The following is a 56229-nucleotide window of genomic DNA, read 5'->3' on the forward strand; positions in this document are numbered from 1 at the left end:
CGCCGAGTGCCTGCGAGGCCTGGCCGTCGCGCTGCGCGACGCGCACGAGGCCGCCGACGATGTGCGGGTCGCGCTCGCCGAGCCCGCCGGCACGGCGCGCCTGATGAGCTGGTTGCCGCTCGTCGCCGTGGGGCTGGGTGCGGCGCTCGGCTTCGACACCTTCGGCACGCTCTTCACGAACCCGCTCGGGATCGCGTGTCTTGCCGGCGGCGCGCTTCTGATGATCGCCGCTCAGCGCTGGACGGTCCGACTGGTGCGCGGCGCTCGCGCCGCAGACGACGTCCCTGGACTCGATGCTGAGCTGATGGCGATCGCACTCAGTGGCGGGGTCTCGATAGACCGCGCACGAGCCGTCGTCGGCGAGGCCCTCGCGCTGCGCGACACGGGCTCGACCCCCGATCCGACGACGGGCAGGGGGGTGCGGGCGGATCCCGCCGCCCCCGAGCACCAGAGCGAGCACCTGGACGCCGTGCTCACTCTCTCGCGGACGGCCGGCGTGCCGGCCGTGGAGCTGCTGCGGGCCTCCGCGGCCCACGCGCGCCACCGGGCGCGGGTCGACGGACGTCTGCGGGTCGCCCGGCTCTCCACGCGCCTTCTCGTTCCGCTCGGCGTCTGCACCCTGCCGGCCTTCCTCCTCCTCGGAGTCGGCCCGATGATGCTGAGCGTCATGTCGACGATGTCGGTCTCCCTATGACCACCTCGAGGTCGACGCGCCCGCTGTCCCGCGAGGTCCCGACGTGCCGCTCCCACCAGTGCGTGCAAGACCCGCGCCCCAGACCGTGCCCGCACACCCTTCCATCGAACGGAGAACCCCATGTCCTTCCCCTGGACCACCACGTCCGTGCCGCGTCTCACGCGTCGCCGCGCCGAGCGCCTGTTCCGCCCGCAGGGCGCCGCTCGCGCCCTCGCAGACGACGCCGGTGCCGCGACCGCGGAGTACGCCATCGCGACGATGGCAGCCGTGGCCTTCGCCGGCATGCTCGTCGTGATCATGCGCAGTGACGAGGTGCGCGGCATCCTCACGGATCTCGTGCGTCGCGCGCTCACAGTGGCATGATCCGTCCGCGGCTCGGCGACGGCCGGCGCCTCCGGCCCGATGCGGAGCGGGGTGCGGTCGTCGCCGAGTTCGCGGTCGCGTTGCCGGCGCTGCTGCTGGTGCTCGTCCTCGGGGTCGGGGCGCTCGCCGGAGCGGCACGGCAGGTGCGGCTGCAGGACGCCGTGGCGGATGCCGCGCGCCTGAGCGCGCGCGGCGAGTCCGACGAGCGGGCGCGTGAAGCCGTCGCGGCGGCGGTGGCAGGCGCCTCCGTGGAGATCGGACCGCGCGGTGACCTCGTCTGCGTGAGCGCGTCGGCAGCGGCACTCTTCGGATTGCGCATCGCGGCGACGGGGTGCGCTCTCGGAGGCGGTCTGTGAGCCCGCGTGCGACTGCCGTGGAGGCCAGACTCCGAAGACGCACCCGACAGCGGGTGGTCGTCCTGCACCAGAGGCGCACCCGAGATCGGACGGGCGCCGGACACCGCGGCCGCGGCATGCGACACGCCGGTGGTGGCTGATGCCGGGCACCATGGCCGTGGCGGGCATCGTGGCCTCGGCAGCGCTCCTCACCTCGGGACTCGCGATGGCGGGCAGTGCGGCAGTCGCGGGGCAGCGTCTGGCCTCGGCCGCGGACGCCGGCGCGCTGGCGGCCGCAGACGCCGCGTCCGGCGCGGTCACCGGCATCCCCTGCGACCGCGCGGCCGAGGTCGCCGGCACCTTCGGAGCCGTCGTGGAAGCGTGTGATCTCGACGAACTGGTCGCGACCATCGTGGTCTCGCTGCGGGTGGGACCGGTCACCGCGCGGGCTTCGGCGCGTGCCGGGCCGCCGCCCTGATCAGTGCTCACAGCGCCCGCACCGATAAGCGGCGTGTATGGTTTGCGTCGAAGAAAGGACGCCCCCGTTGGCAGAAGGCAAGAAGCTCGTCATCGTCGAGTCACCGACGAAGATGAGGTCGATCCAGGGGTACCTCGGCGATGGCTACGAGGTGCTCAGCTCGGTCGGCCATATCCGCGATCTCGCGGACAAGAGGGACATCCCGGCCGATAAGAAGCAGGCATACGGGAAGTACTCGATCGACATCGACAACGGCTTCGACCCCTATTACGTCGAGAGCGAGCGTGGCAAGAAGACCGTCGCCGAGCTCAAGCGCGCGCTGAAGGGGGCGGACGAGCTCCTGCTCGCCACCGATGAAGATCGCGAAGGCGAAGCCATCGCGTGGCACCTGCTGCAGACGCTGAAGCCCAAGGTCCCGGTCAAGCGCATGGTGTTCCACGAGATCACCAAGGACGCCATCCAGGCCGCCGTCGGCAACACACGCGAGCTCGACCTCGCGCTCGTCGACGCGCAGGAGACCCGCCGCATCCTCGACCGCCTCTACGGCTGGGACGTCAGCCCCGTGCTCTGGTTCAAGGTGCAGCAGGGCACCTCTGCCGGGCGCGTCCAGTCGGCTGCCACCCGAATGGTCGTCGACCGCGAGCGCGAACGCATGGCGTTCGTCTCGGCGTCGTACTGGGACATCGAAGCGCTCGCCGCGCCGAACCGCCCGCAGGGGCTCGACGAGTCCTTCTCGACGCGCCTGGCGCGCGTCGACGGAGCGGTGCTCGCCCGCGGCACGGACTTCGATGACAAGGGTCAGCTGAAGAAGGCCGTCGTCGTCCTCGACGAGGCGCAGGTGCGCGAGCTCGCCGCGGCCATCGAGGCGGCGGCCGAGGCATCCGTCACCGCCCTCGAGTCCCGGCCGGGAACACGCAGCCCGAAGCCGCCCTTCACGACGTCCACCCTCCAGCAGGAGGCCGGACGCAAGCTCTCGATGAGCGCCAAGCACGCGATGGGCGTGGCGCAGCGCCTCTACGAGAAGGGGTACATCACTTATATGCGCACCGACTCGACCGCGCTGTCGACGCAGGCCATCCAGGCCGCGCGCGAGCAGGCCGTCGCGATGTACGGTGCAGCCTCGGTGCCGCTGAACCCGCGCACCTACCGCAACAACAGCAAGAACGCCCAGGAGGCGCACGAGGCGATCCGTCCGTCGGGCGAGACCTTCCGCACGCCCTCCGACGTGTCGAGCCAGCTCGACCGCGACGAGCTGCGCCTGTACGACCTCATCTGGAAGCGCACCATGGCCAGCCAGATGTCGGACGCGAAGTACGAGACCACCACGGTGACCCTCGAGGTCGCCGCCGGCGACCGCCGCGCCGAGTTCACGGCATCCGGAACCGTCTACACCTTCAAGGGCTTCCTGGAGGCCTACGAAGAGGGCCGCGACGAGAAGCGCAGCGACGCCGACAAGACCGACGACCAGGCGCTCCCCGCCATGGCCGTGGGCGACGTGCTGCGGCTGCGTGACGTGGAGCCCAAGGGCCACGCGACCAGCCCCAAGCCCCGCTACACCGAGGCGAGTCTCGTCAAGGCGCTCGAGGAGAAGGGCATCGGCCGCCCGTCGACCTTCGCGAGCATCATCGACGTGATCCTCAACCGCGGATACGTCACCAAGCGCGGCCAGGCGCTGATCCCGAGCTGGCTCGCGTTCAGCGTCGTGCGGCTTCTCGAGCAGCACTTCGCCGACCTCGTGGACTACGACTTCACCGCAGCCCTCGAGGACGACCTCGATGCCATCGCCCGTGGCGAGCAGCGGCGCGAGGACTGGCTCAAGGACTTCTACTTCGGCTCGGACGACCAGGTCGGGCTGCGCAACATCGTCGACAACCTCGGCGAGATCGACGCCCGCGCGCTCAACTCGACGCCGATCGGCGACGTGGCGACGCTGCGGTTCGGCAAGTACGGGCCCTACCTGGAGGTCCCGAACAAGGAGGACCCGGATGCCGAGCCCCGCCGTGTCAACATCCCCGAGGACCTCGCGCCCGACGAGCTGACCCCCGAGCGCGCGCAGGAGCTCATCGATGCTCCCGTCGCCGGCGACCGGGTGCTGGGCGAGAACCCGGCGAACGGCAAGCTCGTGGTCGTGAAGGACGGTCGCTTCGGACCCTATGTACAGGAGACCGACCCGCCCGCCGCGGAAGAGGTCGACGAGGAGACCGGGGAAGTGACTCCGGTCGCCGAGCCCGTCGAAGCTCCCGCTCCGAAGAAGCGCGGGGCGAAGAAGGAGGTCGCGCCCAAGCCGCGCACGGCGTCGCTGTTCAAGTCGATGTCGGTCGACACGATCGACCTCGACACGGCGCTGCAGCTGCTCGACCTCCCGCGGACGGTCGGCATCGACCCCGAGACTCAGGCGCCGATCACCGCGCAGAACGGCCGGTACGGGCCGTACCTCAAGAAGGGCACCGACTCGCGCACCCTGCAGAGCGAGCAGCAGATCTTCGACATCACGCTCGACGAGGCGCTGGCGATCTACGCGCAGCCGAAGTACGGCGCGCGTGGCGCGTCGTCGGCCCTGAAGGAGTTCGAGGCCGACCCCACCAGCGGCAAGCCGATCAAGCTCAAGGACGGACGCTTCGGCCCGTACGTCACCGACGGCGAGACCAACGCCACGATCCCGCGCGGCGAGGAGGCGACGGAGATCACCTTCGAGCGCGCGGTGCAGCTGCTCGCCGACAAGCGGGCGAAGGGTCCGGCCAAGCGGCCGGCGCGACGCACGACGACGACGCGCAAGCCCGCGGCGAAGAAGTGACGGCGGACGCGGCGCCGAGCCGGGTTCCCGCAGCCGCAGCAGACCGGCCGCGAGCGACCGGACTGTTCATCACGTTCGAGGGCGGCGACGGGGTCGGCAAGACCACGCAGGCCGCCCTGCTGGAGGAATGGCTGGCGGATGCCGGACGCACCGTCGTCCGCACCCGCGAGCCGGGCGGCACCGAGGTCGGCGTGCTCATCCGCGACATCGTCCTGCACCATCGCGGCGAGGTCGCTGCGCGTGCGGAGGCCCTGCTCTACGCCGCGGATCGCGCTCACCACGTCGAGACGCTCGTGCGGCCGGCCCTGATGCGCGGTGAGGTCGTGATCCAGGACCGCTACCTCGACTCCTCGGTCGCCTACCAGGGCGCCGGGCGCGTTCTCGGCCGCGACGAGGTGCGCGACCTCTCGCTCTGGGCCACGGAGGGGCTGCTGCCCGACGTCACCGTGCTCCTTGACCTCGACCCCGCCGCGGCCCGGGCACGGCTCGATGCCGACGACAAGCCCTTCGACCGCCTCGAGTCCGAGAAGGAGCACTTCCACGCGCGCGTGCGCGAGGAATTCCTCGCCCTCGCCGCCGCCGAGCCGGCGCGGTTCCTGGTCCTCGACGCGTCGCTGCCCGCCGACGAGCTCGCCGCCGCCGTGCGGCAGCGGGTGGCCGCCGTCCTCGCCTGAGGCGTCGGCGCTGGTCGTCGGACGTCGCGGTTAGGCTGGGCGGGATGGATGCCTCGACACAGGCCGCACGGGCGGACGAGCGTGAGACGGCCGAAGCCGTGCCCGCTCCGGCGCTGCCGTGGGGCGATGTGTGGGGGCAGCCGGAGGCGGTCGCCGCACTGCGGGAGGCGGCATCCGATCCCGCGTCGATGACGCACGCGTGGCTCATCACCGGTCCTCCCGGATCGGGCCGGTCGACGCTGGCGCACGCATTCGCGGCGGCGCTCATCGCCGAGCCGGGCGACGAGCGGGCGATGCAGCAGGTGCTCGCCGGCACCCACCCCGATCTCACCGCGTTGCGCACCGAGGGCGTGATCATCTCGATCAAGGACGCCCGTGCGCTCGTCGAGCGCTCCTACTTCTCGCCCTCGCTCGGCCGGTATCGCGTGATCGTGATGGAAGACGCCGACCGCATGTCCGAGCGCACCTCGAACGTGCTGCTGAAGGCGCTCGAAGAGCCGCCCGAGCGCACCGTCTGGGTGCTGTGCGCGCCGAGCGACGCCGACCTCCTGCCCACGATCCGCTCGCGCGTGCGCACGCTGCGCCTGCGGGAGCCCGACATCGCCGACGTGGCGGACCTCATCGTTCGGCGCAGCGGGGTCGACCCGGTGATCGCAGAGCAGTCGGCGCGACACGCGCAGCGTCACATCGGCATGGCGCAGCGGCTGGCGACGGATGCCGCAGCACGCGCACGCCGTGACGCCACGCTGCGCGGGGTGCTGGCCGTGCGCGGCGTGGGCGACGCGGTCGAGGTGGCGGGCGCGATCGTCGCCGCCGCGACCGACGATGCGAAGGCGCTCACGGCGGAACGCGACGAGGCCGAGCGGGCGTCGCTCCTGCGCACCCTGGGCATCGCCGAAGGGTCGGCGGTCCCGCCGGCGGTGCGCTCGCAGCTCTCTGCGCTCGAAGACGAGCAGAAACGCCGGGCGACCCGCAGCCTGCGCGACGGCATCGATCGGGTGCTCACCGACCTCGAGTCGATGTTCCGCGACGTGCTCATGCTGCAGTTCGGCCGGGATGACGTCCTGATCAACCGCGAGCTCGCCTCCGACCTGCGTGCCCTCGCCGCGGCATGGGCTCCCGAACGCACACTCACGGTCGTCGACCGCATCGGCGTCACCCGTGAGAACCTCGAACTCAACGCCGCGCCCGCACTCGCCCTCGAGAGCATGCTCGTCACCGTGGCGAGCGGAAGGACCCCGTGAACACGACCAGCTCCCGCCGGCCCGGCTCCTGGCAGGCCGGCCGGCCCGGCATCCGGATGAAGGCCGTTGCCGTCATCGCGGGCCTCGTCGCGGCATCCGTCGCTCTGAGCGGCTGCCTCTACGGCATGATCCCCGACGCGGCGCCCCGGCCCACCACGAGCAAGTCGGCCGACACGACGGGTGTGCCCGCCGAGCTGCTGCCGTACTACGAGCAGACGCTGGACTGGAGCTCCTGCAACGGCGATTTCGACTGCGCGACCGTCACGGCGCCGCTGGACTGGGCAGACCCGTCGAAGGGCGAGATCGAGCTGGCCATGATCCGCAGTCGCGCCGAGGGTGGCGGCGAGCCGATCGGATCCCTGCTGACCAACCCCGGGGGACCGGGATCCAGCGGGGTCGCGCTGATCCGCGACTCCGTGTCGTTCGCGGTGAGCGACCCGGTGCGCCAGCAGTACGACGTGATCGGCTTCGACCCCCGGGGCGTCGGCGAGTCGACCGCGGTGAGCTGCTACGACGCGACCGACATGGACGCCTACCTGTTCGACATCCCCCAGAACGAACGGGGATCGGATGCCTGGACCGCTGAGCTGCAGGCCAAGAATAAGGCGTTCGGCGAGGCCTGCGAGGCGAACAGCGACGGCATCCTCCCGTACATCACGACGGAGAACGCCGCTCGCGACATGGACATGATGCGCGCCGTCCTGGGCGACGAGCAGCTGAACTACCTGGGTTACTCGTACGGCACCTTCCTCGGCGCGACCTACGCCAAGCTCTTCCCCGAGAAGGTCGGTCGTCTCGTCCTCGACGGCGCGATCGACCCGTCGATCCCCGGGTTGGACGTCGGCATCACGCAGGGCGTCGGATTCGAGTCGGCGCTGCGCGCGTACATGGCCGACTGCCTGACCGATGACGAGTGCCCGTTCCGCGGCACCGTGGACGAGGCGATGGCCGATCTGGGCACGCTGCTGGCGAGCGTCGACCGCGATCCGATCCCCAACGCGGACGGTCGCATGCTCGGCGCCGACTCGCTGATGACGACGATCGTCTCGGCACTGTACTCGCAGGACAGCTGGAGCTATCTGACGATGGCCCTCACCGACGTCCTTCAGGGGAACGCCGACATCGCGTTCCAGCTCGCCGACTTCTACTACAACCGGCAGGACGGCACGTACCTCGACAACTCGACCGAGGCCTTCCGCGCGTACAACTGCATGGACTACCCGGTGGACGCGACCGAGCAGGAGCAGGCGGATGCCGAGGCGCTGCTCGCTGCCGAGGCGCCGACCGTCGCGCCGTACTGGAGCGGACCCGACCCCTGCGAGGTCTGGCCGTACCCCGCGACGGGCGTGCGGGAGCGCATCACGGCCGAGGGCGCTGCGCCGATCGTCGTCGTGGGCACGACGAACGATCCCGCCACCCCGTACGAGTGGTCGGTGTCGCTGGCCGACCAACTGTCGTCCGGCGTGCTCGTGACCCGTGTCGGCGAGGGCCACACCGGCTACAACAAGGGCAACACCTGCGTCGATTCCGCCATCGAGACGTACCTGCTCGAGGGCACGCCGCCCGAGGACGGCCTGCGCTGCGAGTGAGTTCCGATGCATGAGAGAAGCGGATGCCGCAGCACGCGGCATCCGCTTCTCTCATGGCGGCAGGCCGGCCAGGCGCTCAGCGACGCAGCACGCGGCGGGCGAGCGCGTTGCCGATGAACTGCACCGCCTGCACGATCACGATGATGACGAGCACCGCCGCCCACGTGACCCACGGGTTGAACTGCTTGAAGCCGTAGACAATCGCGAACTCTCCCAGGCCGCCGGCCGCCACGGCGCCCGCGATGGCCGTCATGTCGACGAGAGCGACCACGATGAAGGTGTAGCCGAGGATCAGGGGGCCGAGCGCTTCGCGCGGCAGCAGCCGCAGGAGGATGCGCGAGCGGCTCGCGCCCGTGGCCCTCGCCGCCTCGATGACACCGGGGCGCACGGTGAGCAGGTTCTGCTCGACGATGCGGCTGATCGCGAACAGCGACGCGATCGTGATGGCGAAGATGCCGAACTCCGGCCCGATGCCCGGGATGCCGATGCTGCGGGCGAGCGGCTGCACGGCGGCGAGCAGGATCACGAACGGGATCGGCCGGAAGAAGTTCACGACCACGTTGATCGTGCCGAACAGGAAGCGGTTCGGGAAGAGGCTCCCGGGTCGCGTCGCGTAGAGAGCCAACCCGACGAACAGGCCGGCGATCCCGCCGAACACGAGGCTCAGTGACACCACGTACAGGGTCTCGGCCGTCGCGGCCCAGAGCTCGGGGAGAAGGTCGACGAGCCTATCCACGGGCGTCCTCCTCGATGAGCGGCGCGAACGCCGACGCGGCGTCGATCGCCCGCTGCACGGCATCCGCCTCTCCGGTCAGTGCGAGCGTGAGGTGCCCGAACACGCGCCCAGCGATGTCGTTGATCCCGCCGTGCACGAGCTCGAACCGCACGCCGTGCGACGACAGGGCGGCGAACACCTCGGCCTGCGAGACGTCGCCCTCGCGCACCGTGAAGGTCACGATGCGTCCGGGATGGCGTTCTCGCAGCGTGCGCAGCTGGCTGCCGGCGGGCACATCCTCGATGATGCTGGCGACGAACCGGCGCGTCGCCGCGTGCTGCGGCGCCGACAGCACGTCGAAGACCGCACCGCTCTCGATGATGCGGCCGTTCTCCATCACGATGACACGGTCGGCGAGTGTGCGGATCACGTCCATCTCGTGCGTGATGACGAGGATCGTGACCCCGAGTTCTGCGTTGATGCGCGCGAGGAGCGCCAGGACCTCCTGCGTCGTGTCGGGGTCGAGCGCGCTCGTGGCCTCGTCGGCGAGCAGGATCCGAGGATTCGTCGCCAGCGCCCGCGCGATGCCGACGCGCTGCTTCTGGCCGCCCGAGAGCTGCTCCGGGTAGCTGCGGGCCTTGTCGGCCAGCCCGACGAAGCGCAGCAGGTCGTCGACGCGCGCCGCGATCTCGGCACGGGATCGACCGGCGACCTCCAGAGGATAGGCGACGTTCTTCGCCACGGTGCGCGAGTCGAACAGGTTGAACTGCTGGAAGATCATGCCGATGTCTCCCCGCAATTCGCGCAGTTCGCGCTCGCGAAGGCGGGTGATGTCGCGCCCGTCGATCTCGACGGTGCCGGCGGTGGGCGTCTCCAGCGCGTTCACCAGGCGCAGCACGGTGCTCTTGCCGGCGCCGGAGTAGCCGATGATGCCGCACACCTCGCCGGCCGCCACGTCGAGCGAGATGTCGTCGACGGCCACGGTGGGCGCGGCGTCCTTGCCGGACGCCGCGAAGGTCTTGGTCACGCCGGTCAGGCGGATCAGGGTCATGGATGCTCCTCGGCGGAACGCGCGTGTGCGGCCCGGGCGCACGAGGCGCCGGCGGGCCGCACAGGCGGATGCCGCGGTGTGGCGGTCTTACGAATTGGCGCGGATGTCGTCCTCGACGTCGGTGAGCGACGTGAGGAGCTCGTCGACGGGCGTCTTGACGAGCACGGCGGTGCCGCCCGATGCCTCCAGGACGCCGTCCTGCACGGCCTGGGTGTTCTGGTAGATCTCGACGAGCTTCAGGTACGTCGGGTTGTCGGCGTCCTCCGCCTTCGCAGCGAAGATGTTGATGTACGGGAAGGCCGACGGGTCGCTGGGGTCGTCCTGGGCCAGCAGCTCGTCCTCGGTCAGACCGGACTTGGTGACGAAGTCGTTGTTGACGATCGCGCCGGCGAAGTCGGGCAGCGACGACGCGGTGAAGTCGGCGGCGACAGCTTCCACGCGCACCTTGGACTCATCCTCGATGACCTCAGCGGGGGTCGAGAAGGGCGAGCCGCCGTCCTCGAGCTCGATGAGGCCTGCGGACTGCAGCACCAGCAGGGCGCGAGCGCCGTTCGACTCGTCGTTGGGAATGGCGATCGTCGAGCCCTCGGGGATGTCTTCGACCGCGTCGTACTGGGTCGAGTAGAGGCCGAGCGGGTAGATCGCCGTGGCGCCGATCGGCTGCAGATCGTCGCCGCTCTGCACGTTGTAGGTGGCGAGGTAGATGATGTGCTGGAACTGGTTGAGGTCCAGCTCGGCCGCCGACAGAGCAGGGTTGGGCTGCGAGTACTCGCTGAAGTCGACGAGCTCGACCTCGATGCCCTCTTCGGCGGCGGCCTCCTTGTACGTCTCCCAGTACGGCTCGCCGGCGCCGACGACGCCGATGCGGACCACCTCGTTCTCGGCGGCGGCGCCGGAGTCGGCATCCGTCCCGCCGCCGGTGCAGCCGGCGAGGAGGAGGGCGAGCGGGAGGGCGAGTGCGGCGGTTGCGATGAGCTTCTTGCGCGTGGACATGTGAGTGCTCCTGTGGATCGAGGCCCGTGTCGGCGGGTGACCGCGTGCACGAGCCTCGGGACCGCGCACGCTTCGTCGCGGACCGGCTTCGAACCTACGGCGACCGGCCGAGGCATCCGAATCGATTCGTAACACGTCGACACCGACCGCTGGTGTGGCGGGACGGGATGCCGGGGTCCCGTGTTCGCGAGCGCTCCTGCGACCCTGTAAGATCGTTGCTTGTGCATCGCGCGAGCGAGGCGCGCCACCTTAGCTCAGTCGGCAGAGCGATTCACTCGTAATGAATAGGTCAAGGGTTCGATTCCCTTAGGTGGCTCAGAACCGGAACGGCCGCGGCAGCGGCCGTTTTCCGTATCCGAAGGACGGTGGTGCGGTGTCCCAGGCGATCGACGCCCTCGCCGAGATCTTCTCGTGGATCGGATTCGGTGTGGGAGCCCTGCTCGCCGGAGTCGCGCTGATCATGTACCTGTTCGACGGCACCTGGGTGCCGGTACGCGCGGTCGTCGAGTCGACGGCACACGGCCGTCTGGTGCGCTGGTTCGATGAGGACGGCGGCGTGGGGGAGGCCCACCTCAGCCACGAGCAGGAGCACCACGTCGGCGACGCCGATATGGCCGACATCTTCGTCCGTCGCGGATCCATCAACCGGATGCGGCTGACGCAGGGCTCGCCCGCGGTGCGGGCCGTCGCGCTCCTCGCCGGTGGAATGCTCGCGCTCGGCGTGGTCGCGCTGGTGACCTCGCTCATCATGTTGTTCGCGCGCGGCTGACGCCCGCCCGACAGGTTCCGCGACCTCGTCGCGCAATCGCGATTCAGCCCTGCGCGATGCTTCGAGGGCGGTGCGGCGCAGCTCACGCGACGGCGAGAATGACGCCGGCGGCGAGGGCGAGGCCCAGCCCCACCCACTGGATCACTGCGACGCGTTCGCGCAGCACGATCGCGGCGAGCAGGATCGTGCCGGCGGGGTAGAGCGCCGTCAGCGCCGAGACCACCGCGAGATCGCCGTTGCGCAAGGCCAGGAGCATGAGCGCGTTGGCCGCGGCATCCGCGATCCCGCACAGGATGGCAAGCGTCCAGGCCCGGCGTTGGGTCGTGGTGATGCCCTCGAGGTCCGCACCATGCTCGAGATCGGCGTGCTCGAGATCCGCGTGGCCGCTCGGCATCGCACCGAGCGGCGGCCCTGCGACTGCGAGCACGGAGCGCGCCGGCGCGCCGCGACGCACAGCCATGAGGGCAAGGACGCCGACCACGACGACGGTCACGACACCGCTGGTCGCGCGGCTGGTCACCAGCGGTACGAGGCCGCTGTCGGCGGAGGTCTGGTCGACGATGATGAGGAAGGCGCCGATCGCCAGCCCGGCGCCGACCGCCATGACGAGTCCGCGCGGGTGCGGCCGCACGATCTTCTCGCCCGGGATGAAGCCGACGAGCACGACGGCGACCAGGGCCACTGCGAGCCCGGCGTAGCCGATCGGCGCGAGGGCATCGCCCTTGACCAACAGGCCCCACAGCATCGGAGCGATCGCCGAGACGACAGCCGTCAACGGCGAGAGGATGCTCATCGGTCCGATCGCCAGGCAGGCGTAGAGCAGGGCGACGGCGACGACGCCGACGATCCCGGCGAGGACCCCCCACGCGACATCGGCGGCCGTCCATGCCCCGCCCACCAGCGGCTGCACGAGCGCAAGCGCGACGAGTCCCGACAGAGCCGCAACGGCGGTGACGACGATCGAGCGCAGCCGCCGCGCCGCCAGGCCGCCCAGGAAGTCCGCAGAGCCGTAGACGACGGCACCGATGAGCGCGAGGGCGGCGGAGAGCATCGCGACCCAGCATAGGAGCGAGTGACCGCGCGGAGACCCGTCGGCACCGGCCGGCGGCATCCGAATTACGTTTCACGAAACTCAGTTCGCTAGATAAGCTAGCGATATGTCCTCGCCTCACCACGCGAACCGCCGTCCCTCACGTTGGCTCCGCATCGGCATCCCCGCCGTGCTCGTGCTGATCTGGCTGGCCGTGGGATCCCTCGGCGGGCCGTACTTCGGGAAGGTCGACGAGGTCTCGACCAACGACCGGTCCAGCTTCCTACCCGAGGGAGCCGACGCGACGCAGGTCAACGAGCGCCTCGCGGACTTCCTCGGCGAGGACAGCATCCCGGCCGTCGTCGTCGTCACCGGCGACGGCGACCTGTCGGATGAGGACGTCGCCGACATCCAGGCGCTCGCCGACGACATCGCCGGCATCGACGGCGTGCAGGAGGACGTGTCGCCGCCCATCCTTTCGGAGGACGGCGAGGCGGTGCAGATCTTCGTCCCGATCGATGCCTCCGGTGAAGTCGGAGAGACCGTCGAGGCGATCCGGACCCTGGTGGCGGAGGAGCTTCCGGACGGCTTCGAGGCGTGGGTCACCGGGCCTGCCGGCTTCACGGCAGACCTCGTCGAGGGCTTCCTCGGCATCGACGGACTGCTCCTCGGTGTGGCGCTGATCGCCGTCTTCCTGATCCTCGTGATCGTCTATCGCTCGCCGCTGCTGCCGGTCCTCGTGCTCCTGACCTCGATGTTCGCCCTGTGCGCCGCGCTGCTCACCGTGTGGTGGCTCGCATACGCCGGCATCGTCGTGCTCAACGGGCAGGTGCAGGGCATCCTGTTCATCCTCGTCATCGGCGCCGCGACCGACTACGCACTGTTGTACGTCGCGCGCTTCCGAGAATCCATCGCGACCGGCGCGTCGAAATGGGAGGCGACGCTCTCGGCGTGGCGGGGAGCGTTCGAGCCGATCCTGGCGTCCGGTGGCACGGTGATCGCGGGCCTCCTGTGCCTGCTGCTGTCGGACCTGGCGACCAACCGCGCGCTCGGGCCGATCGCATCGATCGGCATCGCTTTCTCGGTGCTGTCGGCGCTGACGTTCCTGCCGGCGCTCCTGGCCCTCTGCGGGCGCGCCGCGTTCTGGCCGTTCATCCCGAGGCAGCCGCTGGCCATGATCCCCGACGATCTGACCCAGCCGGTCAAGGGTCTCTGGCCGCGACAGGCGCGGTTCGTGGCGCGCAACGCGCGCGTCGTGTGGATCGCATGCACCATCGTGCTGCTGGCAGGTGCCCTGGGGATCACGCAGCTCAAGGCCGACGGTGTGCCCACGAGCGACCTCGTGCTCGGGGCATCCGAAGCGCGGGACGGTCAGGAGGTGCTCGCCGAGCACTTCCCGGCGGGGTCCGGTTCGCCGGCGTATGTCATCGTGCCCGAGGAGGACCTCGCCGACACGGTCGAGGTGCTCGAGGCGTCGGACGGCATCGAATCCGTGGCCGTCGCCTCCGAGGACTCGCCGACCGGGCAGGCAGCCGTCGAGGTCGAAGACGGTGAGGCCGTGCTCACCGCGGTCGGCCCGCCCGGCACGCCCGCTCCGGAGGCGACCGTCGCCGAGGGCGACGTCCTCGTCATCGGGACGCTGACGGATGCCGCGGACTCGGTGGCAGCCGAAGACACCGTGCGGCAGCTGCGCGTCGACCTCGATGACGCCCTGGGTGCCGGGACGGCGATCGTCGGCGGCGAGACGGCGACCGACATCGACACGAACGACACGTCGACCCGCGACCGGACCGTCATCATCCCGGTCATCCTCCTCGTGATCCTGTTGATCCTGATGCTGCTGCTGCGGTCGATCCTGGCGCCGGTGCTGCTCATCGTGACCGTCATCCTGTCGTTCGCGACGGCGCTCGGCGTGAGCGCGCTCGTGTTCAACCAGGTGTTCGGGTTCCCCGGGGCCGATCCGGCCGTGCCGCTGTACGGGTTCGTCTTCCTCGTCGCCCTGGGTGTGGACTACAACATCTTCCTGATGTCACGCGTGCGCGAGGAGTCTCTGGTGCACGGCACCAGACCGGGCATCCTGCGCGGGCTGGTCGCGACGGGCGGCGTCATCACGTCGGCGGGTCTCGTGCTCGCAGCGACCTTCGCGGCGCTGGGTGTCATCCCGATCCTGTTCCTGGCGCAGCTGGCGTTCATCGTGGCCTTCGGCGTGCTGCTCGACACCTTCATCGTGCGGTCGCTTCTCGTTCCCGCGCTGTCGTACGACATCGGCCGGGCGATCTGGTGGCCGTCGAAGCTGGCGAGGCGGGGGCCGGAGGCAGGTCGTGCCACACGTTCGGGGACCGAGCCGGAGCTGACCCCCGCACCGGCCGCTGACCCCGTCCAGGTGCCGCTGCCGGCCGCCACGGACGCCGAGGTGGTCGCAGACGACGGACACCCTCTCACCCGTGAGGAGTACAGGCGTACGCTCGAATCATGAGCAAGGCGCTGTTCATCGTCGATGTCCAGAACGACTTCACCGAAGGCGGTGCGCTCGGTGTCGAAGGCGGGGACGCCGTCGCCCAGCGCATCTCGGAGTACCTCGTCACGCACGCCGAGGAGTACGCCGTGATCGTCGCCTCGCGCGACTGGCATGACGGCGAGGGCGACAACGGCGGGCATTTCAGCTCGCAACCCGACTTCGTCGACACCTGGCCGGCGCACTGCGTGAGCGACACCGAGGGCGCAGAGTACGACCCCGGCCTCGACACGTCCGCCGTGACACATCACGTGAAGAAGGGGCAGGGCCGGCCCGCGTATTCACTGTTCGAGGGCACGACCGAAGACGGCGTGACCGTGGCGCACCTGCTCGAAGAGCACGGTGTGGTGGATGTCGACGTGACCGGCATCGCGACGGACTACTGCGTGCGCGCATCGGCCCTCGATGCCATCGCGCACGGGCGACACGTGCGGGTTCTGACGGATCTCGTCGCGGGCGTCGCTGCGGAGTCGAGCGATGCCGCGATGGCCGAGCTAGCGCACGCGGGAGCCGAACTCCGTCCCTCCGGTCTCCCCGGTGGTGACTGAGCCCGCCCGCGGGCCACTCACGGCCGAGGGCGTCCGCACGGCGCTCGAGGCCGCGGCATCCGCTGACGAACAGGCGAAGATCCGGAGGCGTATGAGCGACGAGCGCACCGAGGTGATCGGCGTGCGCATGGGCACGGTCTTCGACATCGCCAAGTCGAATGAACGGATGCCGCTGTCCGAGGTCGACCGGCTCCTCGATACGGATGCGTACGAGATGCGCATGGTGGCGGTCTCCATCCTCGACTTCCAGGCCCGCGCGAAGAACCCGGACCGCGCCGCCCTGTACGAGCTCTGGATGCGGCGCCAGGACCGCATCGACACGTGGGACTTCATCGATCGCGCCGCTCCTCGCGTGCTGGGCGGGTACCTGCTCGATCGGCCGCGGGACGTGCTGTTCGACCTCGCTCGCTCCGGCGACTGGCTGCAGCGTCGTACGGCGATCACTGCCGCGTTCTGGATCATCCGCTCCGGCGACCTCGACGACCCGCTCGCGCTCTGCGAGCTGCTCGCCGCCGATCCCGAGCACCTCGTGCAGACGAACGTGGGCGTGGCGCTGCGCGAGATCGGGCGGGTCGATCGCGGCCGGCTCGAGGCGTTCCTCGACCGTCGCGGAGCGGATCTCAGCGCCCCCGCGCGCCGAACCGCGATCACCGCCCTCGCGTGAGGCCCGCGACCCGATAGCCTCGGGTCTCGTGACCGCCATCCGTCCCCTCGCCCCTGCCGACCACGACGTCTGGCTGCCGCTCTGGCGGGCTTACCTCACGTTCTACGAGTCCGCTCTCTCCGACGAGCAGACCGAGCTCACCTGGCATCGACTCATCGACCCGCAGTTCCCGATCCACGGCGCGCTCGCGACCGACGAGGCGGGGAAGGCTGTGGGTCTCGTGCACTGGCTCACCCATGCCGCAACGTGGTCGGCGACCCCGTACTGCTATCTCGAGGATCTGTTCGTCGCACCCGACACCCGGGGGACGGGCGCGGGGCGGGCGCTCATCGCACACGTCACCGGCTGGGCGCGGGAACACGGAGCGGCGAAGGTGTACTGGCTGACGCACGAGACCAATGCCACCGCACGAACGCTCTACGACCGCGTGGCCACCGGCACCGGTTTCGTCCACTACGAGATCGGTCTCGGATCATGACGAGCGATGTCGCCCCCGCCGAGCGTCGCATCGGCGACCTGGTCGCCACGCTGCTGCTCATCGGATTCTCTGTCGGCGCGTCGGTGGTGCTCTTCTTCGTCTCGCTGCTGTGGGCGATAGGCAACTACGACAACACGCTCGCCATCGTGCTCGGCGGCTATCTGCCGCTCGCGTTCGCAGTGCTCGGCGCCGTGGTCGGCATCGTCGCACTCTCGCGTCGGCGAACCGCGTTCTGGTATCCGCTCATCGCGCTCGTGCTCAGCATCATCGTCTGGCTGATCGCCGCCGCGATCGCCCGCTGATCAGTTGCGCCGCGTCGTGCGGCGCCAGCGAGTCGACGAAGCCTGTGCGGCGTCGGGTCGGACGCGGTGGTGCCCCCACAGGGGCTCGAACCCTGGACCCACGGATTAACCTGCTGCACTGAGTTTCCCCAGCCACCGTTTCCGGCTTGCAGTCTGGACTATATCTTCACCTTCGGCCGGACCGGTCAGGTGCGCCGCGTGTAGTCTCTGAGGTTCCCTTGCGGTTACCTGCTGATTGCCCAATCCCTCGGATTTTCACTGCCTGGTGTCGTTCAGACGCCTGGCGAGTACCTCGGGCTCTCAGGGTGTTCCAGCATATAGCGGCGGTCATCCGGCGCATTTCGGCGCCGGCGCTCCATTTTGTTGTGTTGAAGTCCGTTGCTCTAACCAACTGAGCTATAGGGGCGCCTCCACCCTAGCAAGGCGTCGTGGATGGTCGGCGCGTCGGAGGTCCCTTCTACGCTGTGGTGACCATCTCTGAGTGCGTCGGCGGAGGAGACGAGACCATGATGAGCAAGAACTGCGGCTCATGCGGACGGGCGAAGCCGCTCGACGAGTTCAACCGGAAGGCGTCCAGACCCGACGGGCTCCAGGAGGTATGCCGTGAGTGCAACCGCCGGTCGTCGCGCGCGTACTACGCGCGCAATCGTGAACATCACGTACGGGTCATCGTGGAACGCACCGCGAAGCGGCGCGCCGAGGCGAAGGCGTTCCTGGTCATCTACCTACGCGCTCACCCGTGCGTGGATTGCGGCGTCGCCGACCTGCGCGTACTCGACTTCGACCACAGACCGGGCGCTGACAAGCGCAAGGACGTGATGGCGATGGTCAAGCAGGGGTTCAGCATCGCGAAACTGTCGGAAGAGATCGCCAAGTGCGACGTGAGGTGCCGCAACTGCCATGCGATCGCGACGCTTGAACGCGTCGGTGAGAACTGGCGATCGCGAGCGATGCACGATCTGGCCTCGGGCTGAACGCGGCTCAGCCGTTGCCGTTGCCGTTGCCACGCCCGCTGTTGCCGCCGCCGTTGCCCTTGCCGTTGCCGTTGTTGTTCCCCGGGCCGCTGTTGTCGTTGACGTCCCCGCCGCCCGTGTCCGCCGGCGGCACCTGGTCCGCCGGCGGCTGCTCCGCGGGCACGGTGGCCGGCGCTTCCTCGACCGGAGCCTCCTCCGTGGGAACCGGCGGAGCCAGTTCCTCCGTGGGCGATGCGGGTGCGGGGTTCGGTTCGGCAGACCAGCTGTTCGCCATCAGCACCGTGCCGAGCGCGAGTGCGATCGCGAGCAGAGCAGCGACGACCACACCGATCATCAGGGCACGACGTGAGGGGCGCCGATGATCCTCCGGAACGGTCGGGACCGATGCCGAGGTGCCCGTCTGTGCTGAATCTGCCGACGCAAGCGCGGCGGCACGAGCATCGCGGCGGAGCATTCCACTCGCCAGCGCGCCCTGGGGACCCGCGAGAAGGGCAGGGCTGGGAAAGACCTTGGTGGGGTCGGTGACGGGCATCGCGACGGGCACGGTCGACGGGTCGGCTGCTGCGCGGGCGACGGTGTTCTCCATCGCAGCCAGGCGGGATGCCGCCGTCACCACCTCTAGTGCGGTGGGCCGGTCGTCCGGCCGGATCGCCGTCATCCCGCGCAGCAGCCCCTGCCAAGACGGATGGAGCGACTCCGGGATCTCGGGTGCCGACGACAGCCGTGCGACGACGGTGCCGATGCCTTCTGCATCGCCGAAAGGGCGTTCGCCGGTCAGCGCCTCGATCAGGAGCAGACCGAACGCATAGATGTCGGCGGCCGGGGCGGGCGGGACCCCTCGCGCCTGCTCGGGCGCCACGTACGCCATGGTGCCGACGATGACCCCTGGTGTGGTCACACGTGCCGTGTCCATCAAGTACGCGATGCCGAAGTCTGCGAGCTTCGCGCGCCACTCCCATCCGGGTCGCGGAGATGACCACAGCAGCACATTCGAGGGCTTGATATCGCGATGCACGACCCCGTGCTCGTGCGCGACATGCAGGCCCTCCGCGATGTCGATCGCGATCGATGCGACGATCTTCGGATCGACGGGTCCGCGCGCGATGAGGTCCCGCAGGGTGATCCCGTCGACGTGCTCCATGACGAGGTAACTGGTCTCGCCCGCGCCGACGCGAGCGTCGAACACGGTGACGAGGGAATGGTGACTCAGCGAGGCGAGGAGGGTCGTCTCTGACAGTGCGCGCTCCACGGAGTCGATGCCGTCGGTGGGTTCGCGGAACACCTTCACCGCCACCGAGCGTTGGAGGTGGGTGTCTTCTGCGCGATAGACGCGGGCCATCCCGCCCTCGCCGATACGCTCATGCAGGACGTAGCGATCGTCCAAGATCTCGCCGGTGGACAACTCCTCCGACGCGCGCAGGTCTGTCACGTGTCCTCCCACCTGGCGTCCGCACCCCTCCGGCGCAACCCCAGGCCTCCTCTCACGTTAGACAGGGCGACTGATCGGCCCCACGGCCTTGACTCTTGCGCGATCGCGTGCAATGCGCGACGAAGCCGCCGGCGTCACCTCGCAGACGCCGGCGGCCTCACCGCCCCCCAAGCCGGCCGAAGCCGGCCTCGGTCACTGTGCCGGAGGCATCAGGACCGCGTCGATGAGATACACAGTGGCGTTGGCCGTCTGAACGCCGCCGCAGATCACGTTCGCATCGTTGACCATCCAGGCGTCCCCGCTGCCGGTCACCTCGAGATCGGCGCCCTGCACGGTGGTGTGCATGCCGGCGATGTCGGCGGGCTCGATCCGCCCGGGCACCACGTGGTAGGTGAGGATCGACGTCAGCGTGGCCGTGTCGGTCTTGAGCGCCTCGATGGTGGCGGGGTCGATCGCGGCGAAGGCGTCATCGACCGGCGCGAACACCGTGAACTCGTCGCCGTTGAGGGTGTCGACGAGGTTCACCTCGGGGTTCAGCTGGCCGCTCACCGCAGCAGTGAGGGTGGTCAGCATCGGATTGTTGGATGCCGCGACCGCCACGGGATCGGCGGACATGCCCTCGATCGAGCCGTCGCCGTCCGGCACGGCCTCGGCATAGGCGGCGCAGCCCGGGCCGACAAGGTCCGCGGCGGGGTCGGCCGCCATCGGCTCCTCGCTCGACTCCATCGCGGGTGTCGACGGTTCGGCCGACGGTTCGGCGGCCGAGCCGCCCATCGAACAGGCGGACAGCGCGAAGGTCGCGGCGACGGCGAGAGCGAGCCCGGCCGACAGACGCTTCCTGGTGGTGCGAGACATGTCTTCCTCCTCCATGCGGTCGTGCGACCGCGGTCTGGTGGCCCCCGGTGCGGGGAGCGTGCCGCAGGAGCGGCTACACGGTGTCTTCGGAGGGGTCGGCGGAACGGATTGGAAGAATCGGATGCCGATCTCGAGCACGCCCGCATCCCGTCGCCTGACCAATCCGAACGGGGCTCCGGAGCGAACAACCCCGTGACACCTAGGGGGACGCATGGAGCTCGTCATCATCGGTCTGCTCGGCGGACTCATCACGGGGATCTCGCCGTGCATCCTGCCGGTGCTGCCGGTCATCTTCCTGACCGGCGGCGCGCAGTCCGCCCGGTTCTCGTCGGATGCACCCGACGCACCTGCTCCCGCATCGCGGTGGCGGCCGTACCTCGTGATCGCCGGGCTCGTCACCAGCTTCACGCTCGTGACGCTGCTGGGGTCGCTCCTGCTCGGCCTGCTCGGTCTGCCGCAGGACGTGCTGCGCTGGGCGGGGATCGCCGTGCTGGTGCTAATCGGGATCGGACTCCTGGTGCCGCGGTTCGAGCGGCTGCTCGAGAAGCCGTTCCAGCGGCTGGCGCGCCGCTCCGAGGTGCAGAACGGCGGGAGCGGCTACGGCGTCGGGCTGGCGCTCGGCACGGTGTTCGTCCCGTGTGCGGGGCCGGTGCTGGCTGCGATCATCGTCGCCGGCTCGACCGGCCGGGTCGACCTCGGCACGGTCGTGCTGACGCTCTCGTTCGCGGTGGGGGTCTGCATCCCCCTGCTCTTCTTCGCGCTGGCGGGCCGCGGTCTCGTCGAGCGCATCCGCGCGTTCCGCACGCACGAGCGCGGCCTGCGGATCGCCGCCGGCGTGGCCATGCTCGCGCTCGCCGTCGGGCTCGTGTTCAACGTGCCGCAGCTTCTCCAGCGGCTCGTGCCCGACTACACGGCGGGCGTGCAGCGTCAGCTCACCGACAATCCCGACGCGCGTCGGGCGCTCGACCTGGGCGGTCTGGTCACCGACGAGAACCGGGATCTCGACAAGTGCACCAACGGCGCGGCGGAGCTCGAGTCCTGCGGTGCGGCGCCGAGCATCCGCGGCATCGACGGGTGGCTGAACACGCCGGACGGCGCGGCGATCGATCTCGCGGACCTGCGTGGCGAGGTGGTGCTGATCGACTTCTGGGCGTACTCCTGCATCAACTGCCAGCGGAGCATCCCGCATGTCGTCGCGTGGGACGACGCCTATCGGGATGCCGGACTGCAGGTGATCGGCATCCACTCACCCGAGTACGCCTTCGAGAAGGATGCCGCGAACGTCGCCGCAGGCGCGCGGAACTTCGGCATCACGTACCCGGTGGCACTGGACAACAGCCTGTCGACGTGGACGAACTACCGGAACCGCTATTGGCCGGCGCACTACCTGATCGACGCAGAGGGGACGGTACGGCACATCGCCTTCGGCGAGGGCAACTACGCCGCGACCGAGAAGCTCATCCGCGAGCTGCTGCAGGACGCCGACCCCGGTGTGGCGCTGCCGAAGGCGACCGAGGTCGCCGACGACACCCCGGATGCGGGCACGCGCACGCGCGAGACGTTCCTCGGATCGGCGAAGGACGTCAACTACGCCGGCGAGCCGGCATATCGCGCGGGCGAGGGGGAGTACCGGCTACCGGACGACCAGACGGCCGACTCGTTCGCCCTGGACGGCGCGTGGCGGGTGGAGACGCAGTACGCCACCCCGTCGGGGAGCGCAGGTGGCGGCATCCGTCTGCAGTTCCATGCCGAGGAGGTCCGCATGGTGCTCGCCGGCGAGGGCGAGGTGCGCGTGCGTCTGGACGACGGCCGGGAGGAGACGCTGGCCGTGTCGGGCACGCCCCGTTCGTATGCCGCTGCGGAGACCGAGGACGAGGCGGCTCACGTGCTGGACGTGCTGGTCTCGCCGGGAGTCGAGGTCTACTCGTTCACGTTCGGCTGATGCCGCGTGCGGTCAGGTCGGGGGAGGTGACGTAGGGCATGCTGGTGGACATGGTGATCGACGGGATCGACGTGCCGGAGGACGGCACGGAACCGGTCGACCGCATCGGAGAGCTGCTGCTGCGGGTGGCGGCCGGCGACCAGGCAGCTTTCGCGCGCGTCTACGACCTGCTCTCGCCTCGCGTCTTCGGTCTGATCCTGCGGGTGCTGGTGGACCGGGCGCAGAGCGAGGAGGTGCTGCAGGAGGTCTTCCTCGAGGTGTGGCAATCCGCATCGCGGTTCGCTCCGAACAGAGGTCAGGGGAGATCGTGGGTCCTCACGATCGCGCACCGCCGGGCTGTGGACCGTGTGCGGGCCTCGCAGTCGAGCACGGATCGCGACGTGCGGGCAGGATTCCGCGACCTCGGCGTAGCCCATGACGAGGTCGCAGAACAGGTCGAGCTGCGCATCGAGGGGGAGAGGGTGACGACCGCGCTGTCGGCACTGCCCGACGCCCAGAAGGAAGCGCTGACCCTGGCGTATTACGGGGGTTACAGTCAGAGCGAGATCGCGGCCCTCGTGGGAGCGCCGCTGGGCACGATCAAGACGAGGATGCGGGACGGATTGTCCCGCCTGAGAGCAGAGATGGGGGTGACCGCGTGATGGACGAGGAGGAGTTCGCCCAGCTCGCCGCAGGCGCGGCGCTGAACGCGCTGTCGCCCGCCGACCGCGAGGCGTTCGAGGCCGCGCGCCGCCGGCACCCCGAGTGGGAGGGGCTGGTGGACGCGGATGCCGCGACCGCCGCCGCCCTGGCCGACACCGTCGCCGAGGCCTCGCCGCCGCTGACCCTGCGGTCGACGCTGCTGGCGCAGATCGCCACGACGCCTCAGCTGCCCGCGATGGACGCCTCAGCCGCGGCCGCCGCCGAACCGGTCGCGGCATGGTCGGAGAGCCGCGATGAGCCCGCGGCCGAACCGCCGCCGGCGACCGCGGTGATCCAGGCGGCCTCGCGGCGCCGCTGGACCCGCGGCATCCTCGGACTCGCGGCATCGCTGGTGCTGCTCGTGGCGCTGGGGCTCGGCGCGGCCATGCTCAACGACTACGTCAACCGGCCCCCCGAGGTCGTCGCGCTGCAGCAGATCGAGGATGCGCCCGACGCGCAGTCGGCGACGGTCGAGGTCACCGACGGCGGCACGGCGACGGCGCACTGGTCGGAATCGGTCGGCAAGGCGGTTCTCGTGTCGCAGGGACTTCCGCAGATCGCCGACGACGAGAGCTTCGAGCTGTGGTTCGTGCGCGACGGCACCGCCGTGTCGGCGGGGACTTTCGACTCGACGGACGGCGAGGCGACCGCGGTGCTCGACGGCTCCGTGGAGCCCGGGGATGTCATCGCGGTGACGATCGAGCCGCAGGGCGGCTCGCCGACCGGCGAGCCGTCGACGGAGCCGATCGTGAAGATCCCCACCGCGTGAGGCCAGGAGGCCGGTGGCGGGGCCTGATGATCCCGGTAGCCTGAAGTACGTGGTTTCCGCCCCGCAGACGACTCAGACGCTCGCGCACCTCCGCCGCGCTCGCGATCTCATCGACCGCGCCTACGCCGAGCCCCTCGATGTGCCCACGATGGCGACCCAGGCGCTCATGTCGCCCGCGCACTTCTCGCGAGAGTTCAAGGCCGCCTACGGCGAGACCCCGTACGCGTACCTCATGACCCGGCGGATCGAACGGGCGATGGCGATGCTGCGCGAAGGCGTCTCGGTGACGGATGCCTGCACCGCCGTCGGTGCGACGTCGCTCGGTTCGTTCAGCTCGACGTTCACCGAGATCGCGGGAGAGACCCCGAGCTCGTACCGCTCGCGCTCGCACGACGCCGCCGAGGCGATGCCGCTGTGCGTCGCGAAGATCCTCACCCGGCCGACGCGGTACGTCTGACGCGAATCGGCTCAGCGCAGCGCCCGAGTCGCTGCTGGTGAACCGAGCAGGATCGGAGAAGCGCGCGCTCGCGGAGGCTCGTAGCGTGGCAGGCATGACGAACATCGCTCTGGCATACAGCCCCATCACCGTCGACGACGTCGACGCCGCCATCCCCTTCTACCGCGACGGCCTCGGTCTCGAGGTCGTCAACGACGTCTCCTACGACGGTCACCGCTGGGTGAGCTTCGGCTTCCCCGGCCAGCCCGGGCTGTCGCTCGTCGTATCCGACCCGTCGGCGGGCCGCTCGCCCGACGATGGCGAGGCGCTCCAGCGCCTCGTCGTGAAGGGATCCGGCCCCGGACCCTACGTCTTCACGACGAGCGACCTCGACGGGACTTTCGAGCAGCTGCGCGCGTTCGGTGCGGAGGTGCTCCAGGAGCCCAAGGAACAGGGCTGGGGACCGCGAGACTGCGCGTTCCGCGACCCGGCCGGCAACCACATCCGCATCAACCAGGTTTGAGCAGGGCGCCATGTGCCTGCCTTGGGCAGCCGCGATGCAGCGCGAGCCGGTGCTCGCCGCGGCGGGTAGCCTGGACCGAATGAGCGATTCGTCCAGGGAGTTCCACAAGCCCGTCCGACGGCCGGCGGAGGTCTTCGACCGGGCCTTCGCAGCCGAGGACCCGGCCGAGGTCTCCCGCGTCGCGCACACCACCGCGCACGCCCTGCTCTCGCGGGTGCGGGCCGACCCCGATGGCGGCGTCGTCGAGCGGCTGGTCTCGTTCACCGACGAGCACGGCATCGACGACCTCGCCGAGCTGTGGTCGCGTTCGCCCGCGAAGACGCTGCCCGGCGCGCTGTGGCGGCTGTACCTGGTGCAGCTCATGATCCACGACGACCCCCGCACGGCCGCGCTCCTGTACGAGCGCGGCCGGGCGGAGCTCGCCTCCGCCGACGACGTCGTGGCCGGCGCGCCTTCTCCCGCCGGACCCGACGAGCTCGTCGCCCTGGTCGACACCATCCTGCGGGGCCTGTTCCAGGGCGATTTCGCTGTTGCTCTCGACCGTGCGGCCGCGTTCTGCCGTGTGCAGGCGTCCGGCGCCACGCACGTCGCCGACGACTACGAGACGACGGAGCCCGATCGCGCGTCGACTTTCACGACACGCGCTCTGCGCCTGTCGGATTACGCCGCCGATCTCTCGGCCTGCGCCGCGCTGTGGCGCCGCGACGCCCTGAGCTGAGGCATCCGCTCGCTCAACCCGCGACAGGGCGGATCGCTCTTGGCGAGTCGCCAGAATGCGCGTGTGAGTGGTGGGTTCTTGGCGAGTCGCCAAAATGCGCGTCCGGGTCGGTCTGGCGAGTCGCCAAGAAAGTCGTCGGCGAGCGGATGCCGGGTGGGAAACAGGGCTGAGAGCCGGTGGCGGACTCGCCGGGCGGCAGAACGCCGCAGTGCTCACACCGCTTCGCGGGAGAGGCATTCTGCTCCGCCTCGAGTCGCGCAGCAGCGACGAGGTAGAGAGGTGCCGGGCCGCAGAACGCCTCTCGGCGCGAGGCCGCTCGGAGCGGCAGAAGATGGAGCCCGGGGTTACTGCGGCCCGGCCGTTCCAGTGTAACGGAGAGGCGGGGCGTGGCATTCCCGAGCGCTTAGGCTCTGGGCATGGCACTGCTCTTCGCGCTCGTCATCGACCCCGCGGCATCCGATGATCCCCGCTCCGAATTCGCCGATACCTTCCGGGTCATCGACCCGTCAGCGCCGGCGCTGAGTGTCGGCGAATTGAGCACGCAGCGCGGCGACGGCATCTTCGAATCGATCGGCGTCGTCGACGGTCACGCCCAGGAGACGGAGGCTCATCTCGAGCGGCTCGCGCACTCCGCGCGCATCTGCGACCTCACCGCGCCGAATCTCGCGCAGTGGCGGGCCGCGGTGCAGATCGCCGCGCAGCACGCGCCGCGCCACGGCGAGGGCGTCATCAAGCTCATCCTGAGCCGCGGGGTCGAGCACGGCCCTGCGCCCACGGCATGGGTGACGGTGGCCGCTGCCGCCGACAACACCGCCGTGCGCGAGCACGGCATCCGCGTCGTCACACTGGACCGCGGCTACGGCATCGACACCCCGGCGAAGGCGCCCTGGCTGCTGCTGGGCGCCAAGACCCTGTCGTATGCGGTCAACATGGCCGCGATCCGTGAGGCGAAGCGCCGCGGCGCCGACGATGCGGTCTTCGTCACCTCGGACGGTTTCGTGCTCGAGGCCCCCACCGCCTCGCTGATCCTGCGCATCGACGGCCGTTTCGTCACGCCCGCGCCGAACGGCGGCATCCTTCACGGCACGACGCAGCTGAGCCTCTTCGCCCACCTCGAGGAGGAGGGACACGCCACCGGCTACGCCACGCTTCCCATCAGCGCTCTGGCCGAGACCGATGCCGCGTGGCTGGTGTCGAGCGTGCGTCTGGCGGCGCCCATCACGGCGATCGACGGCGTCGAGATTCCGGTCGACGCCGAGCTCACGGCATCCTTCAATCGCTACCTGCTCAGCCCGCGCGACTGAGCGCGAGGGGATTCCACGACGAAGCCCCCGCCGAACGGCGAGGGCTTCGAGTCTGCAGTCGTCCGGGTCACCCGAATCGGCCGGAGACGTAATCCTCCGTGGCCTGCACGGTCGGCGTCGTGAAGATCGCCGTCGTGTCATTGTACTCGATGAGCTTGCCCGGCTTTCCGGTGCCGGCGATGTTGAAGAAGGCGGTCTTGTCGCTGACGCGCGACGCCTGCTGCATGTTGTGCGTCACGATGACGACCGTGTAGTCGTTCTTGAGCTCGCCGATCAGCTCCTCGATCGCGTAGGTCGAGATCGGGTCCAACGCCGAGCACGGCTCGTCCATCAGCAGGACGTCGGGGGCGACGGCGATCGCGCGGGCGATGCACAGTCGCTGCTGCTGACCGCCCGACAGGCCCGAGCCGGGCTTGTCGAGCCGGTCCTTGACCTCGTTCCAGAGGTTCGCGCCGCGCAGCGACTTCTCGACGAGGGCGTCGGCATCCGACTTCGCCATGCGCTTGTTGTTGAGCTTGACGCCCGCGAGCACGTTCTCCTTGATCGACATCGTCGGGAACGGGTTGGGGCGCTGGAAGACCATGCCGACCTGACGGCGGACCAGCACCGGATCGACGCCCGAGCCGTAGAGGTTGTCGCCGTCGAGGAGCACCTCGCCCTCGACGCGGGCGCCGGGGATGACCTCGTGCATGCGGTTCAGGGTGCGCAGGAAGGTGGACTTGCCGCAGCCGGAAGGTCCGATGAACGCGGTGACGCTTCGCGGCTCGATCGAGAGTGTCACACCCTCGACGGCGCGGAAGTCGCCGTAGTACACGTTGAGGTCGTTGACTTCGATGCTCTTGGACACGGTGGTGGTTCTTTCGGGTTGGTGGGTCAGCGACCGGTCTTGGGGGAGAACACCCGGGCGACGAGCCGCGCGACGAGGTTGAGGACCATCACGATGAGGATGAGGGTCAGGGCGCCGGCCCAGGCGCGGTCGATGTACGCCTCGGGCGGGATGCCCTGGTTCATGTACTCCGTGTACGTGAACACGGGGAGGGTCTGCATCCGACCGTCGAAGAGGTCGTAGTTCATGCTGTTCGTGAAGCCGGCCGTGATCAGCAGCGGTGCGGTCTCCCCGATGACGCGAGAGATCGAGAGCATGATCCCGGTGGTGATGCCGGCGATGGAGGTCGGAAGCACGACCTTGACGATCGTCAGCCACTTCGGCACGCCCAGCGCATACGACGCCTCGCGCAGCTCGTTCGGCACGAGCCGCAGCATCTCCTCCGTCGAGCGGACCACGACGGGGATCATCAGCACCGACAGGGCGACCGAGCCCATGAAGCCCATGCGGGCGCCGGGGCCGAGGAACAGCGAGAAGAGTGCGTAGGCGAACAGGCCGGCCACGATGGACGGGATGCCGGTCATCACGTCGACGAGGAAGGTGATGCCTCGCCCGATCCGCTTGCCCTCGCCGTATTCGACGAGGTAGATCGCGGCCATCAGTCCGATCGGAATCGAGATCAGGGCGGCCATCCCCGTGATGAGCACGGTGCCGACGATCGCGTGCAGGGCGCCGCCGCCCTCGCCGACCACGTTGCGCATCGAGCTCGAGAAGAAGTCGGCGTCGAAGCGGGCGATGCCGTTGGAGACGACAGTCCAGGCGACCGAGACGAGCGGCACCATGGCGACGATGAACGCGGAGGCGACGAGACCCGTGATGAAGCGGTCGACAGCCTTGCGCCGGCTCTCGACGATCGCCGAGATCGTGAAGATGAGGACGAGGTAGACGATCCCCGACGTCACGAGCCAGCCGGCGACGTTGAGGCCCTCGCCCGAGCCCAGGGCGATGATGCCGAACACCGCGAGCATCACCGCGAGCGAGCCCGCGACGAGCGCCCAGACCGCCCAGGTGGGCAGGTGACCGGTGGTGAGCTGCGATCGCGTCGGGGCGACGCTCGCGCGGGGAGGCGTGGCGGTGATGGTCATCAGTTGGCCCCCGAGAATTCCTTGCGGCGATTCACGATCCACCGCGCGATGAAGTTGACCGCGAACGTCACGATGAACAGGATCAGCCCCGTTGCGATCAGGACGTTGATGTTCGTCGCGAACGCTTCGGGGAAGGTCAGGGCGATGTTCGCGGCGATGGTCGACGGGTTCGTCGACGTGAAGAGCTTGAACGTGACGGTTCCGGTCGCCGAGAGCACCATGGCGACGGCCATCGTCTCGCCGAGCGCACGGCCCAGGCCCAGCATGGACGCCGACACGATGCCGCTGCGCCCGAACGGCAGCACCGCCATGCGGATCATCTCCCAGCGGGTGGCGCCGAGGGCGAGAGCCGCCTCTTCGTGGAGGACAGGCGTCTGCAGGAAGATCTCACGGCAGATCGCGGTGATGATCGGCACCACCATCACGGCCAGGACGATGGCGGCGGTGAAGATGGTGCGGCCGGTCGCGGAGACATCGCCGCCGAAGAGCGGGAACCAGCCCATATTGGCGTTGAGCCAGGCGTAGACCGGCTGCACGGCGGGGGCGAGCACCAGGATGCCCCACAGACCGAAGACGACGGAAGGCACCGCCGCGAGGAGGTCGACGACATAGCCCAGGCTCTGGGCGAGCCGCCGGGGTGCGTAGTGGGAGATGAAGAGCGCCACCCCGAGCGACAGCGGGACCGCCATGATGAGCGCCAGGATCGCAGCCCACACGGTGCCGAACAGCAGCGGCCAGACGTAGTCCCAGAAGTTCGTGGTGAGCAGCGAGGCGTCCTCGGGGCTCGCGCCGATCGCCGGCACCGACTGCACGATCAGGAAGATCGCGACCGCCGCGAGGGTGACGAGGATCATCGAGCCGGCGGCGAGAGCCGTGCCCGAGAACCATCGGTCGCCTGGGCGCTGTCTGGCCGGGATCTTCGTCGCGGCGGGGGCGGCTGTCATGTCATCCGTCCTGGTCGGGGATGGTCTTCCTGATCCGCATCAGGCCCCGGACGCACCGTGAGGTGCGCCCGGGGCCGATGAGGATGTCAGCTGATCTGGTCGATCGCGGCCTGAGCCTTCTCGGCGAGCTCGGTCGAGATGGGCGCGCTGCCGGCGTTGTCGGCGGCGGTCTGCTGACCGGCCTCGCTGACGGCGGTGGTGAAGAAGCCCTTCACCAGAGCCGCGGCGTCGGCGTCCTCGTAGTCGACGCAGCCGATGAGGTAGCTCACGAGCATGACCGGGTAGGCGCCGGACTCCTCGGTGGTGCGGTCGATCGCGAATGCGAGGTCGGTCGACGCGCGACCCTCCTCGAGCGGCGAGGCGTCGAGTGCGATGGCGGCGCCCTCAGCGGACGGCTCCACCCACTCCGAGCCCACCTGGACGCTGACGGTCGTCAGGTCGGCGGTCTGCGAGTGGTCCGCGTAGCCGATCGTGCCGTTGCCGCCCTTGACGGCGTTGACGACGCCGGAGGTGCCCTGAGCAGCCTCGCCGCCCTGGATCGGCCACTCCTCGACGGAGTCGTAGGTCCAGACGTCGCCCGCGGTCTGCGCGAGGTAGTCGGTGAAGTTGGCCGTGGTGCCCGACTTGTCGGAGCGGTGAACCGGGGTGATCGCCAGGTCCGGGAGGGTGACGCCGTCGTTCGTGGCGGCGATCGCCGGGTCGTTCCAGTTCGTGATGGTGCCGGCGAAGATGCCCGCGATGGTGGCCGGGTCGAGGTTGAGCGCGTCGACGCCCTCGACGTTGAACGCGATGGCGATCGGCGACACGTACGCCGGGATCTCGACGATGTCGGAGCCCTCCGCGCAGGCGTCGAACGGGCCGGCCTCGAGCTCTTCGGTCTTGAACGCACGGTCCGACCCGGCGAACTCGACAGCGCCCGACTGGAACGACTCCCGGCCGGTGCCCGAGCCCTGCGGGTCGTAGTTGACGGTGACGTCCGCGTTGGCGGTCTGGAACTCGGCGGTCCAGGCCTGGACCGCGACCTGCTGGGAGGTGGCGCCCGAGCCGTTGAGCGTGCCGGTCAGGGCCGGACCTTCGCTGGCGGTCGGGGCGTCGCCGGAGGCGGTCTCGTTGGAGGCGCAGCCTGCGAGGGCGAGGGCCGCGATTGCGGCGACAGCGCCCACCTGGGCGATGCGAGAGATCTTCACTGTGTGAATCCTTCACGTGTCAGAGAAACAGGCCCGGGAAGGCCTTCGGGTTCGAACCCGGTGCGGGGTTCGTCTGAAACGTAGGCTCGGACTCTTAAGAGAGTGCGCTGCGCGGGTGAACGGGAGGTGAACAGGATGCCGACATCCATGCGTCGGCATCGACGTCCGGCGCCGTTCGGCCGCGGAATCCCGGGACTCCGGAGGGACGCTGTTCACCTGCGCCGCTGACGCGATCCGTCGGTCAATCCTTCGGGATGTGCGTCTCGATGGCGACGATGCCCGAGCCGGGGTTGTCGACCGACATGTGCACGACCGAGAAGGCCGCGGGCTCCAGCGCCGAGGCACTGCCGAGGTACGACCCGCGCAGCGTGCCGGTCGCGAGCGCCAGTTCGTTGAGGATGTCGGGAAGCACCGGCCCATGACTGCACACCACGGAGGGCTTGCGTGCACGGACCCGTTCGCCCACGACGGTGCGGGCATCGGACTTGCCGACTTCCCACGACTCCTGGCCGATCAGTCGCGTGGTGTCGATCTTGCGGCCGAGCGCTGCCGACAGCGGTTCGACCGTCGTGACGCAGCGCACCGCCGGGCTCGACACGATCTTGCGGACGCCGAAGGCGAGCAGCGGGCCGACGATCGAGGCGGCCTGCCGGTGACCGCGCGGAGAGAGGGGGCGGCTCGCCTCCTTCCCCTTCCATTCCTCCCGCGGCACAGCTTTGGCGTGCCGCAGGGCCACGATCGGGAAGGTCCGCAGCACCCCCTCGTCGATCAGCCGGACGAAGTACTCCAGGATCTCGGCGTCGACGGGGTAGCTGAGGCGGCGGAGCGCCTTCTTCGGCGAGACCCACTCGATGGCGGCGATCTCCTTGTTGGGCACGAAGGCGGACGCGCGGATGGCCGCCTCCGTCGCCTCCGCGGCCCAGTAGTGCACGATCTTCGTGCGCTTGCTGGGCAGCCGATAGCGCGAGACGCCGACGGGCACGCCGAGGGCGACACGGATGCCGGTCTCTTCGTGGATCTCGCGGACCGCCGTCTCGGCGAGCATCTCGCCGGGGTCGACCTTGCCTTTGGGAAGTGTGACGTCGCGATACTTCGTGCGGTGGATCAGGAGCACGCGCAGCTTGCCGTCGACGACACGCCAGACGACGCCCCCGGCCGCGTAGACGGCCGTCTCGGTCATCGCACCGCTCGTGCTCGCCGGCGGCGCTGCACGTTCGTCATGGTGCGGTCCTGGAGATCCAGGAGCAGCTTGCCGTCCTCGCCGATGTTGTGGCGCACCCACTCACCGTCGGCTTGGAGATGCCACGAGCTGGTGGTGTCGCTCATCGCCAGCGTGAAGAGGTCGTTGAGCTCCTTGACGTGGGCCGGCGTCGACACGCGGACGAGCGCCTCGACCCGGCGGTCGAGGTTGCGGTGCATCATGTCGGCGCTGCCGATGTAGACCACGGCGTCGCCGTCGTTGTGGAAGGCGAAGATGCGCGAGTGCTCCAGATAGCGGCCGAGGATGGACCGCACGGTGATGTTCTCGCTCATGCCCGCAACACCCGGCTTCAGCGCGCAGATGCCCCGCACCCACACCTCGACCTTCACTCCGGCCTGGCTGGCCCGGTAGAGCGCGTCGATGATCTGCTCGTCGACCATCGAGTTGACCTTGATGCGCACGCCGGCGGCCTTGCCGGCGAGCGCGTTGCGGCGCTCCTTCTCGATGAGCCGCAGCAGGCCCTTGCGCAGGTGGAGAGGCGCGACGAGGAGGCGCTTGAACTTCTTCTCGATCGCGTAGCCGCTCAGCTCGTTGAACAGGCGCGTGAGGTCGCGACCCACGACGTCGTCGGCTGTGAAGAGGCCGAAGTCCTCGTACACGCGGCTGGTCTTCGGGTTGTAGTTCCCGGTGCCGATGTGGCTGTAGCTGCGGAGAACGCCGTTCTCCTCGCGGATCACGAGCGCCAGCTTGCAATGCGTCTTGAGGCCGACCAGGCCGTAGACGACGTGCACGCCGGCCTTCTCGAGCTTGCGCGCCCAGACGATGTTGTTCGCCTCGTCGAAGCGGGCCTTGATCTCCACGAGCGCGAGCACCTGCTTGCCGGCCTCTGCGGCGTCGATGAGTGCCTCGACGATGGGGCTGTCACCCGAGGTGCGGTAGAGGGTCTGCTTGATGGCGAGGACGTGGGGATCCTTCGCCGCCTGCTCGAGGAACGCCTGCACGCTGGTCGCGAAGGACTCGTACGGGTGGTGCACGAGCACGTCGCCCTTGCGGATCGACGCGAAGATGTCGGGCCGCTCGTTGTTGTCGCCCGGCTGGAAGGCGACCGCGGTCGTCGGCAGGTGCGGCGTGAAGCGGAGGTCGGGCCGATCGATGCGCAGGTCGAACAGGCCGCGCAGATCGAGCGGGCCGGGGAGGCGGTAGACCTCCTGCTCGGTGACGTCGAGCTCTTTGACGAGCAGGTCGAGCGTCACGTCGTCCATGTCGTCGGTGATCTCGAGGCGGATGGGCGGGCCGAACCGGCGCCGCAGCAGCTCGGCCTCCAGCGCCTGGATGAGGTTCTCGGTCTCGTCCTCCTCGATCGCGACGTCCTCGTTGCGCGTGAGGCGGAACGCGTGGTGGTCGAGCACCTCCATGCCCGGGAACAGGTCGTCGAGGTGGTTCGAGATGAGGTCTTCGAGCGGCAGGTAGCGCACCGTGCCGGCCGCGGCAGGCAGCTCGACGAAGCGGGGCAGCATCGGCGGCACCTTCAGGCGGGCGAACTCCTGACGGCCGGTGCGGGCGCTGCGGATGCGGATCGCAAGGTTCAGCGAGAGTCCCGAGATGTACGGGAAAGGGTGGGCCGGGTCGACGGCGAGCGGCATCAGGACGGGGAAGACCTGCGCCTGGAAGTAGTCGTACAGCCGCGACCGCTCGGCCTCGTCGAGGGTGTCGTACGAGACGATCTGGATGCCCGCGTCGGCGAGCGCCGGCTTTACGAGCGATCGCCACGCCTCGGCGTGACGCAGTTGCAGGCGGCGCACTTCTCCCGAGATGTCGGCGAGCACGTCGGCGGGGGAGCGCCCGATGTTCGTGGGAAGCGCCAGACCGGTGACGATGCGGCGCTTGAGACCCGCGACGCGCACCATGAAGAACTCGTCGAGGTTGTTCGCGAAGATCGCCAGGAAGTTCGCCCGCTCGAGGGTGGGCAGGTTCGGGTCTTCGGCGAGTTCGAGCACACGCTGGTTGAAGGCGAGCCAGCTGAGCTCGCGATCCAGGTAGCGGTGGTCGGGAAGCTGCGAGTCGAAGACCTCCGAGAGGTCGAAGTCGTCGTCGTCCGCATCGCCCAGGCCGGCGTCGAGCACCTCGGGTTCGATCATCCCCTCATCATTGCAGGGTCACGTGACGAGAGTGTGAACCGTTCGTCTCGCTTCGCTCGCTCAGGACGGCGCAGGACGGATGCCGGAGGCCGAGGCATCCGTCTCCCTATGCGCCGGTGCGCTCGCGGGGGGCGGGTTCGGGCTCGTCCTCGTACACGTTGAAGCGGTAGCCCACGTTGCGGACCGTGCCGATGAGCTGCTCCATGTCGCCGAGCTTGGCGCGCAGGCGCCGAACGTGCACGTCGACCGTGCGGGTGCCGCCGAAGTAGTCGTAGCCCCACACCTCGCTGAGCAGCTGCTCGCGGGTGAAGACGCGGGACGGGTGCGTCGCGAAGAAATGAAGGAGCTGGAACTCCTTGTAGGTGAGATCGAGCGGTCGCCCGTGCACCTTCGCCGAATACGAGGACTCGTCGATCGTGATGCCCGACGTCTGGATGCGTGTCGAGACCTGCTCGGCCGACTGCCGGCCGACGGCGAGTCGGATGCGGGCGTCGACCTCGGCCGGGCCGGCGGTGAACAGGATGACGTCGTCGACGCCCCAGTCGGGCGAGACGGCGGTCAGACCGCCCTCGGTCACGATGAGCAGCAGCGGCGCATCCAGCCCCGTCGTGTTGAGGATCTTGCACAGCGACTTCGCGCCGACCAGGTCCACGCGGGCGTCGACGAAGATGATGTCGGCGCTCGGGGCGTTGACCAGCTGAGCGGGCTCGGCGGGGATCAGGCGCACGCGGTGGCTCAGCAGTTCGAGCGAGGGCAGCACGGGGCCGCCTCCGTGCGTGGAACTGAGAACCAGGAGCTGTGCCAATGGATCGCCTTCCCGGCGCGTGGGGGCGCGCCGCGAACCCCAGTGTAGAGCGTGGCCGCCCGCCCCTCCGTCCTGATGACCTTCGCGGGCCTCCGTGAGCCTTGCCGGCGTATCGCCGTGGATGCGCCGGGCGGCCTGATGGGCGATGATGGGGGCGTGGCCGTGCCTGAACTCGCACCTCGCCGCACCTTCGGCGGCATCGTCGCCGTGTGGGTGCTGGCGGCGCTCATCGCGATCGTGGTGGGCATCTTCGCGACACCCGACTGGCGCGCGGCGTGGCTGGGGGTCGGATTGGGCGGATGCCTCATCGCGGCGTTCGCGACGCAGCTCTGGTCGGGGCGCTCGCAGGGGTTCACCGAGCGCGTGGCGGCGGGGGTCCTCGGCGCGGCACTGGTGATGGGTGTGATCAGCCTCGGATTCGGGCTGGCCTCGCTCGTTCCCGGCTAGACTCGCTCGCATGGATCTCGTCGCGCTCGAACTGTTCTACGTGGGCCTGCTCGGTCTGGCGTCCCTCGCGATCGTCTTCGTCTCCGCGGTCGTCGTCAAGAACCTGTACCGCGGCCAGCGCTGACGGGTCGCGTCGTGCTCGACATCCCGACCGACCTTCCCGCGGAGCTCGTACCGCTGTCGTGGCTCATCGGCGTCTGGGAGGGGACCGGCGTCATCGACTACGGCGATCACGCCTACACCGGTGAGTTCACCCACCGGGTGAGCTTCAGCCACGACGGCGGCGACTATCTGAACTACTCGGCCGAGGCGTGGCTGCACAGCCCCACCGACCCCGAGGAGCGCACGCGTCTGGTGGCGGAGCTCGGGTACTGGCGGCTCGTCCTCTCGGCGACCGACGCCGATGCCGGCCCCGGCCTGCTGCCGGCGCTCGCCCCCGCTGTCGCGCGTACCGCCGACGACATCGAGCAGCTGCGCAACGCCGACGGCGGCTTCGACATCGAGGCGGCGCTCGTGCACGCCGACGGCGTCAGCGAGCTCTACCTCGGGCAGATCAAGGGCCCCCGCATCGACATCGCCACCGATGCCGTCGTGCGTCCGGCGAGTGCCAAGAACTACGCCGCCGCGACCCGCATGTACGGCCTCGTCGACGGTCACCTCCTCTGGGCCTGGGACATCGCCGCCCTCGGCTTCGAACTCGGCGCCCACGCGTCGGCCCGCCTCGCCAGGATCGAATGAACGCTGCGTCATCATCACGCACGGAATGAGCACGCATCCATGAGCACCTCTCTTATCAACTCGCCCCGTACGAGCAGAGCGATCGATGACTGACCCGTTCGCTGCCGTCCCGGGCGCCGTCGTGGACGATGCCGGCCTCCTGCACGTGGGCAGCCCTCTTGTCGAGCAGCGCCGCCTCGCCGCCGGTGCCGCGATCGCGCCGCGTCGCGATCGCGGGGTGATCGCGGTCCCGGGCGAGGACCGCCTCACCTGGCTGGACTCGCTGTCGTCGCAGGCCCTCGCCCGCCTCGCACCAGGCGTGAGCACCGAGCTGCTCATCCTGGATCCTCAGGGACACGTCGAGCACGCGGCATCCGTCGTCGACGACGGCGAGACCACCTGGCTCATCGCGGATCGCGCCGATCTCGCCGGCCTCTTCGACTGGCTGCGCAAGATGCGCTTCCGGCTGCGCGTGGATCCTCGCATCGCCGACGACGAGTACGCGGTCGTGGGCGGGACCGCCGCGGCGCTCGAGCGCATCTCGCCGGCCGCGCCGTCGGGCGTCGCGCTCGTCTGGCGAGACCCGTGGCCCGAAGTGGCACCGGGCGGGCATGCCTACGCCCCGGTCGACCCGCATCCCGGTGCCGAGCGCGACTGGGCCGAGGCGATCGTGACGCGTGCCGAAGAGCAGCGGATTGCGGATGCCGCGACTCGAGGAGAGCTGGAGCTCGCCGGCATCGCGGCGGCCGAAGCGCTGCGTGTGGCCGCATGGCGTCCGCGCTGGAGCACGGACGTCGACGAGCGGGCGCTGCCGCACGAGCTGGACTGGCTGCGCACCGCCGTCCACCTCGACAAGGGGTGCTACCGCGGCCAGGAGACGATCGCGAAGGTGCACAACCTCGGGCACCCGCCGCGGCGCCTCGTGGCACTGCAGCTCGACGGATCGGGCAGCGTCCTGCCCGAGCACGGTGCCGCCGTGCGGATCGGCGACGATGCGGTCGGGATCGTGACGTCGGCCGCGCTGCACTACGAGGAGGGCCCGATCGCGCTGGCGATCGTGCGCCGCACGACGCCGGTCGACGCGCCGCTCACGGTGGACACCGCCGACGGCCCGATCGCCGCGGCGCAGGAGATCGTCGTGCCGCCCGATGCGGGCGCGACCGCGAACGTCCCGCGGATCACCCGCCTGTCGCGCCGCGCGGCAGCGCAGTAGGAGCGCCGGCGGTGAGCGGCGACGGCGACACCGCCGCGATCACCCAGACCGTGCCCACCGGGTGGCGCGCCCGGCTCGACCTCCGGCCGCAGCTGGCGCGTGTCCGGGGATCCGCGATCGCGATCGTGCAGATCACCGTGGCGGCGACCGCTGCGTGGGCGTTCGCGCACTACGTTGTCGGGCACCCGGCACCGCTGCTCGCGGCGACCGTCACCATCTCGAGTCTCGGCTTGGTGCGCGATGCCCGACCCCGCCGCGTGCTCGAGACCGTCGTCGGCATGCTGGTCGGCATCCTCGTCGCGGAGGGGTTCGTCGTGGTCGTCGGGCCGGGGTGGTGGCAGCTCGCGCTGGCGCTCGGCGTCACCCTCCTCGTCGCCCGGTTCCTCTCGCCGTATCCGCCGTTCGCGATCATGGCCGGCATCCAGGCGTCGATCGTGATGTCGCTTCCGGCGTCGCAGCCCTTCTCGCGGCTGATCGACGGGATCGTGGGCGGTGTCGCCGCGCTGGTGGTCACCGCGCTCATCCCGCGCAATCCCCGCAGCGAGGAGGCGAGAGACGGGCACGCGGTGTTCGCGGCCGCCGATGCCGCCGCGCGCACCATCGTGCAGGCGCTGCGCCGCGGCGACGCGCTGCGCGCGACGCGGGGGCTCGAGAAGGCGCGCGGGATCGGCCCGCGGATCGACGAATGGCGCACGTCGCTGGAGTCGGGACTGGCCGTGGCGGGATTCTCGCCCTGGCTGCGGCCGCAGCGCGCCGAGCTGCGCCGCCATCAGGCGGTGCTGCAGGCCATGGACTTCGCCACGCGCAACCTCCGTGTGGTCGCGCGTCGGGCGGTGTACCTGTGTGACGACGGTCAGCGCCGCCCCGTGCCGGCGGAGCTCCTGGCCGAGTTGATGCGGGGCGCCTCGCTCGTGGGCGAGAGCCTCGACGACATCTCGTTCCAGCCCGCCGCCCAGGAGGCGGTGCGGGCGGTGGCGGTGCGCCTCGACCCGGCGCAGATCCTGCCCGACGGGTCGCCGGGGGAGCAGTACCTCATCACGGCGCTGCGCCCGCTGGCCGTCGACCTGCTGACCGCGACCGGCATGCCGTCGGCTGAGGCGCGCGCCCTGCTGCCGCGGCTGTGAGCTTCGGCCTCAGCGCGGCGCGACGGCCTCCCACGGCACGGTGACCTCGCCGAGGCGCCAGCGCGAGCGGTCGAGGATCGGCCAGCCGCCGGCGACGAGCGCCGACAGCGCCGTGCGCCAGCGATGCACCGGACCGAACGGCGAGACGCTGGCCGCACGGTCCCACTCGGCGTCCAGCGCGGCGAGGAAGTCGTGCACCCGCTCGCCGGGCACGTTGCGGTGGATCAGAGCTTTCGGAAGCCGCTCCGCGGCGACGGACGGATGCTGCAGCCCGGCCAGCCGCAGCGACACGGTGAGGGTTCGGGGCACGGCGTCGGGCCCGACCGCCGCCCAGGTCGCGATGCGCCCGATCTCGTCGCAGGTGCCCTCGACGAGCAGCCCGTCGGGGGCGAGACGCCCGGCCATCGTCGCCCAGGCCGCCGCGACCTCGGCCTCGCCGTACTGGCGCAGCACGTTGAACGCCCGCACGACGGCGGGACGGCGGCCGGCCGCCACCGGCACCTCGAACCCGCCGCGCGAGAACGAGACGCGGGCGTCGGGCGCGAACGACGTGCCGCCCGCGCGCACCTGCTCGAGCTGGGCGCGGGCGCGGGCGACACGGGCGGGATCGATCTCGAGGCCCAGGACCTCGACGTCGGGGCGCACCCGCACCAGCCGGGAGTGCAGCTCCAGCGCCGTGACACCGCTCGCGCCGTAGCCGAGGTCGACCACGAGCGGGTCGGATGCCCGGCGGAGCGCGGGCTGCCGTGCGATCCACCGATCCACGCGCCGCAGCCGGTTCGTGCCGGTCGTGCCGCGCGTGATCTGCCCGACCGGTCCCCGCGCCATCCCCCCATGATGCCAGGCGACACCGTCGAGCCGGCGGGTGCCGCCCGTCGTCACCGCGCCGGGGCGCGCGCCGTCGCCCCGATATCATGGGGCGCATGACCGCGCCCTATACGCTGATCCTCCTCCGTCACGGCCAGAGCGAGTGGAACAAGACCAACCAGTTCACGGGCTGGGTCGACGTCCGCCTCACCGAGCAGGGCAAGGCCGAGGCCGCGCGCGGCGGCGAGCTGCTCGCCGAGTCCGGCATCCTTCCCGACGTCCTCCACACCTCGGTGCTGAGCCGCGCCATCCAGACCGCCGACATCGCCCTCGACGCGGCCGATCGCCTCTGGATCCCCGTCAAGCGCTCCTGGCGCCTGAACGAGCGCCACTACGGTGCCCTGCAGGGCAAGGACAAGGCGCAGACCCTCGAGGAGTTCGGCAACGAGCAGTTCATGCTGTGGCGCCGCTCCTTCGACGTTCCGCCGCCGCCCCTGGCAGCCGATGACCAGTACAGCCAGGTCGGCGACCCGCGCTACGTCGGCATCGACGGCGAGGTGCCCGACACCGAGTCGCTGAAGATCGTGATCGACCGCATGCTGCCGTACTGGCACAGCGACATCGTGCCCGACCTGAAGGCCGGCAAGACCGTCCTCGTGACCGCGCACGGCAACTCGCTGCGCGGTCTGGTCAAGCACCTGGACGGCATCAGCGACGCCGACATCGCAGAGCTCAACATCCCCACGGGCATCCCGCTCGTGTACCGCCTCGACGAGAACCTCCGCCCGCTCAGCCCGGGGGAGTACCTCGACCCCGAGGCCGCCGCTGCCGGCGCCGCCGCGGTCGCGAACCAGGGCAAGGCCTGACGCTTCGCGTCTGACGCGCACAGAAGAGCGGATGCCTCGTATCGAGGCATCCGCTCTTGGCATGTCGGGCGGCGTGGCGCGCGGTGCTACTGCGGCTTGACGATGTCGATGGCGTCGGTGCTGGTCGTCCAGTCGCCCGTCGACAGGTAGGCGACCTTCTTCGCCACGGACACCGCGTGGTCGCCGAAGCGCTCGTGGTAGCGGCTGGCGAGCGTGGCGTCGACGGTGGCCGAGGGGTCGCCCTGCCAGCTGTCGCTCAGCACCTTCTCGAACACCGACACGTGCAGCTCGTCGAGCTTGTCGTCGGCGTTGCGGATCTCATCGATGAGGTCGCCGTCCTGGGTGCGCAGCAGCTCGGTGAGCTGACGAGCGGCCTCGACGTCGAGCTCTCCCATCTTGAGGAAGGTCGACTTCAGCCCCTTGGGGATGGCGCGCTCCGGGAACCGCATGCGCGTGAGCTGCGCGATGTGCTCGGCGATGTCGCCCATCCGCTCGAGCGACGCGCTCATGCGCAACGCGCTGACGACGATGCGCAGATCCCGCGCCACCGGCTGCTGACGGGCCAGGATCTCGATCGCGAGCTCGTCGAGTTCGACCGCCTTCTCGTCGATGATCGCGTCGGCCTCGATGACCTCCTCCGCGAGGGCGACGTCGCTGGTGCCGAACCCGCGCGTCGCCTTGTCGATGGCGACCGTGACGAGTTCGGCGATCTCGACCAGACGCCCCTGCACGTCCTCGAGGGACTGGTGGAAGACTTCGCGCATTCCGACGCACCTTTCGTGGTTTCGGGGAAGAGGCTCGCGCCCGCGCCCCGCCGATCATCGCCAGGGAAGGTTAACGGATGGTGCCCCCGCGGTGAACAGTACCGGGCTGATGCGGCAGCCTTCCCGTTCCCGTCGGATCGCGCCTCGCGCGTGCATCTACGCTGGTCGCATGGACACGACGCAGCTCGCGCTGCTCGCCCTCCTCGCGGGGATCATCATCGGCGGTTCGATCTCCGCCGTCGTGGTCGCGGCGATGCGGGCGCGCGACCGCGCACATGCGGAGATGTCCGTCGAGATCCCCGACGGCGTCCGCGGCGTGCTCCACGGGATGGATGACGCCGCCCTCGTCGTCGACGCGTCGTTCACGATCCTCGCCGCGTCGGCAGCCGCCGCCGCATTCGACCTCGTCGAAGGCGGCACGCTCCCGAGCGACGAGCTGCGCTCGCTCGTGCGACGCGTGCGGACGAGCGAGTCCGTCGTGACCGAGACCAGCGCGACCGAGACGATGCGCATCCGGCGCGGCGCGCCGCCGGCCGAGCCTCGCCTCGTGGTCGTCCGGGCGTCCCGGATCTCGCCCCGGCTGACCCTCTTCGTGCTGCGCGACATCACCGAACGCGAACGGGTCGAAGAGATGCGCCGCGACTTCGTCGCGAACACGAGCCACGAGCTCAAGACGCCGGTGGGCGCCGTGAGCCTGCTCGCCGAAGCGATCGAGTCCGCCTCCGACGACCCGCCGCAGGTGCGCATCTTCGCGACCCGGCTGCAGGCCGAGGCGAACCGGCTCGCCCTGCTGACCTCGCGGATCATGAACCTCTCCCGCCTGCAGGCCTCCGACGAACTGCCGCAGCGCGATGTCTCCATCGACGAGGTCGTCGCCTCCGCGCTCGATGCGCATGCGATTCAGGCGGACTCGGCGGGCGTCGAGGTGGTGCGCGGCGGCGTCCGCGGCCTGTACGTCCACGGTGACGCCCAGATCCTGAGCGAGGCGGTGGGCAATCTCATCGCGAACGCCATCGCCTATTCGCCCCGCGGCTCGAGCGTGGGGGTGGGTATCAAGGCCGTCGACCGCGTCGTCGAGATCGCGGTGACCGATCGCGGCATCGGCATCGCCGAGGGCGAGCAGGATCGTGTCTTCGAGCGCTTCTACCGCGCCGATCCGGCACGCGCCCGACGCACCGGCGGCAGCGGGCTGGGACTCTCGATCGTCAAGCATGCGGCGCAGCGACACGGCGGGGAGGTGCGCCTCTGGTCGCGCCCCGGCCGCGGGTCGACGTTCACCATCCGGCTGCCGCAGATCGACGCACCGGAGATCGAGCCCGCGGCCAAGCGCGGGCGCAAGAGGAAGCGGCCGACCGCGACCGCCGCCGGCGCTGCGACCCCCACCACTGCTGCTCCTGCTGCCGCCGGCGGCGGGACGGCCACCCGAACCACCGCCGGCCCCGCTGCCGGTGAGAGCCTCGCCTCCGGCAGGAATGGAGATCCCGCATGACCCGCGTCTTGATCGTCGAGGACGAACCCGATCTCGCCGACCCGCTCGCCTACCTCCTGCGCCGCGAGGGGTACGACGTGGAGATCGCCGAGGACGGCCCGGCCGCCCTCACCTCGTTCCGCGAACGCGGCGCCGATATCGTGCTGCTCGACCTGATGCTGCCCGGGATGCCGGGGACCGAGGTCTGCCGGCAGATCCGCACCACCTCGGCGGTTCCCATCATCATGCTGACGGCGAAGGACTCGGAGGTCGACATCGTCGTGGGACTCGAGCTCGGGGCGGACGACTACGTCACCAAGCCCTACTCGGCCCGTGAGCTGCTCGCGCGCATGCGGGCCGTGCTGCGCCGCTTCTCTCAGATCGACGCCGACCTCGAGGATCGCGTGCTCGAAGGCGGGCGCGTGGTGCTCGACATCGACCGGCACACCGTGTCGGTCGAGGGCGGCGAGATCAACATGCCTCTGAAGGAATTCGAACTGCTCGAGGTGCTGATGCGCAACGCCGGGCGGGTGCTCACGCGCGGTCAGCTCATCGACCGGGTGTGGGGCAGCGACTACTTCGGCGACACGAAGACGCTCGACGTGCACATCAAGCGCATCCGCTCGCGCATCGAGAGCAATCCCGGTGCGCCCGAGATGCTGGTCACCGTGCGCGGTCTGGGCTACCGCTTCGAAGGCTGAGCGCCGCCGACCGACGAAGAGGGCGCCCCGACCGGGGCGCCCTCTTCGTCGTGTGTGCGACGCGGCCGCTCAGGGCGCGAGCGCGGAGAGGTAGTCCAGCGAGCCGTCGAGGACGGGTACGGAAACCAGCGTGCCTTCGGCATCGCCCGACTGGAAGAACGTCGTGATGTCGGTGCCGGGCAGCGCGTCGAGGTCTTCGACCAGCAGCGGCTCGTCCTCGTCGGAGCCGAGGCTGACCGTCGAGTTCGCGGGTACCCGGACCTCGAGGGCGGGGCCGCCCTCGCCGAACTCGACGTTGAGGGTGTGCGAATCTTCGGTGCGGTTGATGATCGCGGCGACGAAGTTGCCCTCCGAGCCGTCCTCGTTCGCCACGATGAGGGCGTTGCGCACCTCGAGCGGACCCGAGCCGTGGACGTTGGTGCCCTCTGCCGCCGAGTAGGGGAGCGTCGTCGCCTGAGGCGAGATCATGCTGCAGCCGGTCGCGGTCAGGGCGAGCGCTCCGCCGACGGCCAGCGAGGCGATCAGCCGGCGGCTGCGGGTGCCCAGTGCCGCCGCGGATCGTCCGCGCGCAGAACCGCTGTGGCGGTGTATCGAGATCACGGATCCTCCTAGACGGATGACGGTTCTCCAGCATTCTAGGGGCTCCTCGCCGACCGCACCGAGCGGCGCGGTGGCCGATGCCCGGCGGGGGATGCATCGCCGCTCGGCGGGAGGGGCGGAGAACCTTAGCGTATTTCTCCTGTGGTATCCTGGAGGTTGCCGAAAGGACATAACTCCATGCTTTTTGAGGTTGGCGAGACGGTCGTTTACCCCCATCACGGTGCGGCAACGATCATCGAGGTCAAAGACCGGATCATCAAGGGCGAGACGAAGAAGTACTTGAAGCTCAACGTCACGCAGGGTGATCTCATCATCGAAGTCCCCGCAGAGAATGTCGACCTGGTCGGCGTCCGAGATGTGATCGGCAAGGAGGGTCTCGACAAGGTCTTCGAGGTGCTGCGTGCTCCCTTCACGGAGGAGCCGACCAACTGGTCGCGCCGCTACAAGGCCAACCTCGAGAAGCTCGCCTCCGGCGACGTCATCAAGGTCAGCGAGGTCGTGCGCGACCTCTGGCGCCGCGACCAGGATCGCGGCCTGTCGGCCGGAGAGAAGCGCATGCTCGCGAAGGCGAAGCAGATCCTGATCTCGGAGCTGGCCCTCGCGGAGAAGACCGACGAGGAGAAGGCCAGCGTCCTCCTCGACGAGGTCCTCGCAAGCTGAGACTCCCAGAACGGCGCCCTACGGGGCGCCGTTCTGCTGTGTCCGCCGTCTCGCCGGTGATCGCGTGCGCAGCGCTCGAAGCCGATCGCGCTAGCGTGAACGGGTGAGTATCACCCCTGTCCCGCGCATCGGCGTCGTCGTCGTCGCGGCTGGTTCGGGCACCCGGCTGGCAGCCGGCGCGCCGAAGGCATTCGTCGGCATCGACGGCACCAGCATCCTGCATCACGCGCTGGCCGGTGTGTTCGCCGCACCGCCCGCCCAGGTCGTCATCGTCGCCCCGGCAGGGCGTGAGGGGGACGCTCTGAGCGAAGCCCTCGCGACCGCGGGCGACCGACGGGACCTCGTGTCGGTGGTCGTCGGCGGGGAGACCCGTCAGGCCTCCGTCGCCGCCGGACTGGATGCGCTCTGGGCCGACGTCGAGATCGTCCTCGTGCACGACGCGGCGCGGGCACTGACCCCGCCCGAGGTGTTCGAGCGCGTGATCGGCGCCATCGCCGCGGGGGCTCCCGGTGCGATCCCGGTGCTTCCGGTCATCGACACCATCAAGCGCGTCGTGGCCGACGAGATCGTCGCCGTGGTCGACCGCGCCGAACTCGCGGCCGCGCAGACGCCGCAGGGATTCCGCCGTGACGTGCTGGACGAGGCATATGCCTCGGCCCGCGCCGAGTTCACCGATGACGCGGCCCTGGTCGCCGAGGCCGGTCATGCCGTCGCGGCCGTGCCGGGGCATCCGCTCGCCTTCAAGATCACGACCGCGGCCGACCTCGACCGCGCCCGCCACCACCTGCTCGCTGCCCCGGCCCCGCACGGCGTCGCGCACCTCGACAACCCGCATCCGATCCCTCGCGTGGGCGTCGGCACAGACGTGCATGCCTTCGGCGGCGACGGCACGCTGTGGCTCGCTGGTCTCGAATGGCCCGGCGAAGCGCCGCTGTCGGGGCATTCCGATGGGGATGCCGTCGCCCACGCCATCGTCGACGCGCTGCTCTCCGCCGCCGGACTGGGCGACATCGGCACGCATTTCGGCACAGACCACCCTGAGTATGCGGGAGCGCACGCGGACGTGTTCCTCAGCCGTACGGTCGCTCTCCTGGGTGAGGCGGGGTGGCGCGTGGGGAACGTGTCGGTCCAGGTGCAGGCGAACCGCCCCCGATTCTCGGGGCGCCGTGCCGAAGCCGAGCGGGCACTGTCGGCCGCACTCGGGGGAGCGCCGGTGTCGGTCTCGGCGACGACGACCGACGGCCTCGGGTTCACCGGGCGGACGGAAGGGGTATCGGTGTTCGCCGTCGCCCTCGTGGTCCCCGCCTGACGGGAGGAGTGCCCGGCGTGGTCAGAGCGCGCGCGTCATGAAGATCGAGAACGGATCGAGCGCGTAGCCCTCGAACGGACCGCAGGTCGTGAAGCCCTCGCTCTCGTAGAGCCGCTGCGCCGGCGCGAAGTCGGCGGTCGCTCCGGTCTCGAGCCACAGGCTCGCCATGCCCCGCCGTCGTGCCTCGTCCATGATGTGACGGAGCATCGCGCGCCCGACGCCGCTGCCACGGAACCGGTCGTCGACGCGCATCGACTTGATCTCGCCGCGATCGGCATCGATCGCTTTGAGTGCCCCGACACCCGCGAGCTCGCCGTCCACCCACGCCGACCACACCGAGAGCGACGGATGCCGCAGCGCGTCGATGTCGAGCGCATGCACGCTCTCCGCGGGCGAGGTCTCGTGCATCCCCGCCAAGTGGAAGGCGACGAGGCGCCGTGTGGCCTCGCCGGTCAGGTCGTCCGTGCGGATCTCGATGGTGCGCTGCATGTCGCGCCCAGTGTGCCACGCCGCTGTTGCCGTCGTGTTTCGAGCCGTCCGCGCCCTCACGCCTCGACAGCGAACGGCGCGGGGTCGCGCGGCGTGCGCGATCCCCAGGCCAGCAGAGCCAGCCCCGCCGCGAGCACGAACAGACCGAGGATGGCCAGCGCTGAGAGCCGTTCCCCGAGCACGACGATCCCGAGCACGCTCGCGGTGAGCGGTTCGCCCAGAGTGAGGGTGGCCGCGGTGGCGGCGGTCAGGCCGCTGAGACCCCACGTGAACAGCACGTAGGCGAGTGAGATGGTGGCGAACCCGAGCCACAGCGCCATCGCCACGCCCGTCGGCGTACCGAGCCAGGTGAGGTCGACGAACGGCACGGCGCACGCGCAGATGATCGCCGAACTCGCGCCCATGGCCCCCACGACCGTGAACGGGTCCCAGCCGTCGTCGAGCAGCCGCCGCTGCGCGTTGGCGATCACCGCGAACGAGGCACCGGCGCCGACGGAGCCGAGGAGCCCGACGGGATCCGTCCCTCCCGCGGCGCCCGCTTCGCCGCCGAAACCCAGCAGCACGACGCCGATCGTCGCGAGCGCCGTCGCACCCATCCACGTGGGTGTCGGCATCCGTCGCGTGAGCGCCCATTCGAGCAGACCCGCCAGGATCGGCGCCGACCCCAGCGCGACGACGGTGCCGACGGCGACCCCGTTGCGCGTGGTGCCGAGGAAGAACAGCGGCTGGTAGACCGAGATGCAGACGCCGGTGAGCACCATGAGGGCGAGCGGGCGGATGCCGCCCCTCGAGAGGCTCAGCGACCCGAGGCTCTTGACAGCGGCCTCCGGGCGTCGGCGCGCGTGTCGGGCGGCGAGCGCGAACGCGATGACGGCGAGACCCGCGCCGCCGATGACCATGCGCACGACACCGACCGACAGCGGCGTCGTGCCATCGGGCCCGAGCGCCTGGGACGTGCCGGTGGTGCCGAACAGCAGCGCGGCGGCGAGGACGGCGAGCACATGCACCCTCCGTTTATATCCGCTTCGTCGCGCTCCGACGGACATGCCCCTACCGGTCTCTCAGGAGTCGCCGCGGGACCCGCCGGTAGGCTGGTCCGGTGACGGTTCAGTTGTATGACACCAAGGCGCAGGCCCTGCGCGACTTCGTGCCCCTCGACCCCGGAAACGTCACGATCTACGTCTGCGGTCCGACCGTGCAGTCCGGTCCGCACATCGGGCACCTCCGCGGCGCGCTGAGCTTCGACATCCTGCGGCGATGGCTCGCCCACCGCTACGGCCGCGTCACCTTCGTCCGCAACGTCACCGACATCGACGACAAGGTGCTCGCGAACGCGAGCGACGGCGAGCCGTGGTGGGCGCTCGCCTACCGCATGGAGCTCGAGTTCACGCGCGCGTACACCGCCATCGGCATCCTTCCGCCCACGTACGAACCGCGGGCGACCGCATCCATCCCGCAGATGCAGGAGCTGATCGCGCGCTTGATCGAGGCGGGACACGCGTACGCCGCTCCGTCCACCGGCGCCGAGGCCGTCGACGCCGCGGGCGACGTCTACTTCGACGTGCGGTCGTGGGAGTCCTACGGCTCGCTCACCCGCCAGAGCCTGGACGCGATGGAGCCCGCGGCGGACGCGGACCCGCGCGGCAAGCGCGACCCCCGCGATTTCGCCCTGTGGAAAGGCACGAAGGCCGACGAGCCGGCCTCGGCGACGTGGGACTCCCCATGGGGCGCGGGACGCCCGGGCTGGCATATCGAATGCTCCGCGATGGCGCGGCGCTACCTCGGCAGCGAGTTCGACATCCACGGCGGCGGGCTCGACCTGCGCTTCCCCCACCACGAGAACGAGCTGGCCCAGTCGACGGCCGCCGGCGACGGCTTCGCCCGCTACTGGGTGCACAACGGCCTCGTGACCGTCGGTGCGCAGAAGATGTCGAAGTCGCTGTTCAACTTCGTCCTCGCCGAGGACGTCCTGCGTCAGCGCGATCCGCTGGTCGTGCGCTACGCGCTCGCCGCGGCGCACTACCGCTCGAACCTCGACATCACCGGCTCGACGTTCGACGAGGCGGAGGCGGCGCTCGACCGCATCCGCACCTTCCTCGAGCGCGCCATCAGGACGCTTCGCGGCACCGAGGACGTGCGCGTGGATGCCGCGGTCCCCGCGGCCTTCGCGGCGGCCCTCGACGACGACCTCGGGGTGCCCCAGGCGCTCGCCGTCCTTCATGAGGCCGTGCGCGAAGGCAACTCCGCGCTGGACGCCGGCGACCGCGATGCCGCGCTGCGGGCGTTCGCCGACGTCGCCGTGATGACCGGAGTGCTCGGCATCGACCCCCTCGACCCCCACTGGCGCTCCACGGATGCCTCGGCCGAGGCATCCGCGCTCGACGCGCTGGTGCAGACGATGATCGCTCAGCGCGCCGACGCGCGAGCGGCCAAGGACTGGGCGACCGCCGACCGGATCCGCGACGCGATCGCGGCGGCCGGCATCGCCCTCGAAGACGGACCCGACGGGACGCATTGGAGTGTCGCCGACACACCTCGTCCTGCGGAGAGCAACTGACGGGGCGGCGCCCCGCATGAAGGAGAACTGATGGCCAAGGCAGGACGCCCCGGCGCGAGCAAGGGCAACAAGAAGGGTCCCACGAAGGGGACCGGCGGCAAGAACAAGCGGTCGCTGGCCGGCCGCGGACCGACCCCCAAGGCGGAGGACCGGGCCTGGCACCCGGCCGGCAAGCGCAAGGCGGCCGCCGAGCGCTATGCGGCCGCGGGCGGCAAGGCCCAGCCCGGTCAGTCGGCACCGCGTTCGCCGCGCCCCGGCAAGAAGGATGACGACACCGAGACCGTCACCGGTCGCAACTCCGTGCTGGAGGCGCTGCGCGCGAAGATCCCGGCTACCGCGTTCTACATCGCGCAGCGCGTCGAGATGGACGACCGCGTGAAGGAGATGCTCTCGATCGCCACTCATCGCGAGATCCCCGTGCTCGAGGTCACGCGGCCGGAGCTCGACCGCATGGCGGGCTTCGACGGTGTGCACCAGGGCGTCGCCCTCAAGGTGCCTCCGTACGAGTACGCACACCCGCAGGACCTGCTGGAGCAGGTGATCGAGAAGGGCCAGACGCCCCTGTTCGTCGCGCTCGACGGCATCACCGATCCCCGCAACCTCGGCGCGATCCTCCGGTCGACAGCGGCGTTCGGCGGCCAGGCCGTCATCGTGCCGCAGCGCCGCTCGGCGAGCGTGAACTCGGCGGCCTGGAAGACCAGCGCCGGCGCGGCGGCGCGCATCCCGGTCGCGCTCGCCTCGAACCTCACCGCGATGCTCAAGGACTTCAAGAAGCAGGGCGTGTTCGTCCTGGGCCTCGACGGCGGAGGAGAGGTCTCCCTTCCGGCGCTCCAGCTCGCCGACAAGCCGGTCGTCATCGTCGTCGGCTCGGAGGGCAAGGGCCTCTCACGTCTCGTCACCGAGACCTGCGACCAGATCGTCTCGATCCCGATCTCGTCGAGCACCGAGTCGCTCAACGCGGGCATCGCGGCATCCGTCGCCCTCTATCAGGTCGCGACTCTCCGCACGGCACCGCCCGCCTGAGTCGCCGTATGACGCATTCAGGGGAATGAACCGTCGCGTCGCGGCCTTGTCTCACCCAGAGCCGGCGAGCGTCCGGCGGTACGACAGATCGAAAGGCACACCATGGCACGCATCGCCGTCATCGGAGGCTCCGGCTATGCCGGTCGTCACATCGTCGCCGAGGCGGTGAATCGCGGCCACAGCGTTCTCGCGATCGCGCGCCGCGTTCCCAGCGAGCGCCAGCCCGGCGCCGTGTACATCGAGGGGTCGCTGACCGACGTTCCCGACCTGCTCGCGCAGCTCGAGGGCGTCGACGTCGTGGTCTCTGCGGTGGCGCCACGCGGCGACATGCTGGGCCTCGTGCGCCCGAACATCGCCGCGCTCGCGTCGCTTCTGCCCGACGGCGTGCGCTTGGGGGTCATCGGCGGCGCCGGCGGCAGCCTGGTGACCGACGACGGGCAGCGGGTCGTCGACCTGCCGTCGTTCAGCGAGGACTACAAGCCGGAAGCCCTCGAGGCCATCGGCATCCTGGAAGACCTGCAGGCCGGGCCGGAGTCGCTCGACTGGTTCTACATCCACCCCGCCGGCGGATTCGGCGCGTTCAACCCGGGCGAGCGCACGGGTTCGTACCGCACCGGCGGCGACGTCATCGTGACCGATGCCGAGGGCGAGTCCTACATCTCGGGCGAGGACCTCGCGGTCGCCATCGTCGATGAGATCGAGAACCCTCAGCACCCCCGCAAGCGCTTCACCGTGGGTTACTGACCCCGGGATCACGAGAGGGTATGTCTCCGCACACCTGGTGCGCGGGAACATACCCTTTCGCGCTTCCTGGCGGCGCAGAGCCCGCGGTCGCCCGACCGCGTGGCAGCTAGACCAGGTCTCGCCAGTCGATCTCGTCCTCGTCGTCGATCACGGCGTTCGGGGACGTGATGATCGACAGCGACACGGTCTCCGTCGGCGGACCCATCAGCGTCGCCTCGTCGCGGCGGTGACGGAGCACGTTGTCGATGTAGCTGGTGAGCGACTCGGCGAGCGGCACCGATTTGCCCTTCGCCTGAGACAGGTACCACCGGTGCTCGAGCAGCTGGTGGAAGACCTCGGCGGGCTCCAGCTTGGATCGCAGGTCCCAGGGGATCGCCTTGACGACCGGCTCGAACACCCGCGTGAGCCACTCGTGCGCGACCATCTCCTCGTCGTCGCCCAGCCGAGAGATGCGCGCGCGGAACTCGTCGAGGTCGTTGAGCAGGCGCCGTGCCTGGTTCTCCTCGACGTCGAGGCCCGTCAGACGCAGCAGCCGTCGCTGGTGGTGTCCGGCGTCGACGACCTTCGGCTGGATCGAGACCCGGGTGCCGTCGGTGGTCGCCTGGATCGACATCTCGCCGATGTCGAACCCGAGGTCGTTGAGCCGCTGGACGCGCTCGGTGAGGCGCCATGCCTCGTCTGAGCCGAAGCTCTCCTCGTCGGTGAGCGCCGCCCACAGGGCGTGGTACGCCGACACGATCCCGTCCGCGACGGCGACGGCGTCGACGCCGCCCTCCAGGCGCCCGCCGGCCTCGAGGTCCATGATCTCGCCGGCGATGTTGGTGCGGGCGACGTCCAGATCGTGCGCGCGCTGGCCGGGCGTCAGGCCGCTCTCGTGAAGCTCGCCGGTCTCGGCGTCGACGAGGTAGGCGGCGAAGGCGCCGGCATCCCGGCGGAAGAGCGTGTTCGACAGGGACACGTCGCCCCAGAAGAATCCGACGTTGTGCAGTCTGACCAGCAGCAGGGCGAGCGCATCCACCAGGCGGGTGGCCGTGTCGGGCCGGAGCACCTGCGTGAACAGGGCGCGGTAGGGGAGGGAGAACTTCAGGTGCGCGGTCACCAGCGCGGCGGGGAGCGGCTCGCCCGCGGCATCCGTCCGTCCGGCGATCACCGCGACGCGCTCGACGCAGGGGACGTCCAGACGCGCGAGATTGCCGAGCATGTCGTACTCGCGCTGCGCCATCGCCTGCGTCGTCTCCTTGATGGCGACCACGCGGCCCGAGAGGTTGGCGAAGCGCACCAGGTGGCGGGAGATGCCCTTGGGGAGGAAGACGATGTTCTGCGACGGCCAGTCCCCGAGCGGGGTCGACCAGGGCAGTGTCAGCAGCCCCGGGTCGACGCTGCTGGCGGTGATGCTCAGGGCGTCAGGCACGTCCCCTCCTGAAAAGACAGCGACGGCGCGGGGGAATCACTCCCACCCGCGCCGTCGCGATGCGAAACGGTTTACGCCGCGGCGATCGCCCTGTCGGTGAGGCGCTCGCCCGACTCGATGTCGAACACGTGGACGTGGCCGGGGACCGGAGCCAGCGCGACCTTGTCGCCCGCGATCGGGTGACGGCGGCCGTCGACGCGCGCGACGATGTCGGTGCGCTTGCCGTTGACGTCGGTGTGGCCGTACAGGTAGCCGTCGGCGCCGAGCTCCTCGACGAGGTCGACCGTGACCGTGAGGCCCTTGCCGTCCGCGGGGGCGACCTGGATGTCCTCGGGGCGGACGCCGATCGTGACGTCGGTGCCGTGCGCCTTGCCGAGCGTGTCGGCCTCGATGCCCACGACGGTGTCGCCGAACTGGACGCCGCCCTCGGCGAGGTGCGCCGGGAACAGGTTCATGGCGGGCGAGCCGATGAAGCCGGCGACGAACACGTTGTTCGGCTTCTCGTACAGGTCGCGCGGGGTGCCGACCTGCTGCAGGAGGCCGTCCTTGAGGACCGCGATGCGGTCGCCCATGGTGAGGGCCTCGGTCTGGTCGTGGGTGACGTAGACGGTGGTGACGCCCAGGCGGCGCTGCAGCGACGCGATCTGGGTGCGGGTCTGCACGCGGAGCTTGGCGTCGAGGTTCGACAGCGGCTCGTCCATGAGGAACACCTGCGGCTGGCGGACGATCGCGCGGCCCATGGCGACGCGCTGACGCTGACCACCCGAGAGCGCCTTCGGCTTGCGGGTCAGGTACTCCTCGAGGTCGAGCAGCTTCGCGGCCTCGAGGACGCGAGCGGCGCGCTCCTCCTTGCCAACACCGGCGATCTTGAGCGCGAAGCCCATGTTCTCGGCGACGGTCATGTGCGGGTACAGCGCGTAGTTCTGGAAGACCATCGCGATGTCGCGGTCCTTCGGGGGGACGTCGGTGACGTCGCGGTCGCCGATCAGGATGCGGCCCGAGTTGACCTCTTCGAGGCCCGCGAGCATGCGCAGCGACGTGGACTTTCCGCAGCCCGAGGGGCCGACGAGGACCAGGAACTCGCCATCGGCGACCTCGAGGTTGAGCTTGTCCACAGCGGGGCGCGTGCCCCCGGGGTACAGGCGAGTTGCGTTGTCGAACGTGACAGACGCCATGTTCTCTTCTCCTTCACCGGCAGGTACGTGCCGGACGATCCGTAGTGATGGAATGAGCGGGGGCTCTCCCGCACGCCCGTCATCGGGCGCACGAACAGTATGACACGGCGCGCACGGAGGTTGCGTCTGGGCATTTCCCAGGGTGGCTGACTAGCATCGTGGACGGCCGCTTTCCCGTTCGGTCCCGCCGGAATCCGGCAGATTTTCCCGCCCCGAGAGGTCCCATGTCGAGCGACGAGTCACAGAACGCCGCGTCCAGCGAGCGCCGCGACGCCGTGCGTGAGAAGGCGCAGCAGGTCAAGGCGCGGCAGTCGCGGGCGCGCCTCATCCGGCGCACGTCCCTCGCCGTCGTCGCCGTCGCGTTCGTCGCCGTCATCGCCATCGTCGTGACGTGGACCGTGTCCTCGAGCGCTTCCAAGCCGATGATGAGCCCTGCGAACGTCGTCGACGACGGCTTCGTGGTGAGCGATGTCACCGGCGGGGGAGTCGGTGCCGAGGAATCCGACGCGGACGGCCAGCTCGATGGCGAGCCTGCCGCCCCGAGCCCCACGGCCGAACCGGAGCCGACGCCGACCGCCAGCCCCACCGAGGCGCCGGCCGTCGACATCCGTGTCTACGTCGACTATCTCTCGACCGGTTCGCGTGATTTCCAGCTCGCCAACATGAAGCAGCTCTCGGAGTGGGTGGACGACGGCGCCGCGACCCTGACGTACTACCCGGTCGCGATGCTCACGGCGAAGTCGAACGGCACGAAGTACTCGCTCCGCGCCGCCGGCGCAGCGGCGTGCGTCGCCCAGAACGCGCCCGACTACTTCTTCGCATTCAACGACGCGCTGCTGCGCCAGCAGCCCGAGGTCGACTCCGACGGCTACAGCGACAGCGAGCTCGCCGCCATGGCGATCGCCACGGGACTCGACGGACCCAAGGTCGTGCGCGCGTGCATCGAAGAGCAGTCGTACGCCTCATGGGCGAAGACGGCGACCGAGCGTGCGCTGCAGGAGCTGCCCGGCACCGACGGCGCGGCCCTCACCGGCACGCCGATGGTTCTCGTGAACGGCACGCAGTACGTGGGCAAGCTCGGCGACGCGAAGGAGTTCGCGCAGTTCGTCCTCACGGTCGCGAGCGACGCCTACTACAAGGCGACGCCGACACCGACCCCCACGCCGACGACCGCGCCCTGATCGGGTGCCCGCACGGGCGCCGCTAGACTGGGCGCTCTGCCGACTTGGCGCAATTGGTAGCGCACCTAACTTGTAATTAGGGGGTTACGGGTTCAAGTCCCGTAGTCGGCTCCAGATCACCCGCGGCGCTCGGTGCAGCGGCGGCGGCAGACCTCGCTCCGTCATCGACGGGACCGCCGGGCAGGCAAGATGGATCGGGTGACCGCATTCCGCCCGCCCGTCTGGATCGGCCTGGGCGGTGCCGCTCTCATCGGCGTGCTGACCGCGGTGCAGGCGCGCATCAACGGCCAGCTCGGCCTGCGCATCGGAGACGGGTTCGCCGCCGCCGTGATCTCGTTCGGCTCGGGCCTCATCGTGCTCATCGTCCTGTCCGCGGCCCTTCCGCAGGGCCGGCGGGGCGCGCGTGCGCTGATCACCGGCGTGCGCGGGGGCGGCATCCCGATCTGGATGCTGTGCGGCGGCGTCGCCGGTGCCCTCTCGGTCGCCACCCAGTCGCTGGCGGTGGGCATCATCGGCGTCGCACTGTTCACGGTGGGCGTGGTGGCCGGGCAGACCGTGAGCGGACTGCTCCTCGACCGCGCAGGCATCGGACCGGCCGGCATCGTGGCGGTGACGCCCGCCCGGTTGGTCGGCGGGGCCTTGGCGGTGCTCGCGGCCGCGGTGTCGCTCGCCGGGGGCATTCACGCCCCGCCGGTGCTCGTCGTGCTGCCCTTCCTCGTCGGCGCCGGCATCGCGTGGCAGTCGGCTGTCAACGGTCGGCTGCGGCAGCGCGTGGGCACGCCGCTGACGGCGACGCTCGTGAACTTCATCGGCGGCACCGCCGTGCTGGGCGCCGCCGAGCTCATCCATACCGCCGTCGCCGGTCCCCCCGCGTCCTACCCGCCGGACCCGTGGCTGTACCTGGGCGGCGTGATCGGGGTCGCGTACATCTTCCTCGCGGCGGCGCTCGTGCCCTACACCGGGGTGCTGCTGCTGGGCCTCGGCACCGTCGTCGGGCAGGTGGTCACGTCGGTGCTGATCGACGCGATCTGGCCGGCCGCGGCCGCTCCGACGCTCGCGGCGTCGCTGCTCATGTCGACTCTCGCGATCCTCTCGGTCGTCGTCGCGGTGGTGCCCTGGAGACGGATGCCGCGACCTCGGCGCTGACGTCGCACCCGGGTCCGCTCGGCCGCGGCATGACGGTGCCCGTCCGGGCGAGGGTCGCGAGCGCACCCCGGCTCGTCCGCCCATTCCGGCGAGAAGGTGATGGAATGGAAGGCGGCGCGACCATCGGCCCACCAGGCCGTCATGTCGCACGACCGCATCGCGGTCCGCGTGGACACCCCCGGCGGACCCGACAAGACGTCCCCGGCTGGAGACTCCCCACCGTCACCCGCGGCGCCCCCACGCGGCCGGGCGGCCCTGCGGTCGGAGCCGCGTCAGACCTGAAGTCCGGAAGAAGAGTGAGATGTCGGCAGATCCCTATGGCAACGGCGCAGAGGTCCTCGATCCCGAGGAAGACCTGCGCACGCTGAGCTCGACCCGTCAGCTGCGCCACCGCGCCGTCGATCCGTCGATCGCGCGTTCCTGGCTGCTGGTGCCCGGCACGCGTCCCGAGTCCTTCGAAGACATGGCGGCCTCTCGCGCCGACGCCGTCGTGCTCGACATCGAGGACGCCGTGGACCCGCGCAACAAGCCGCAGGCGCGGCAGGACGTCGTCGACTGGCTGGCCGGCGGCGGCCGGGCGTGGGTGCGGGTGAACGATGCGGCGAGCCCGTTCTGGGCCGACGACCTGGCCGCGCTCGTCGGTGTTCCGGGCCTCCTGGGCATCATGCTGGCCAAGACGGAGTCGCCCGACCAGGTCACGAGCTCGTTCGACCG

The 56229-nt window shown here is 70.2% G+C and carries 57 protein-coding genes and 2 tRNA genes (1 of these 59 only partly in view); 39 read left to right on the top strand and 20 right to left on the bottom strand.

From position 1 onward, the window contains the following. The 8 genes from ACI3KY_RS07840 to ACI3KY_RS07875 form a co-directional block, all read left to right on the top strand. The coding region (locus ACI3KY_RS07840) for a type II secretion system F family protein (RefSeq protein WP_404929623.1) at positions 1-694 on the top strand (694 nt) is incomplete at its 5' end. Between the two features lie 120 nt (positions 695-814). After that, the gene (locus tag ACI3KY_RS07845; RefSeq protein ID WP_404929624.1) at positions 815-1057 is read left to right on the top strand and encodes a DUF4244 domain-containing protein; all 243 of its coding nucleotides are present in this window, start codon (positions 815-817) and stop codon (positions 1055-1057) included. Beyond that, complete coding sequence (locus tag ACI3KY_RS07850) at positions 1054-1413, top strand: TadE family type IV pilus minor pilin (RefSeq protein ID WP_404929625.1); 360 nt, start codon at positions 1054-1056, stop codon at positions 1411-1413. Before ACI3KY_RS07845 ends, ACI3KY_RS07850 begins: the two co-directional genes overlap by 4 nt. Positions 1414-1552: 139 nt before the next feature. Continuing rightward, a complete protein-coding gene (locus tag ACI3KY_RS07855) occupies positions 1553-1870 on the top strand; it encodes a helicase (protein WP_404929626.1) in 318 nt (105 codons plus the stop codon). A 67-nt stretch (positions 1871-1937) separates the two neighbouring features. Next, positions 1938-4664 carry a type I DNA topoisomerase gene (topA, locus tag ACI3KY_RS07860; RefSeq protein WP_404929627.1) on the top strand — a complete coding sequence of 909 codons (2727 nt, stop codon included), beginning with the start codon at positions 1938-1940 and terminating at the stop codon, positions 4662-4664. Between the two features lie 62 nt (positions 4665-4726). Then, complete coding sequence (tmk, locus tag ACI3KY_RS07865) at positions 4727-5338, top strand: dTMP kinase (RefSeq protein WP_404929681.1); 612 nt, start codon at positions 4727-4729, stop codon at positions 5336-5338. 44 nt (positions 5339-5382) lie between these two features. Then, positions 5383-6582: a DNA polymerase III subunit delta' gene (locus ACI3KY_RS07870; protein ID WP_404929628.1), complete on the top strand. Its 1200-nt coding sequence runs from the start codon at positions 5383-5385 to the stop codon at positions 6580-6582. A gap of 56 nt (positions 6583-6638) precedes the next feature. Next, the gene (locus tag ACI3KY_RS07875; RefSeq protein WP_404929682.1) at positions 6639-8171 is read left to right on the top strand and encodes an alpha/beta hydrolase; all 1533 of its coding nucleotides are present in this window, start codon (positions 6639-6641) and stop codon (positions 8169-8171) included. Positions 8172-8247: 76 nt separating this feature from the next. Here the strand turns inward: ACI3KY_RS07875 and ACI3KY_RS07880 are convergent, their stop codons facing one another. The 3 genes from ACI3KY_RS07880 to ACI3KY_RS07890 form a co-directional block, all read right to left on the bottom strand. Beyond that, positions 8248-8907, bottom strand: a complete 660-nt coding sequence (locus ACI3KY_RS07880; protein WP_404929629.1) for a methionine ABC transporter permease — start codon at positions 8905-8907, stop codon at positions 8248-8250. After that, positions 8900-9937: a methionine ABC transporter ATP-binding protein gene (locus ACI3KY_RS07885; protein WP_404929630.1), complete on the bottom strand. Its 1038-nt coding sequence runs from the start codon at positions 9935-9937 to the stop codon at positions 8900-8902. Before ACI3KY_RS07885 ends, ACI3KY_RS07880 begins: the two co-directional genes overlap by 8 nt. Positions 9938-10024: 87 nt before the next feature. Then, entirely contained in the window at positions 10025-10930 is a 906-nt protein-coding gene (locus ACI3KY_RS07890) for a MetQ/NlpA family ABC transporter substrate-binding protein (RefSeq protein WP_404929631.1), read from the bottom strand. A gap of 243 nt (positions 10931-11173) precedes the next feature. Between ACI3KY_RS07890 and ACI3KY_RS07895 the strand changes: the two genes are divergently transcribed. Both ACI3KY_RS07895 and ACI3KY_RS07900 read left to right on the top strand, forming a co-directional pair. Continuing rightward, positions 11174-11246, top strand: a tRNA-Thr gene (locus tag ACI3KY_RS07895). Positions 11247-11303: 57 nt separating this feature from the next. Continuing rightward, positions 11304-11699: a hypothetical protein gene (locus ACI3KY_RS07900; protein WP_404929632.1), complete on the top strand. Its 396-nt coding sequence runs from the start codon at positions 11304-11306 to the stop codon at positions 11697-11699. A gap of 82 nt (positions 11700-11781) precedes the next feature. Here ACI3KY_RS07900 and ACI3KY_RS07905 read toward each other — a convergent pair whose 3' ends face one another. Continuing rightward, entirely contained in the window at positions 11782-12750 is a 969-nt protein-coding gene (locus ACI3KY_RS07905) for an EamA family transporter (protein ID WP_404929633.1), read from the bottom strand. 106 nt (positions 12751-12856) lie between these two features. Here ACI3KY_RS07905 and ACI3KY_RS07910 point away from each other — a divergent pair, with 106 nt between their 5' ends. The 6 genes from ACI3KY_RS07910 (at position 12857) to ACI3KY_RS07935 (ending at position 18210) form a co-directional block, all read left to right on the top strand. Continuing rightward, on the top strand, positions 12857-15205 hold the full coding sequence (locus ACI3KY_RS07910; protein WP_404929634.1) for an MMPL family transporter: 2349 nt from the start codon (positions 12857-12859) through the stop codon (positions 15203-15205). Continuing rightward, a complete protein-coding gene (locus tag ACI3KY_RS07915) occupies positions 15202-15792 on the top strand; it encodes an isochorismatase family protein (protein ID WP_404929635.1) in 591 nt (196 codons plus the stop codon). Before ACI3KY_RS07910 ends, ACI3KY_RS07915 begins: the two co-directional genes overlap by 4 nt. Next, a complete protein-coding gene (locus ACI3KY_RS07920; RefSeq protein ID WP_404929636.1) occupies positions 15782-16456 on the top strand; it encodes a DNA alkylation repair protein in 675 nt (224 codons plus the stop codon). Before ACI3KY_RS07915 ends, ACI3KY_RS07920 begins: the two co-directional genes overlap by 11 nt. Before the next feature lie 28 nt (positions 16457-16484). Next, entirely contained in the window at positions 16485-16934 is a 450-nt protein-coding gene (locus tag ACI3KY_RS07925) for a GNAT family N-acetyltransferase (RefSeq protein WP_404929637.1), read from the top strand. Next, on the top strand, positions 16931-17236 hold the full coding sequence (locus ACI3KY_RS07930; protein ID WP_404929638.1) for a hypothetical protein: 306 nt from the start codon (positions 16931-16933) through the stop codon (positions 17234-17236). The genes ACI3KY_RS07925 and ACI3KY_RS07930 overlap by 4 nt, the downstream gene beginning before the upstream one ends. A 506-nt stretch (positions 17237-17742) precedes the next feature. Beyond that, positions 17743-18210 carry a hypothetical protein gene (locus tag ACI3KY_RS07935; RefSeq protein ID WP_404929639.1) on the top strand — a complete coding sequence of 156 codons (468 nt, stop codon included), beginning with the start codon at positions 17743-17745 and terminating at the stop codon, positions 18208-18210. A 7-nt stretch (positions 18211-18217) separates the two neighbouring features. Here ACI3KY_RS07935 and ACI3KY_RS07940 read toward each other — a convergent pair whose 3' ends face one another. Together ACI3KY_RS07940 and ACI3KY_RS07945 are read right to left on the bottom strand one after the other, a co-directional pair. Beyond that, positions 18218-19639, bottom strand: a complete 1422-nt coding sequence (locus tag ACI3KY_RS07940) for a protein kinase domain-containing protein (protein ID WP_404929640.1) — start codon at positions 19637-19639, stop codon at positions 18218-18220. 192 nt (positions 19640-19831) lie between these two features. Continuing rightward, positions 19832-20494 (bottom strand): fasciclin domain-containing protein, encoded by a 663-nt coding sequence (locus ACI3KY_RS07945; protein WP_404929641.1) that lies wholly within the window; start codon positions 20492-20494, stop codon positions 19832-19834. Between the two features lie 211 nt (positions 20495-20705). Here ACI3KY_RS07945 and ACI3KY_RS07950 point away from each other — a divergent pair, with 211 nt between their 5' ends. From ACI3KY_RS07950 to ACI3KY_RS07980, 7 genes are all read left to right on the top strand, one after another. After that, positions 20706-22436 carry a cytochrome c biogenesis protein DipZ gene (locus tag ACI3KY_RS07950; protein WP_404929642.1) on the top strand — a complete coding sequence of 577 codons (1731 nt, stop codon included), beginning with the start codon at positions 20706-20708 and terminating at the stop codon, positions 22434-22436. 38 nt (positions 22437-22474) lie between these two features. Continuing rightward, on the top strand, positions 22475-23077 hold the full coding sequence (gene sigK, locus ACI3KY_RS07955; RefSeq protein ID WP_404929643.1) for an ECF RNA polymerase sigma factor SigK: 603 nt from the start codon (positions 22475-22477) through the stop codon (positions 23075-23077). Beyond that, on the top strand, positions 23077-23886 hold the full coding sequence (locus ACI3KY_RS07960) for an anti-sigma factor domain-containing protein (RefSeq protein WP_404929683.1): 810 nt from the start codon (positions 23077-23079) through the stop codon (positions 23884-23886). The genes sigK and ACI3KY_RS07960 overlap by 1 nt, the downstream gene beginning before the upstream one ends. A 49-nt stretch (positions 23887-23935) precedes the next feature. Beyond that, positions 23936-24343, top strand: coding sequence for a helix-turn-helix transcriptional regulator (locus ACI3KY_RS07965; protein ID WP_404929644.1), 408 nt, complete (start codon positions 23936-23938; stop codon positions 24341-24343). A 94-nt stretch (positions 24344-24437) separates the two neighbouring features. Beyond that, positions 24438-24845, top strand: a complete 408-nt coding sequence (locus ACI3KY_RS07970; RefSeq protein ID WP_194413346.1) for a VOC family protein — start codon at positions 24438-24440, stop codon at positions 24843-24845. 79 nt (positions 24846-24924) lie between these two features. Beyond that, positions 24925-25563, top strand: coding sequence for a DNA-directed RNA polymerase subunit beta (locus tag ACI3KY_RS07975; RefSeq protein ID WP_404929645.1), 639 nt, complete (start codon positions 24925-24927; stop codon positions 25561-25563). 416 nt (positions 25564-25979) lie between these two features. Then, on the top strand, positions 25980-26867 hold the full coding sequence (locus tag ACI3KY_RS07980; RefSeq protein WP_404929646.1) for an aminodeoxychorismate lyase: 888 nt from the start codon (positions 25980-25982) through the stop codon (positions 26865-26867). Positions 26868-26934: 67 nt separating this feature from the next. Here the strand turns inward: ACI3KY_RS07980 and pstB are convergent, their stop codons facing one another. The 7 genes from pstB to ACI3KY_RS08015 all read right to left on the bottom strand — a co-directional run bounded on the left by pstB (position 26935) and on the right by ACI3KY_RS08015 (position 35113). Beyond that, positions 26935-27714, bottom strand: a complete 780-nt coding sequence (pstB, locus tag ACI3KY_RS07985; protein ID WP_194413349.1) for a phosphate ABC transporter ATP-binding protein PstB — start codon at positions 27712-27714, stop codon at positions 26935-26937. 26 nt (positions 27715-27740) lie between these two features. Beyond that, on the bottom strand, positions 27741-28838 hold the full coding sequence (pstA, locus tag ACI3KY_RS07990) for a phosphate ABC transporter permease PstA (protein ID WP_404929647.1): 1098 nt from the start codon (positions 28836-28838) through the stop codon (positions 27741-27743). Further along, positions 28838-29782: a phosphate ABC transporter permease subunit PstC gene (gene pstC, locus ACI3KY_RS07995; protein ID WP_404929648.1), complete on the bottom strand. Its 945-nt coding sequence runs from the start codon at positions 29780-29782 to the stop codon at positions 28838-28840. Before pstC ends, pstA begins: the two co-directional genes overlap by 1 nt. 86 nt (positions 29783-29868) lie before the next feature. Beyond that, positions 29869-30969, bottom strand: coding sequence for a phosphate ABC transporter substrate-binding protein PstS (gene pstS, locus ACI3KY_RS08000; RefSeq protein WP_404929649.1), 1101 nt, complete (start codon positions 30967-30969; stop codon positions 29869-29871). Positions 30970-31210: 241 nt separating this feature from the next. Further along, positions 31211-32149: an NUDIX domain-containing protein gene (locus ACI3KY_RS08005; RefSeq protein WP_404929650.1), complete on the bottom strand. Its 939-nt coding sequence runs from the start codon at positions 32147-32149 to the stop codon at positions 31211-31213. Beyond that, positions 32146-34308, bottom strand: coding sequence for an RNA degradosome polyphosphate kinase (locus ACI3KY_RS08010; RefSeq protein ID WP_404929651.1), 2163 nt, complete (start codon positions 34306-34308; stop codon positions 32146-32148). Before ACI3KY_RS08010 ends, ACI3KY_RS08005 begins: the two co-directional genes overlap by 4 nt. A gap of 106 nt (positions 34309-34414) precedes the next feature. Further along, positions 34415-35113 carry a response regulator transcription factor gene (locus ACI3KY_RS08015; protein WP_194413355.1) on the bottom strand — a complete coding sequence of 233 codons (699 nt, stop codon included), beginning with the start codon at positions 35111-35113 and terminating at the stop codon, positions 34415-34417. A gap of 156 nt (positions 35114-35269) precedes the next feature. On the opposite strand from ACI3KY_RS08015, the gene ACI3KY_RS08020 reads away from it, so the two are divergent. From ACI3KY_RS08020 to ACI3KY_RS08035, 4 genes are all read left to right on the top strand, one after another. Further along, positions 35270-35560 (top strand): hypothetical protein, encoded by a 291-nt coding sequence (locus ACI3KY_RS08020; protein WP_194413356.1) that lies wholly within the window; start codon positions 35270-35272, stop codon positions 35558-35560. Positions 35561-35695: 135 nt separating this feature from the next. After that, positions 35696-36298, top strand: a complete 603-nt coding sequence (locus ACI3KY_RS08025; protein WP_404929652.1) for an FABP family protein — start codon at positions 35696-35698, stop codon at positions 36296-36298. Positions 36299-36383: 85 nt separating this feature from the next. Then, positions 36384-37490: a YgfZ/GcvT domain-containing protein gene (locus ACI3KY_RS08030; RefSeq protein WP_404929653.1), complete on the top strand. Its 1107-nt coding sequence runs from the start codon at positions 36384-36386 to the stop codon at positions 37488-37490. Between the two features lie 11 nt (positions 37491-37501). Further along, the gene (locus tag ACI3KY_RS08035) at positions 37502-38614 is read left to right on the top strand and encodes an FUSC family protein (protein WP_404929654.1); all 1113 of its coding nucleotides are present in this window, start codon (positions 37502-37504) and stop codon (positions 38612-38614) included. 9 nt (positions 38615-38623) lie between these two features. Here ACI3KY_RS08035 and ACI3KY_RS08040 read toward each other — a convergent pair whose 3' ends face one another. Beyond that, the gene (locus tag ACI3KY_RS08040; protein ID WP_404929655.1) at positions 38624-39442 is read right to left on the bottom strand and encodes a class I SAM-dependent methyltransferase; all 819 of its coding nucleotides are present in this window, start codon (positions 39440-39442) and stop codon (positions 38624-38626) included. Between the two features lie 95 nt (positions 39443-39537). On the opposite strand from ACI3KY_RS08040, the gene ACI3KY_RS08045 reads away from it, so the two are divergent. Next, complete coding sequence (locus ACI3KY_RS08045) at positions 39538-40287, top strand: phosphoglyceromutase (protein ID WP_404929656.1); 750 nt, start codon at positions 39538-39540, stop codon at positions 40285-40287. Positions 40288-40373: 86 nt separating this feature from the next. On the opposite strand, the gene phoU is transcribed toward ACI3KY_RS08045, so the two are convergent. Next, positions 40374-41051: a phosphate signaling complex protein PhoU gene (gene phoU / locus ACI3KY_RS08050; protein ID WP_404929657.1), complete on the bottom strand. Its 678-nt coding sequence runs from the start codon at positions 41049-41051 to the stop codon at positions 40374-40376. A gap of 169 nt (positions 41052-41220) precedes the next feature. On the opposite strand from phoU, the gene ACI3KY_RS08055 reads away from it, so the two are divergent. Further along, positions 41221-42540 (top strand): sensor histidine kinase, encoded by a 1320-nt coding sequence (locus ACI3KY_RS08055; protein ID WP_404929658.1) that lies wholly within the window; start codon positions 41221-41223, stop codon positions 42538-42540. Beyond that, positions 42537-43220, top strand: coding sequence for a response regulator (locus tag ACI3KY_RS08060; protein ID WP_404929659.1), 684 nt, complete (start codon positions 42537-42539; stop codon positions 43218-43220). Before ACI3KY_RS08055 ends, ACI3KY_RS08060 begins: the two co-directional genes overlap by 4 nt. 69 nt (positions 43221-43289) lie before the next feature. Here the strand turns inward: ACI3KY_RS08060 and ACI3KY_RS08065 are convergent, their stop codons facing one another. After that, positions 43290-43820: a DNA modification methylase gene (locus tag ACI3KY_RS08065; protein WP_404929660.1), complete on the bottom strand. Its 531-nt coding sequence runs from the start codon at positions 43818-43820 to the stop codon at positions 43290-43292. A gap of 177 nt (positions 43821-43997) precedes the next feature. Between ACI3KY_RS08065 and ACI3KY_RS08070 the strand changes: the two genes are divergently transcribed. Both ACI3KY_RS08070 and ispD read left to right on the top strand, forming a co-directional pair. After that, positions 43998-44480, top strand: coding sequence for a CarD family transcriptional regulator (locus tag ACI3KY_RS08070; protein WP_045298114.1), 483 nt, complete (start codon positions 43998-44000; stop codon positions 44478-44480). A gap of 103 nt (positions 44481-44583) precedes the next feature. Next, positions 44584-45789, top strand: a complete 1206-nt coding sequence (gene ispD / locus ACI3KY_RS08075; RefSeq protein WP_404929661.1) for a 2-C-methyl-D-erythritol 4-phosphate cytidylyltransferase — start codon at positions 44584-44586, stop codon at positions 45787-45789. A gap of 21 nt (positions 45790-45810) precedes the next feature. On the opposite strand, the gene ACI3KY_RS08080 is transcribed toward ispD, so the two are convergent. Further along, positions 45811-46278 carry a GNAT family N-acetyltransferase gene (locus ACI3KY_RS08080; protein ID WP_404929662.1) on the bottom strand — a complete coding sequence of 156 codons (468 nt, stop codon included), beginning with the start codon at positions 46276-46278 and terminating at the stop codon, positions 45811-45813. Positions 46279-46334: 56 nt separating this feature from the next. Beyond that, entirely contained in the window at positions 46335-47285 is a 951-nt protein-coding gene (locus ACI3KY_RS08085; protein ID WP_404929663.1) for a DMT family transporter, read from the bottom strand. Between the two features lie 92 nt (positions 47286-47377). Between ACI3KY_RS08085 and cysS the strand changes: the two genes are divergently transcribed. The 3 genes from cysS (at position 47378) to ACI3KY_RS08100 (ending at position 50602) form a co-directional block, all read left to right on the top strand. Beyond that, a complete protein-coding gene (cysS, locus tag ACI3KY_RS08090) occupies positions 47378-48835 on the top strand; it encodes a cysteine--tRNA ligase (RefSeq protein WP_404929664.1) in 1458 nt (485 codons plus the stop codon). Between the two features lie 30 nt (positions 48836-48865). After that, a complete protein-coding gene (gene rlmB, locus ACI3KY_RS08095; protein ID WP_194413369.1) occupies positions 48866-49858 on the top strand; it encodes a 23S rRNA (guanosine(2251)-2'-O)-methyltransferase RlmB in 993 nt (330 codons plus the stop codon). Between the two features lie 102 nt (positions 49859-49960). After that, entirely contained in the window at positions 49961-50602 is a 642-nt protein-coding gene (locus ACI3KY_RS08100; RefSeq protein ID WP_404929665.1) for an NAD(P)-dependent oxidoreductase, read from the top strand. A gap of 106 nt (positions 50603-50708) precedes the next feature. Here the strand turns inward: ACI3KY_RS08100 and ACI3KY_RS08105 are convergent, their stop codons facing one another. Together ACI3KY_RS08105 and ACI3KY_RS08110 are read right to left on the bottom strand one after the other, a co-directional pair. Beyond that, the gene (locus ACI3KY_RS08105) at positions 50709-52013 is read right to left on the bottom strand and encodes a DUF4032 domain-containing protein (protein WP_404929666.1); all 1305 of its coding nucleotides are present in this window, start codon (positions 52011-52013) and stop codon (positions 50709-50711) included. Positions 52014-52084: 71 nt separating this feature from the next. Next, positions 52085-53188: an ABC transporter ATP-binding protein gene (locus ACI3KY_RS08110; RefSeq protein ID WP_194413372.1), complete on the bottom strand. Its 1104-nt coding sequence runs from the start codon at positions 53186-53188 to the stop codon at positions 52085-52087. A 224-nt stretch (positions 53189-53412) separates the two neighbouring features. Between ACI3KY_RS08110 and ACI3KY_RS08115 the strand changes: the two genes are divergently transcribed. From ACI3KY_RS08115 to ACI3KY_RS08130, 4 genes are all read left to right on the top strand, one after another. Further along, entirely contained in the window at positions 53413-54369 is a 957-nt protein-coding gene (locus tag ACI3KY_RS08115; protein ID WP_404929667.1) for a DsbA family protein, read from the top strand. Between the two features lie 38 nt (positions 54370-54407). Further along, positions 54408-54483: transfer RNA gene (locus tag ACI3KY_RS08120), tRNA-Thr, on the top strand. A gap of 75 nt (positions 54484-54558) precedes the next feature. After that, a complete protein-coding gene (locus tag ACI3KY_RS08125; RefSeq protein ID WP_404929668.1) occupies positions 54559-55515 on the top strand; it encodes a DMT family transporter in 957 nt (318 codons plus the stop codon). A 301-nt stretch (positions 55516-55816) separates the two neighbouring features. Next, positions 55817-56229, top strand: the 5' portion of a protein-coding gene (locus tag ACI3KY_RS08130) for an HpcH/HpaI aldolase/citrate lyase family protein (RefSeq protein WP_404929669.1). Its footprint extends 502 nt past the window's final position; the window shows 413 of its 915 coding nt (coding positions 1-413); its start codon is at positions 55817-55819; its stop codon lies beyond the right edge, outside the window.

The organism is Microbacterium sp. ZW T2_14 (assembly GCF_044987405.1).
GTDB lineage: Bacteria > Actinomycetota > Actinomycetes > Actinomycetales > Microbacteriaceae > Microbacterium.

Excerpts from the sequence above, each read along its gene's own strand:
- ACI3KY_RS08005 (WP_404929650.1), bottom strand. The coding sequence starts at position 32,149 with ATGACCGAGACGGCCGTCTACGCGGCCGGGGGCGTCGTCTGGCGTGTC.
- ACI3KY_RS08045 (WP_404929656.1), top strand. The coding sequence starts at position 39,538 with ATGACCGCGCCCTATACGCTGATCCTCCTCCGTCACGGCCAGAGCGAG.
- ACI3KY_RS08070 (WP_045298114.1), top strand. The coding sequence starts at position 43,998 with ATGCTTTTTGAGGTTGGCGAGACGGTCGTTTACCCCCATCACGGTGCG.
- ACI3KY_RS07870 (WP_404929628.1), top strand. The coding sequence starts at position 5,383 with ATGGATGCCTCGACACAGGCCGCACGGGCGGACGAGCGTGAGACGGCC.
- ACI3KY_RS07915 (WP_404929635.1), top strand. The coding sequence starts at position 15,202 with ATGAGCAAGGCGCTGTTCATCGTCGATGTCCAGAACGACTTCACCGAA.
- ACI3KY_RS07910 (WP_404929634.1), top strand. The coding sequence starts at position 12,857 with ATGTCCTCGCCTCACCACGCGAACCGCCGTCCCTCACGTTGGCTCCGC.
- pstA (WP_404929647.1), bottom strand. The coding sequence starts at position 28,838 with ATGACCATCACCGCCACGCCTCCCCGCGCGAGCGTCGCCCCGACGCGA.
- ACI3KY_RS08115 (WP_404929667.1), top strand. The coding sequence starts at position 53,413 with ATGTCGAGCGACGAGTCACAGAACGCCGCGTCCAGCGAGCGCCGCGAC.
- ACI3KY_RS07855 (WP_404929626.1), top strand. The coding sequence starts at position 1,553 with ATGCCGGGCACCATGGCCGTGGCGGGCATCGTGGCCTCGGCAGCGCTC.
- ACI3KY_RS08080 (WP_404929662.1), bottom strand. The coding sequence starts at position 46,278 with ATGCAGCGCACCATCGAGATCCGCACGGACGACCTGACCGGCGAGGCC.
- ACI3KY_RS07975 (WP_404929645.1), top strand. The coding sequence starts at position 24,925 with ATGAGCGATTCGTCCAGGGAGTTCCACAAGCCCGTCCGACGGCCGGCG.
- ACI3KY_RS07945 (WP_404929641.1), bottom strand. The coding sequence starts at position 20,494 with ATGTCTCGCACCACCAGGAAGCGTCTGTCGGCCGGGCTCGCTCTCGCC.
- ACI3KY_RS08040 (WP_404929655.1), bottom strand. The coding sequence starts at position 39,442 with ATGGCGCGGGGACCGGTCGGGCAGATCACGCGCGGCACGACCGGCACG.
- ACI3KY_RS07970 (WP_194413346.1), top strand. The coding sequence starts at position 24,438 with ATGACGAACATCGCTCTGGCATACAGCCCCATCACCGTCGACGACGTC.
- rlmB (WP_194413369.1), top strand. The coding sequence starts at position 48,866 with ATGGCCAAGGCAGGACGCCCCGGCGCGAGCAAGGGCAACAAGAAGGGT.
- ACI3KY_RS07885 (WP_404929630.1), bottom strand. The coding sequence starts at position 9,937 with ATGACCCTGATCCGCCTGACCGGCGTGACCAAGACCTTCGCGGCGTCC.
- ACI3KY_RS07960 (WP_404929683.1), top strand. The coding sequence starts at position 23,077 with ATGGACGAGGAGGAGTTCGCCCAGCTCGCCGCAGGCGCGGCGCTGAAC.
- sigK (WP_404929643.1), top strand. The coding sequence starts at position 22,475 with ATGCTGGTGGACATGGTGATCGACGGGATCGACGTGCCGGAGGACGGC.
- ACI3KY_RS07875 (WP_404929682.1), top strand. The coding sequence starts at position 6,639 with ATGAAGGCCGTTGCCGTCATCGCGGGCCTCGTCGCGGCATCCGTCGCT.
- pstC (WP_404929648.1), bottom strand. The coding sequence starts at position 29,782 with ATGACAGCCGCCCCCGCCGCGACGAAGATCCCGGCCAGACAGCGCCCA.
- ACI3KY_RS07905 (WP_404929633.1), bottom strand. The coding sequence starts at position 12,750 with ATGCTCTCCGCCGCCCTCGCGCTCATCGGTGCCGTCGTCTACGGCTCT.
- phoU (WP_404929657.1), bottom strand. The coding sequence starts at position 41,051 with ATGCGCGAAGTCTTCCACCAGTCCCTCGAGGACGTGCAGGGGCGTCTG.
- ACI3KY_RS07850 (WP_404929625.1), top strand. The coding sequence starts at position 1,054 with ATGATCCGTCCGCGGCTCGGCGACGGCCGGCGCCTCCGGCCCGATGCG.
- ACI3KY_RS08060 (WP_404929659.1), top strand. The coding sequence starts at position 42,537 with ATGACCCGCGTCTTGATCGTCGAGGACGAACCCGATCTCGCCGACCCG.
- ACI3KY_RS07950 (WP_404929642.1), top strand. The coding sequence starts at position 20,706 with ATGGAGCTCGTCATCATCGGTCTGCTCGGCGGACTCATCACGGGGATC.
- ACI3KY_RS08100 (WP_404929665.1), top strand. The coding sequence starts at position 49,961 with ATGGCACGCATCGCCGTCATCGGAGGCTCCGGCTATGCCGGTCGTCAC.
- ACI3KY_RS08125 (WP_404929668.1), top strand. The coding sequence starts at position 54,559 with ATGGATCGGGTGACCGCATTCCGCCCGCCCGTCTGGATCGGCCTGGGC.
- ACI3KY_RS08110 (WP_194413372.1), bottom strand. The coding sequence starts at position 53,188 with ATGGCGTCTGTCACGTTCGACAACGCAACTCGCCTGTACCCCGGGGGC.
- ACI3KY_RS07935 (WP_404929639.1), top strand. The coding sequence starts at position 17,743 with ATGATGAGCAAGAACTGCGGCTCATGCGGACGGGCGAAGCCGCTCGAC.
- ACI3KY_RS08030 (WP_404929653.1), top strand. The coding sequence starts at position 36,384 with ATGACTGACCCGTTCGCTGCCGTCCCGGGCGCCGTCGTGGACGATGCC.
- ACI3KY_RS08055 (WP_404929658.1), top strand. The coding sequence starts at position 41,221 with ATGGACACGACGCAGCTCGCGCTGCTCGCCCTCCTCGCGGGGATCATC.
- ACI3KY_RS07845 (WP_404929624.1), top strand. The coding sequence starts at position 815 with ATGTCCTTCCCCTGGACCACCACGTCCGTGCCGCGTCTCACGCGTCGC.
- ACI3KY_RS07890 (WP_404929631.1), bottom strand. The coding sequence starts at position 10,930 with ATGTCCACGCGCAAGAAGCTCATCGCAACCGCCGCACTCGCCCTCCCG.
- ACI3KY_RS08010 (WP_404929651.1), bottom strand. The coding sequence starts at position 34,308 with ATGATCGAACCCGAGGTGCTCGACGCCGGCCTGGGCGATGCGGACGAC.
- ACI3KY_RS07930 (WP_404929638.1), top strand. The coding sequence starts at position 16,931 with ATGACGAGCGATGTCGCCCCCGCCGAGCGTCGCATCGGCGACCTGGTC.
- ACI3KY_RS07980 (WP_404929646.1), top strand. The coding sequence starts at position 25,980 with ATGGCACTGCTCTTCGCGCTCGTCATCGACCCCGCGGCATCCGATGAT.